A 45,572-nucleotide genomic window follows, 5' to 3' on the forward strand; every position below is an offset into this window, starting at 1 on the left:
GATACTGGCCGCCCTTGAGGGCAAACGAGGAGAGCTTCTGCTGAATCTCTCCGGCGGTATCGAGATTATTTTCAGCCAGATAATGTTTTGCCCAGCGCGGCAGATGCTGCAGCAGGTCGGCAAAAACCGCCGGGAACTGCGCCGAGTTGGTCTGCAGCTTGTGATAGACCGCATTGGTTTCGACCACCAGCGATGAGGCGATAATGGCCAGCGGCGTAAACACAATCAGACAGATGCAGAGCAGGGTGAGCAGTGCGGCCAGGCCATTGCGTTCCCCCAGCCGGCCCCGCAGATAACTTTTCAGCGGATGGAAAATGACCGCCAGAATTGCCGCCCATAAAATCGGCGAGAAATAGGGCGAAAGCACCTCAAAAAAGGCGAACGTGGCGATCGCCAGAATCAAAATGAAAAATCCGATGTTCAATCCTTTAAAACGCATGGAAAAACCTCATCTGGAACATACTCTGATAAACCCGAAGCACGAATTTTCCGTGTCTGGCTTCGCTTGCACTGACCGCTCATCACTGAATATCGATCAGGCTTTACTCTTTAAACGCTGCCGGTGGCAGCTTCATGCAGGCTAACGCGTTGAAATTCAGGGCAGAAGCGGGGAACGGCGGATGTGCGTTCACGGCGTCGCGCCCGGACAGTCACGCACGGCAACTGACCATCACGCGCGGGATCCTACCTTAGCGTAGCGGTTTCAACCATTATTGGTAGGTCAGTCACTCATGATCGCGGCGGAATCTGCCGATAACCCGTTTAATGAGGTGAAGATCGGGCGATGAAAAATGCATAACAGGATAATTCTGGCGGCGCTGCTGGCGCTGTCGCTGACAGGCTGTGCCACCAAGCACTATCCGCAGGCCACGGCGGTGACGCCGGAAGAGACGGCGATGCTCAGTTGTGGCGCGCTGGATCAGGAGCTGGTGAAAGCGCACGGCGTACAGAGCGATATTGAACAGACCGGTCGGTTTGACGCCCTGACCGTGCTGGGCTTCGTCGGCGATTTTGGTCTGGGTAATGGCATTGCAAAATACAATGCCAGCCAGAAGGTGGCGCGGCGCGTCAGCCAGTTGCAATCGCTGAAAGCCGCGAAGTGCAGCCAGCCTCTTGCGTAGCTGGCTGCGTCGGGTCAGCCGCGTGTCCGCTCGCTGACATGCTGCAGCCGGACATTTTCGGCGGCGCGCTTACCGGCGAGGAAAGCGTGGTCGGAATTGTAATATTCCCACTCACTGTAGCGGCCTGACAGATGAATATCCTGCGTCAGCAGCCACTGCCTTATCAGCGCCACGTTCGCACTGCGCGCATGGTCATAGATGACGTAGGCGTAGGGCATATCGACCTCTGAGGCGCAGAGCAGCGGATCGCTCTCGCTGATCATCCCGACCCGGATGCAATCCTGACGGCAGCGTTCAATCAGCGCATCGCCCGCCAGCGGCAGCGGATGGGCGGCGTTGTAGGTGATTTCACAGGTTAAGCCGAACCCGCCGGGGGGATTGCAGTGCGGGCTGGCATTGCCCTGCACAAAGATGCGGTGAAACAGCGTGTCGCCCGGATAGTAAATCCAGTGTTTTTCGGTCAGGTCAGCCCGGCCGATGCCCAGGTTCACGCAGCGCACCGAGACAAACTGCAGCTGCTGTGCCGCCCGCTGTACATTCTCCGGCGCCTCATCGCCCATCAGTTTAATCAGTTCCGGCAGCGGCATGGTGCTGATCAACTGCTCATAGCGGTAGTGGCGTCCATCCGCCAGCAGCGCGACATGCGCCTGCGGATAAATCCGGCTCAGGGTGGCATCCGTTTCCAGTTTGCACTTCAGGTGCGGCAGAAAGCCGGACATCAGCGCCTGGAAGCCACCGCGCAGCGGATAGCCGAAGCGGGCGTTAGGCCCCACCGGTTTTGCCAGCGGCTGCAGTGCGCCATCGATAATCTGCGCCAGGTCGGGCAGCGGCACGCGTCCGCCCAGCCACGAGGTCTCCATCTCAGTCAGCGGCACTTTCCACAGTTTCTGGTTATAGGGCAGGGCAAAGTGGCGTGCGATCCCTTTCCCCCAGGTGCGCAGGATAAAGTGCTGAAAATCCTCTTCGCCTTCCACTTCACCGGCCAGGCTGCCCTCATCCGCTATCGCGCCATCGGCACAGCAGTCCCGTCGCGCCCGCGCCCGATCCAGCGGCACCGCGGGCGCGGCCGTTTCGCCATAGCGCGCCTCAATGGCGCCCAGCACGCACTCTTTTACGACCTCAACCGGCAGACCGTGCAGTGCCGACTGGAAGGGATAGCGGGTATAGATGCCGTCATTCCAGACCCAGGCCTCACGCGCCTGCCAGTGCAGATTGTCGCCGAGCAGCATCTCGTAGAGCTGCAGGACATAGGGGTCCTGCGAAAACATAATGTGACCGGCATAGTCGAAGGTAAAACCCCGATCGTCGATGGAGCGGCACCAGCCGCCCGGCGTGGCATTTTTCTCCAGCAGCACCGCGCCTTCACCATAGTGATAACCGGCGCTCAGTCCGGTTGGCCCGGCACCGACAATCAGGCAGGGCACCGCTTCGCTCTCCAGCATCGCCGGGGTTAACGGCGTCACGTTCGCCTGGGCACTGGCTGGCGTGACCGGTTCACCGGCAGGCTGCGGATGCGTCAGAGCCTGCTGGATCAGGGCCTGTATCTGTTCTGCCGTGCGATCCCAGGAGGTCGCGTCCACTCTTACCTGCATGCGGCCCGCCAGCGCCAGTCGCTCAGCCGCACTGAAGGTCATCGCCTCTTCACAGGCGGCAATAAAGGCGGCAGGGGTCTCTGCCACCGCCACTTCTTCAGCGTAATGCCGCGCCACGTCCACGATGGCAGTACTGACAATCGGCAGCTGTGCCGCCATATACTCCAGCACTTTGGTGGGCGAGATGAAACGCGTCGAGGCGTTAATGGCAAAAGGCATCAGGCAGACATCCCAGCCCGCCAGGAACTGCGGCAGCGCCTGGTAGGGCTGCTGGCCGAGCCAGTGAATATTGTCGCGCTGCGGCAGGCTGGTGGGATCGATTTTCACCACCGGCCCGACCATGATGATCTGCCACTCCGGATGGCTGTCCGCCAGCGCGGCAATCAGCGGCAGATCGATACGTTCATCCAGTACGCCGTAATAGCCAAGCCGCTTTGCCGGGATCGTATCCTGAAGCGGATGATGGTTACTGCGATCGCGCGCCTGCTCAAAGTGGACGGCATCCACGCTGCTGGGGAAGCAGTAAACCTGATGATGTTTATCGCGCTTTGCTTCATAGAGGCTGGAGCCGCCGGTGAACACCAGATCGGCGCGGGTCATCAGCGCCGATTCGCGCTGTTGCAGCTGGCGCGGGGCGTTGTGGAAGGCGGAGAGCTCATCCATGCAGTCGTAGATCACCAGCCGGGGTTTGAAGGGGGTGAGCAGCGGCAGGGCCATGGGGGTATAGAACCAGATCAGCGGCTCCTCATCCTCCTCCAGCAGCGGGGCGAGCAGCAGCAGCAGTGGGGCAATCTGGCTGTCGTGAAAACCGGGCGCGTCGTGGTGGGTATGCGGCTGGATCACGGTGATATTTGCTGCGGGCGAACTCTGATGCAGGCCAGGTGGTCCCGCCTGCCAGACCGGCTCCTCGACGAACAGCACGCGATAGTGCTGTGCCAGACGGGTCAGAAGCTGCTGCGGGCGCTGGAAAACAAAGCCCCAGCGTAAATGACTGAAAACGATAAGAGCGGGTTTGTTCATGACAGACTCCTGACAGGGGGATGAGGAAGGGACGATGTGCTGCAAAAAGCGCTGCGCCTGGCGCAGGGCGTCGGCATAAGGCTGCTGTAACTGGCGGGCGTAAGGATCGGGCCCTGACAGGTCCAAATCCCATAACCCGCTGCGGGTCCAGAAGGTGGTCTCCTCCCAGAGGGGACGATCAATAATCGGATAAAGGCAGATGCCGAGCATCTCAACGCCCGCCAGCTGCGCCTGCGCCACCTGGGCGGCGATCTCGCCGATCCAGGCGCCGCGTCCGCTGCCGACATGGCTGGTTTCTGCCAGCAGCAGCGGCCGCTGATAACGCTGCCAGACCTGCTGCAGCATCTGATGCAGCGGCAGGCGGCGGCTGTCGCCCAGATGCCACCAGAGTCGCTGGTTCGAACCCTGCTCCCACTGGTTGTCGTGGTAATAGTTGACGCCCACCAGATCGAGATAGCGGGGTGCGCCGCCCAGTTCCGGATCACGTCTGCCGCTCAGCATGTCCCACGCCTGGTACTGGGTGTCACACAGGACGCGTGCCAGCCCGTCGCTGTCGGGATCGGCGGGATCGGGCACGATATGGATCAGCGGATCGCAGTGCAGCAGGCGGGCACGCGGATCCGCCTGCCAGATCGCATCACAGGCCGCCAGCGTAGCCCGTACCAGCTGACGCTTGGCGGCATCCGCCCGATCGGGTTCAGGGATCGCCTCACAGGGGAAAACCCCGACGGAGATGCCCCAGCTGAGGAAAGAGATCTCATTCATCGGTGAATAGACCGGCGCAGACGAATACCAGGGGGCGAGAAAGCGGGCCAGAGCGCCGCAGAAGGCGGCAAACCGGCTGACAAAGTCATCACTGAACAGCGTGACGTCAGCGGGCCAGCCATAGTGACAGAGTGTCCAGCTGAGCTGAATACCCTGCTCACGTGCGGCCACCATCCGCGCTGCGACGGTCGAGAAGTCATAGCGTCCATTGCGTTCACACAGCCGCCAGCCCACGCTTTCGCGCACCGTGCGAAGGGAAAAGGGGGTCAGGGCGGCATAATCCGCCGCTGCACGGCTCTGATGCTGATTCAGATCGTTCATCGACAGCGCAAGACCGGCAGGATTGATATGATCGGCCCCTTCATAACCCGCCTGCCAGAAACTGGAAAAAGGCGTCATGGCATCTCCCGAAAAAAAGCAACACGCTTCCCGCTGACGCGCCGTCGTGAAACGGGTCAGGGCGTTATGGGTATGCAAAGCAGACTGGCCGGTCGGGCCACTCTTAACGAACGGGCGATCCCTGCCATAAGCCACAGACGCTGAATGGCAGGCATCAGCACCTGTTGCAAAATGGACGAGTGAGATAGCAGGTTTCACAGACAGCGCTATCGGCAGGAAAAAGAGTGGCTTCTCTGAATGTTAAGTGATGAGGTGGAAGCCTTACTGGAAAGTATAGGCTGGGTAATGTTCTTGGCAAATTATTGAAGTAAAAAGAAAAAACGCAGCGGCAAAAAGCAGCCAGACAGAAACAGGAAATTTTTGCTTCCGTTTCAGTCGCCAGCAAAATAAGCGCAGCGTGAGGCGAGGCTGTCCCTTTTTCAGCTTTGTTAACCTTTTCCGCAGCCTGCAGAACGGTCAGACTCGCCCGCTTCAGGCTTACAGCTTCGCTTGCCTTTTGGCGAACAGGCGACAAGCTTGACGTATCGCTGGCCTGGATCTGCGGGCCAATCAATCGGCGGCGGCGAAGAGACGCCCCCTTTAAAACAGGATGTTTAGCAGACTATGTTCTCATTCGACTGGCACCGTTTTTTGCTCAACGATCAGCCCGCCACCTTTTTGTTTGAGGTGGTGGCACGTGTCCTGATCGCTTATCTGGTGGTATTTACCTTTCTCAAAGTCTCCGGGCGGCGCGGCGTGCGTCAGCTGTCTCTGTTTGAACTGGTGGTGATCCTGACGCTGGGTTCCGCCTCGGGTGACGTGACGTTTTATGATGATGTGCCGGTGCTGCCGGTCATTATGGTGTTTGTGGTTCTGCTGTCGCTCTACCGTCTGACCACCTGGCTGACGGCGCTCAGTCCGCGCTTTTCACGGCTGATTCAGGGGGATGTGATTACCCTGATTAAAGACGGGCTATATGTGCTGGAAAGTCTGGATCGGCTGAATATTTCCGAAGATGAGTTCTATATGGAGTTGCGGCAGAGCGGCGTGGAACATCTGGGGCAGATCCGCCTGGCGCTGGTGGAGGTCGATGGCCAGCTCAGCCTCTATTTCTATGACGACGATGCGATGCGCGCCGGGTTAAGCGTGCTGCCTCCCGCGCACCGGCAGGATTACAGCACGGTCCCGACGAGCGGGCTTTATGCCTGCACCCATTGCGGCCAGACCCGGACCATTGAGGCAGAGCAGCAGGCAGTCTGTCCGCGCTGCCAGCGCCAGCGCTGGTGTGTGGCGCTGTCCGTGCGCCGGTTGCACTGATGGCCTCAGCCTGGAAAGCTGAACCGCAGCTCAACGCGTTGCAGCTTGTTCCCGGTTGCCACATAACTTTGCCTGTTACTGACAGAAAATGAAAACGCTTCGGGCAGCATAGCGTCACCGTTATCAAAGAGGTGTGCGTATGAAAGTGAGGCTGGCCAGTGGGTTACTTTTTTTACTGTTATCGTTTGGCGCGTTTTCACAACAGGTGATTAGCGAAAGTCACCCCCATTCACGCAGCGCGCGACTGCTGGAACAGGGAAGCCAGGTGGATACGGCGGATACGCCGGATGAACATCTGCTGGAGGGACGGGAGGGGCGGAGTACTCTGCAACGCAGGCCGTTTTGAGATAACGCCCCGGCAGAGCACGCTGCCGGGGCACCAGAGAGCTGAATTTAACGCGTCAGACCCGCAGGTTACAGGGTGGCCTGCGTGGGTGACAGGCCAGGCACCAGAATCACCTTGCGGCACTCCTCTTCCCGTTTGTTGAAAATATCGTAGCCGCGGGCCGCATCCTCCAGCGGCAGATGATGGGTCACAATCTCTTCCGGTGTCAGGTGGCCCTGTTCAATCAGCTTAAGCAGGTCAGGCAGATAGGCGTGAACGTGGGTCTGCCCCATCTTAAAGGTCAGCCCTTTGTCGAAGGCGTCACCAAACAGGAAGCCGTGAATAAAACCGGCGTAAACGCCCGGCACGCTGACGATACCGCCACGCCGCACCGCCGCAATACACTGGCGCAACGCTTTACCGCTGCTGCCCTCCAGTTTGAGGTTGCTGAGCACGGTTTCCGTCAGGCTGCCTTTCGCCTCAAAGCCCACGGCATCAATCACCGCATCCACCCCGCGATTGCCAGCGCTCTGTTCGATGATCCAGCCTGCCGGGTCATCAATTTCATCGAAGTTAATCGGGATAACGCCATAGCGTTCACGGGCAAAGTTTAAGCGGTAGCTGTTATGGTCGATCATGTAGATCTGATCGGCCCCCTGCTGACGGGCGCAGGCGGCGCTGAGCAGCCCCACCGGCCCGGCACCGAAAATGGCCAGGCTGGAACCGGGTCTGACCTCGGCATTTTTCACCGCCTGCCAGGCGGTCGGCAGGATATCGGAGAGGAAAAGCACTTTCTCATCCGACAGCACCGGCGGCACTTTAAACGGGCCGGTGTTGGCTTTAGGCACCCGGACATACTCAGCCTGTCCGCCGGGCACGCCACCGTAAAGTTTGCTGAAGCCAAACAGCGCGGCCGGCGGAGTAATATTTTTGCGGTTCAGGATGGCACCCCGGCCGCTGTTGGTGTTCTCACAGGCGGCATACTGATTAAGCAGGCAGAAAAAGCAGTCGCCACAGGCGATAACGAACGGGATGACCACCCGATCGCCTTTGGCGACGGCCGTGACCGCACTGCCTGTCTCAACCACTTCGCCCATAAACTCATGGCCAAAGATATCACCGTGGCCGGTGCCGGGAATTTTGCCGCGATAGAGGTGGAGGTCTGACCCACAAATGGCCGTGGCGGTCACACGCAGAATGATGTCATCTGCGGCCTCCAGGCCGGGATCGGGGACGTTATCCACGCTGACTTTATGCGGGCCGTGGTAGGTTAATGCTTTCATCTGTTCATCTCCTGGTGACAAGGGGAGGGCGGTCAGACCGTGAGCCGTGACCACTCGCGGGGAAGTGTTGCGATATCTGAGCCTTAGCCTGCGTGAAGTGTAGACATCCTCAGAAGAGTAAGCAGAGCGGTGCAGGAGAAAGCCCCGTCTCAGCCGGGCTGGCAGGGAGGGGGTGTCCGGGTGTCAGCAACCGTGACGAGGGGCGCATCGGGCTGCCACCGTATCAGATCGGCAAAGGCGCGACGATAGGCCGTGTCGATTTGCGTCGGCACCTGTTCAATGTAGCGGAAAGCGTGTTCCCGCGTTTCACCGCTCAGCTGCTGCAGATAGTGCCGCGCCTGACCCAGCGTCGGTATCTGGCCTTCGACACCGGCCATGCGGGCGGGCAAATCCGTCCAGATGAGACCTTCGATCCCTCTGGCCTGCGCCCACGCCGCCAGCGGGCCTTTGGCGTTATCTGTCACCGTGATCATCCCGACGCCATCGACGCGGTTGTCCGGAATGGCTTCACGAAGCCGCAGCGCCTGGCAGGCCCGCTCCAGTGAAGCGGTATTCAGCCAGGCCCAGCACACCGGCACCGGACTGGCATTCAGACAGATCGCCGTGGAGAGCTCACCGCCATCACTGATGCGCACAAATTCCACCGGTACGGCGGGACCATCATGATGCCACTCACTGGCGACTGGCAGCGCGCCGGTTTTCCAGATTAACGAGCCCCAGCCCAGACAGGCAATTTTCATTCTCTTCTCCCGTGTTTGCGTCGCCACCTTCGCGACCCGTCAGAGTTAAAGCGTAGCCCGTTGTGCTTAACCGTTACAGGGATCACCTTTTTTAGTGCGGTAAAGCGGCCTTAAAGATGGCATGATCTGCCCCGCAGTCACTCTGCACAACCTGACGGTTATTTCAGCAATCTGTGCGCGTTTATCGGTGCGGCTTGAACTTCTATCGTCAGGTAGTGTAAAAAGTGGCGCACGCAAACGATTACCTGTGCATGTGCGTTGGCAGCATCACGCGCGCAGGTTCCGCTGCGACCGGGCCGGAAAGCAGGGGACGACACCTCTTTCAGCGGTCCAGGGTACTGGCGCTTTTAACACGGAATATCTGATGAAAACCACGCAAACTGGCACGCTGGGCGCGCTTGAAAGTGACGTCGATACGGGATGGCGTAAAACCGACACCATGTGGATGCTGGGTTTATACGGCACTGCGATTGGCGCGGGCGTCCTGTTCCTGCCGATTAATGCGGGCGTTGGCGGCCTCATCCCGCTGATCATTATGGCGATACTGGCGTTTCCGCTGACCTTTTATGCGCACCGCGCGCTGACCCGCTTTGTCCTCTCCGGCAAAAATCCGGCCGGTGATATCACCGAGGTTGTTGAGGAGCATTTCGGCGTCGGGGCGGGCAAGCTGATTACGCTGCTCTATTTCTTCGCCATCTACCCGATTCTGCTGATGTACAGCGTTGCGATTACCAATACGGTCGAGAGTCTGATGGTGAATCAGCTGGGGCTGGTGCCACCGCCGCGCGCGCTGCTGTCGCTGCTGCTGATTGTCGGGCTGATGACCATTGTGCGCTTTGGCGAGAAGATGATTGTCAAAGCGATGAGCGTGCTGGTCTACCCCTTTGTCGCGGTGCTGATGCTGATGGCCTGCTATCTGATCCCACACTGGCACGGCGCGGCGCTCTCCACGCTGACCGTTCAGCCCGCAGGCAGCAGCCTGTGGATGACGCTGTGGCTGGCGATCCCGGTGATGGTCTTCTCCTTTAACCACTCTCCCATTATCTCCTCCTTTGCGCTGGCGAAGCGCGAAGAGTATGGCGACGCCGCTGAGAAAAAGTGCTCGCGCATTCTGGCCTGCTCACACCTGATGATGGTGGTGACAGTGATGTTCTTTGTCTTCAGCTGCGTGCTGAGCCTGTCGCCTGAGGATCTGCATGCGGCCAAGGCGCAGAACATCACGATTCTTTCCTATCTGGCGAACCACTTTCAGGTACCGATGATTGCCTGGCTGGGCCCGCTGATCGCGGTGGTGGCGATCACCAAATCGTTCCTGGGTCACTACCTTGGCGCGCGCGAAGGGTTCAACGGCATGGTTAATAAAGCGCTGCGCAGTCGCGGTAAAGCGATCGCGCCGGCCAGACTGAATCGCCTGACGTCACTTTTTATGCTGCTGACGACCTGGCTGGTGGCAACGCTGGACCCGAATATTCTCGGCATGATTGAGACGCTGGGCGGGCCGGTTATTGCCATGATCCTGTTCCTGATGCCGATGTATGCCATTCAGAAAGTCCCGGCAATGCGTCAGTACAGCGGAAAAATCAGCAACCTGTTTGTGGTGCTGATTGGGGTGATTGCCATCTCCGCTATTTTCTATTCGCTGGTGAAGTAATCCTGCCTACGGCAGATGCCTCCTCCGGGAGGCGCCTGCCGTTCCCCCTGTCATACACGCCTCCCGCGCTTCCGAATCCGGTTCATCCTCTGTCTCCTGCCTGACTGAAGTATCTGGTTAGCAATGGTTACAGTTGTTACAGAGTGACATGGTAGAGTTAACGCGAATAATTATTATTCCTTTAAAGGACAGGATGAACATGAAGATCGGGATGGCTGCTGCCACTACACTTTTGCTGTCGACCGCCTGCGCGGCCACCACTTATCCGGTCACCGTGACCGATATGGATGGACAGAAAATTACGCTGCAGAAAGAGCCTCAGCATGTGATTCTGCAGGATGGCCGCGACGTCATGACGCTGGCACTGCTGGATCGACAGAATCCGTTTCAGCGGGTCGTGGCCTGGAACAATCTGCCGAAAAAGCAGGACACCCAGACCTGGGATCTGCTGAAGCAGCGCTGGCCTCAGGCGACCTCAATTGTGGATATGGGCTTTAACGATCAGGGCCAGGTAAACCTGGAGAGCGTGCTGGCGAAGCAGCCCGATCTGATGATTGCGCAGCTGCGCGCCAAACCCGCGCTGACACAATCAGGCGTGCTGGCCACCCTGAAAAATCTGCACATCCCGGTACTGTTCCTCGATGATGAGCTGCATCCGAAAGAGAACACCCTCAAGAGCGTGAGCGTGCTCGGCACGGTGCTGAACCGTGAAGCTGAAGCAAAAGACTACGCCGATTTTTATCAGCAGCGCTGGCAGGCGCTTCAGGAGAAGATCGCCCAGGTTCCGCACAAGCCGACGGTTTTTGTCGAGCCGATTGCCGGTAACAGCGACAACTGCTGCTTTACCCACGGACACAACGGCTGGGGCGCGCTGGTGGAGGCGGTCGGCGGCAAAAATATTGGCTCTGCACTGCTGCCCGGCAGTTCCGGCTTTGTTTCGCTGGAGAAGATCATCGCCATGAAGCCGGATGTCTACATCATGACCGGCTCAAAGCGGCCGAACAGCAATGTGCTGCCGTTTGGTTATGGCGCGAATCAGGCCGAGGTAACCGCGACCTTTAAGCGCTTACAGAGCCGCACGGGGCTGGCGCAGATCGCCCCGGTCAGAGAGCAGCGCGTCTATGGCGTTTACCATCACTTCTACAATCATCCCTACAACATTATCGGGATGGAAATTCTGGCGAAAGATCTCTATCCGCAACAGTTCCGTGACCTCGACCCCACGGCGGATTACCACCACATCGTGACGCACTTTACGGGGTTACCTGACGCGCCCGTGATCCTCAGTACGCCATAACCGGCCCCTGTCAGGGTGCGGTTTCGTACCCTGACACACGTTTTCGCTGGCAGCGATGATCGGCGTTTTGTCTGATGCGCCGGTCAGACCGCGGGCAGGGCGGTCTGCAGTGTTAAGAAAGTGATAATTACGCGTAATGGTCTGTAAATTGGCGGTTTTTAAGAATTATACAGATGTTGCCATACAGGATTATTGCCATGATGCCGATCAACGGTGCCTGACAGCCGTTATTTTCGGAGGCAGTACCATGAAAAAAACAACATTAACGCTTATCGCTTCACTTTTGACATGCAGCACGCTCTTTTCTCAGACCACGCTGGCAGACGATCGCGGCGATCCGCACCGCCCGCCGGTGCCGCATCAGAATGATGGCCCTGGCCCGGATGCGTGGGGGCCCGGCCCGCATCCGGATCGTGACCGCGACGACCGCCATCGTCATGAGGAGCGGGAACGCCATGAGATTGAACATGCGCGTCATGATGACGAGCGCTTCCGTCACGACAGAGGGCGATATGAGCCGCGCGACGCATTCGCCTGGCAGGGACATGAGTTTCGCCGTGGCCATGCGATCCCGCGAGCCTATTGTGACGACCGTTACCGCGTTGACGACTGGGATGCGCGCGGACTGCCTGAACCTCCGCAGGGGGAACACTGGGCAGACATCAACGGCAACTATGTGCTGATTGCGGCGGCAACCGGCATTATCACCTCACTGCTGCTGAACAACGCACTGAATTGAACCCACGGGATGGCGGCGGCCATCCCGCTTTCTTTCCGTTTTGCGCCGCCAGCGTCTATCCTGAGACTCCACACTGACATTCTCCCTGTGTAAGGAGTCATGATGACGACGGTTAAGATGGTTGCGGTTGATATGGATGGCACTTTTCTGGACGACAACAAGCAGTACAATCGATCCCGGTTTCTCGCCTGCTACCAGCAACTCACCGCCCGCGACATCAAATTTGTCGTGGCCAGCGGTAATCAGTACTACCAGCTCAAATCCTTTTTTCCGGAGGTCGCCAGCGATATCGCCTTTGTGGCGGAAAACGGCGCATGGATTATCGACCGTGATGAGGAGCTGTTCTGCGGCGCCTTTGACCGCCGCGATGTCGAAGCGGTCATCAACACCCTGCAAAACGGCAACTATCCCGGCCTGCGTTATCTGCTGTGTGGACGCGAAAGTGCGTACTACTTTGACGGCATGGAAGAGAGCTGGCTGAAAAAGATGCGTCACTACTGTCATCGCCTGAAGCCGATTCAGCATCTGGATGAGGTGCAGCATGATCGGTTGTTCAAGTTCGCACTCAATCTCTCTGACGACGCTATCGAGCCGCTGATGGCGGATATCGAACGGCTGCATCATGGTCGTGTGGCCGCAACCTCAAGCGGACACGGCTCCGTTGACCTGATTGTGCCGGGCAACCATAAAGCGCACGGCCTGGATCTGCTCGCCACGCGCTGGGGCATCACACACGACCAGGTGCTGGCGTTTGGTGATGGCGGCAACGATCTGGAGATGCTTAAGCAGTCTGGTTTCAGTTTTGCCATGGCCAACGCGCCACAGCGGGTGAAGCAGGCAGCACGCTATGCTGCCCCTGCTAATAACGAAGAGGGCGTGCTGCAGGTGATTGAGCAGATGCTGGCCGGTGAGGGGCCATTCGCAAATCTGCCCGCGTAATGGGCAGACGCGGTTTTCGGAAGGGCAGAGGCGGGTCATCTGGCCCGCCTCGCTTCACGCCGTGATGCGCCAGGCCTGGGCGATCATCGTCTCCATCTGTTCGCGGCTGTAATTCACCAGCGAATTTTTGCTGTTGGCGCGCGCCAGAATCCACTTCACCTCTTCGCCCGTCAGCGTGGGCCCCCCCTGCCAGAACGGCAGAATCGCCTGCTGCTGCAGCCACGTTTTGAGGAACTGCGCGGGTGAGTCGGTGGCTTCACTGAAAAGCTGCCCATGTAACGCTGACATCAGTGTCTGCTGCAGCGGATGATCGCTGTCGGCCAGCAGCTCCAGGAAGGGGAACAACAGCCGCCCGCACACTTCGCCGTGGTGAAACGGTTTTATCGCGCCCAGTTCGCCTGCAATACCGTGGATGACCCCCAGACCGGCGCTGCTCAGCGCAACTCCCCCCAGCCACGATGCCATCATCATCGACTCTCTTGCCGCATCGCCCGCACTCTCTTCACTGTTCAGCGCCGGCCAGGCCTGGATAAACTGACGCAGGCCGGTCACGGCCAGTTGTTGAGTGAAAAGATTACCTTTCGCGGAGAGGTAGGCTTCAAACAGGTGGGTGAAGGCATCGATCCCGCAGGTCGCCAGCACGTGGTCAGGTGCCCCCTTCAGCAGATCGGGATCGAGAATAGCCACTTCCGGGACAAAAACCGGGTGGCGCAGTGAGGCTTTGATCTGAATATCGCGCTGGTCGGTCACCACCGCATTCTGCGTCACTTCACTGCCGGTCCCGGCCGTCGTCGGAATGGCAATCAGCGGTAACGTGACTGGCTGAACCGTGCTGTCGCCCACCTTTTCCAGATAGCGGGCTGTCGGCAACGGATGTTGCATCATCGCGCTGAACGCTTTAGCCGCATCCAGCACGCTGCCCCCGCCGATGGCCACCACCCGATCCACATGACCCCGCCAGCGTGCCACCCAGCCATCAATCTCAGCAGGAGAGGCTTCATGGCTGACAATTTCATAGCCGATAATCTGCGCGTTCAGGTCAGCTTTAATCCGCTCATACGCCGTGCCCTGCAGAAAGGATTGCCCGCAAAACAGCAGGGTAGGCTGCGACCGGGCGGCCAGCAGCGGCACCAGTTTATCGAGGCTGCCGCGGCCAAAGAGGGTTCGTTGATTACTGTACAGCTCACTCAGATTCACACTCACCAGCGCATCCTTTTTACATTTCACTAAAATCTGAGTGTAACGAAAAGCGCGCCGCCGGCACTGGCAAACTTTCTGATAACGTCCCGGTAAAAAGTTGATCATCTTCGCAAAACAGAAATTCACCCCGGCGGGGTGATGCTTTACTGCGGATGTTACCCTTAACATGTTATCGGTAACAGCGTTTGTCCGGATGTATAAAATTCTTACAGGCGCACTGTTTTGCAGCCCTCAGGGGACCATGATAACAACCGACACTGGATTCCATTCAGTGCGCAAGGTGGAGAAAACCTATGCCATTACTCTATGTGGCGATCGGCGTCGCGTTACTGCTGCTGCTGATGATTCGCTTTAAGCTTAATGGATTTATCGCGCTGATCCTGGTGGCGCTGGCTGTCGGCGTGATGCAGGGCATGCCGGTCAATAAAGTAATTACGTCTATTAAAGCGGGTGTCGGCGGCACGCTCGGCAGCCTGGCGCTGATCATGGGCTTTGGTGCCATGCTGGGTAAACTGCTGGCCGACTGCGGCGGTGCGCAGCGTATCGCGACCACGCTGATCGAAAAATTTGGCACAAAGCACATTCAGTGGGCGCTGGTGCTGACCGGTTTTATCGTCGGATTTGCACTGTTCTATGAAGTTGGCTTTGTACTGATGCTGCCGCTGGTGTTCAGCGTGGCGGCGTCGGCGCGCGTGCCGCTGCTCTATGTCGGCGTGCCGATGGCGGCTGCACTGTCCGTTACGCATGGCTTTCTGCCACCGCATCCCGGCCCGACCGCCATCGCCACGCTGTTCAATGCTGACATGGGCAAAACGCTGCTGTTTGGCACCCTGCTGGGTATTCCTACGGTGATTCTGGCGGGCCCGGTTTACGCCCGCTTCCTGAAGGGCATCGACAAACCGATCCCGCAGGGACTCTATAACCCGAAAACGTTCACCGAAGCAGAAATGCCCAGCTTTGGGGTCAGCGTCTGGACGGCCCTGGTGCCGGTGGTGCTGATGGCTCTGCGCGCGGTGGCAGAGATGCTGTTGCCAAAAGGGCATGTGCTGCTGCCGTATGCCGAGTTCTTTGGCGACCCGGTCATGGCCACCCTGATTGCCGTACTGATTGCCATCTTCACGTTTGGCCTCAACCGCGGCCGCTCAATGGAACAGGTAATGGATACCCTGACCGACTCGATCAAAATCATCGCTATGATGTTGCTGATCATCGGTGGCGGCGGGGCCTTTAAGCAGGTTCTGGTCGACAGCGGCGTGGATAAATATATCGCCAGCATGATGCACTCGACTCAGCTGTCACCCATCTTTATGGCCTGGTCTATTGCGGCGGTGCTGCGTATCGCGCTGGGTTCGGCAACGGTGGCGGCGATTACCGCAGGTGGCATTGTGGCCCCGCTGATTGTCACCAGTGGTGCCAGCCCGGAACTGATGGTGATCGCTGTAGGGTCCGGCAGCGTCATCTTCTCTCACGTTAACGACCCTGGCTTCTGGCTGTTCAAGGAGTATTTCAACCTGACGATAGGAGAGACCATTCGCTCCTGGTCGGCGCTGGAAACCATTATCTCCGTGTGCGGCCTGGTGGGCTGTCTGCTGCTCTCCTGGGTAATCTGATCCCCTGCCGCTGGCACCGCCTGCCAGCGGCCCTCTGCTGGCTCTCTGAAAGAGGATGGCGCTCATAAAGAGGGCCGCGCTATGCGGCCCATGGGTGATAACAGTTAACGCTGCCCGCTTAATGAGGCGCTTCAAAACCGGCTTTCACCATCTGTTCCCGAAGCGCACGCGCAATTTCGCGGTTGCCGCCAGTGACGGGATAGATGACATTATTCACCACATCATCAAGGTAGTGCTCTTCAAACTCCTGCATCGTGAGCTGAGTGCCGCCCTCATCGTTGATGGCGAAAGAACCTTTGATGTGGTTACCGCTGTTTTTAGCCTTAAGGCTGTAGCGGCCCATACTGGTATTAATCGTGCTCATACGATCTCCTCACAACTCATGTCAATCTCCTCACTATTGAGATTGAGATCTGCCTTGCCGCCTGAATTTTAGCCAGGAGTCGTCTGTAAAACGAAGAAAGAGGGCGGGTAAAAGACGGGGTTGCGATCGCACTCTCAGAATGCAAATAAAAGCAAAAGTTGATGAACCTGTGACCGGTTAACGACTTAGTGAAGCGGCAGAGCCTGTTTTTCTGACTATACTGCTTACAGGAAACCTGTTTAACCAGCGAGGGAAAAGGAAATGAAAATTATTCTGTGGATTATCGCGATCATTTTTATCGTGGGCTTACTGACCCTGACAGGGGTGTTCAAACTGATTTTCTGATTTCTGTTAAAGATTCTGCGACAGCGGGCACCTAATCAGGTGCCCGAAACGTTTTCTGGCTGGCCAACAGACACTGTGTAATCGGGTCCATTGGCGTATTCGGCAGTAGATCCCGCGAGCCCAGCTGTTTTCGACAGCATGCGCAACAGGCACCATGAAAGGTGCGCTGGCCCTCTTTGTAATCAGCAAAAACGAACCGGGCGCTTCCACACTGACTACAGCGTATTTTCATCACCATCCTGCGTATGACCTCCTTTGGACTGACACTGTGCTGATCGCGTTCCCTGACCGGTTAAGCAGACTTAATCTATTGCTATGCAATATTATTCCGGACTGCGATGAGAAAAGTAGTGTCTTATGAGCATGAATGTTTGCTGCCAAATGCGAATCCGGCCTGTAAAAACCACTTCATTGATCATGATCAAAGATTGTCATCTATTGGCTAAAACGCCCGCAGATGGCCTGTCCTGGCGCGGATAAACGGCACGGCAGGCTCAATTTTGTCGTAAAGAAAGGCGAACTGGCGGTGAACTAATCGCAAATTTTTTGCAATAAGTGATTTTTTATCCTGCTATGGCTTTCAGCCGCCTGAAAATTGCACCAGCGTCAGACGCCTGGCTGACCGGGCAGAGAAAAAAAAGGGCGTTTTTACACGCCATATCGTCAGAGAGAACAGGAACGGGTCTCAATAAGATTTTTCTTTTTCAGCCAGAGCGCCTGTTAAGTTGAAATTCAAAAAAGGCATGACTTTCCAGCGTGTTAGCGCGAAGAAGAGGAAAGGCGTTCGCTAGCTGCTGAAACCGATTTCGCAAGTCGGTAAGCAGGAAAGTGTGATGGATGCACAGAAAGTCGATATTTATCACTTTTTCATCAAATCGTGCTGGACAAATCCCTCCGCAATTGCTGTACTAGATGCCGACACAGTTTAGTGTCCATTTTTCATGTAAAGGTAATATAGATGTCTAAGATCAAAGGTAACGTTAAGTGGTTTAATGAATCTAAAGGATTCGGTTTCATTACTCCTGAAGATGGCAGCAAAGATGTATTCGTACACTTCTCTGCAATCCAGAGCAACGGCTTCAAAACTCTGGCTGAAGGTCAGCGCGTTGAGTTTGAAATCACCGACGGTGCTAAAGGCCCATCTGCTGCTAACGTTATCAGCCTGTAAGTTAACAGTCAGAATTCTAAAAACCCGCCTGATGGCGGGTTTTTTTATGCCTGTCATCTGCGCGTCACCTTCTCCTGATTATCCTGCGCTGCTGGCTCGTCTGCCGCACAAACTGCGCGACGCTTCACAATAAATCCTCGTAACATATTTATAACAAGCTGAAGTGCCGCTTTTTTGCGGGCAACGCGTTATAACAGAGTGACAGATCCCGGTGGGTGAGGAGGCAGGATGAATATACGGCGGGCAGAGTTAAAAGACAGTTTTGCGCTGAGTGCGTTGCTCAGCGAATTAGGCTACGGCGGCACCGAAGGTTTTATTGAGCAGCGTCTGGCGCAGTTATGCAGCGATCCCAGTGAAGCACTCTTAGTGGCGGAACAGGATAACCAGGTGCTGGGGTTCCTTTCCCTGCATTTCATTCCACAGCTGGCGCTGGCCGGTGACTTTGCCCGCATCAGCTACTTCTGCATTGCTGAAGGCGAGCGCAGCAAAGGGATGGGGCAGCAACTGCTTCAGCATGCTGAGGCGCTGGCGGCGCGTCGTGGCTGCGATCGCATGGAGGTGCATTGCCACCAGTCGCGCCTGAAAGCGAATCTCTTCTACGGCCGTGAAGGCTTTGCCGAATCACCCCGTTATCATATTAAATCCCTGGCGAGTTAATTTTCAGCCGGCGGGTGAGCCTCCCGCAGGAGAGCGGCCGGTGGTCAGTGCTTTCTGCTCTCTCCGCGCCAGACAGGCAGCAGAAACGGTTGCCCTGCGCACGTCCTTCAGGCGCCCGCCTGAGCTGACAGGCTCTCTCCGGCAGACTTTTCCGGTGTGTTCAGGTTACGATGCTCCCTCAGCCCGACCGCAGAGCAGAGTGCCGCGGCGTTGATCAATGAGGGTAGTGAACAGGGGCAGCCTGAGCGAATCCCTCTGACAGGGTCGCCGGAAGGCTGTTGATGGCGACAGCAGGAGAAGAACAATGATGAGAGTGGCTCTGGGGCAGTTTGCCGTCGGTCGTGAATGGCAGGAAAACGCCGCTGTCTGTCTGGATCTGATGCAGCGGGCGGCGGAAGGGGGAGCCGATCTGCTGGTCCTGCCGGAAGGCGTGCTGGCGCGGGATATTACCGATCCCGATATCGTGCTGAAAGCGGCGCAGCCGCTGGATGGCCCTTTCCTGAGCCAGCTGCTGGCAGCCAGCAAAGAGCGTGCCCTGACGACGATCCTCTGTCTGCATGTTCCCGACGGCGCGCAGAAAGCGCTTAACGTGCTGGTTGCCTTCCGACAGGGTGAGATCATCGCCGTCTATGAAAAACTGCATCTCTATGATGCTTTCACGATGCAGGAGTCGCAGCGGGTCAATCCCGGCCAGGTCATTCCTCCGCTGATTGAGGTGGCCGGTATGAAGGTGGGCTTAATGACCTGCTATGACGTGCGGTTTCCGGAGATGGCGCGGCGGCTGGCGCTGGACGGTGCCGATGTCCTGGTGCTGCCTGCCGCCTGGGTGAAAGGCCCGCTGAAAGAGATGCACTGGGAACTGCTGACCCGCGCTCGTGCGCTGGAGAACACCTGCTATATGGTGGCGGCGGGCGAATGTGGTCCGCGCAATATCGGCAACAGTCTGGTGGTGGACCCGATGGGGGTCGCGGTAGCAAACGCGGCGGAAGCGCCCGCACTGCTGTTTGCCGACCTCGATCCCGAACGTCTTGCCTATGCCCGTCAGGTACTGCCGGTGCTGGAGAACCGGCGTTTTGCCCGGCCTGAACTCGACGGAGAGTGAAACATACAGAGCCTGAGCCGGATACGCTGACGGCAGGGGTGTCAGATCTTACTCTGTTACAGATTCTGCTTGTGGTGACAGGCAATCTGCGCGTAAATAACAGTCACCGTTATTCGATAAAGTTGAAAGGTTAAATATGGAAGGTATCAGTATTGCCAAGCTGCTGATTATCGGTGCGCTTATCGTACTGCTTTTTGGTACCAACAAGTTGCGCTCGCTGGGTGGCGATCTGGGCTCCGCAATCAAGGGCTTCAAGAAAGCCATGAAAGATGAAGATACCAGTGCAACCCGAAATACGGCTGAAGACGTGCCTGCAGAACGCGTCGTTCATAAAGATTAATCGGTTATTTGCAGCAAATAACTGTTACTTTTTATTTCAGGCACACATAAAAAAACCAGACTGTCAGCAGTCTGGTTTTTTGTTTTTATGCAGCAGCAAAGCGGGAATTACTTCACTTCCATCCCTTTCGCCTGCATATCGGCATGATAGGAAGAGCGGACAAACGGACCACATGCCGCATGCGTGAAGCCCATCGCCATCGCTTCTTCTTTCATCTCGTCAAATTCGGCCGGGCTGACGTAACGCTGAACCGGCAGATGGTGACGGCTCGGCTGCAGATACTGACCCAGCGTCAGCATGGTGACGCCGTGGCGACGCAGATCGCGCATCACTTCAATGATTTCGGCATTCGTTTCGCCCAGACCCACCATCAGACCTGATTTGGTCGGGACATCCGGGTGCGCTTCTTTGAAGCGCTCCAGCAGTTTCAGCGACCACTCGTAGTTAGCGCCGGGACGAACCTGACGATAGACGCGCGGTACGTTTTCCAGGTTGTGGTTGAACACATCCGGTGGCGTCGCGGTGAGGATCTCCAGCGCGCGATCCATACGGCCGCGGAAGTCCGGCACCAGCGTCTCAATTTTGATCGTCGGATTTTTTTCGCGAATCGCGCTGATGCAGTCGGCAAAATGCTGAGCGCCACCGTCACGCAAATCGTCACGGTCAACCGAGGTGATCACGACATAACGCAGTCCCATGTCGGCGATGGTCTGCGCCAGCTTCGCGGGCTCACCGGCATCAGGCGCGTTGGGACGCCCATGGGCTACATCGCAGAACGGACAGCGGCGGGTACAGATTGCGCCCAGGATCATAAAGGTGGCGGTGCCGTGGTTAAAGCATTCGGCGAGGTTAGGGCAGGAGGCCTCTTCACAGACCGAGTGCAGCCCGTTTTTACGCATCGCCGCTTTGATGCCCTGAATACGACTGGAGTCAGCTGGCAGCTTGATTTTCATCCATTCCGGCTTACGCAACATCTCCTGCCGTTCAACAGCCACGGTTTTCACCGGGATCAGCGCCATTTTGTCTGCGTCACGATATTTGACGCCGCGTTCCATCTGAATTGGTTTACTCATAAATCAGCAGGTTCCGGTCGGATTGCGATTTGAAAGCGTTCCCATTCAAACCGGGAAGGGTGCTTTCAACTTTATTTGAAAAAAGTGCAAAAATTATATCATCTCAGCGCCCGGGAAGCAGCCACCGTCAGCGCGGAAAAGTTACATATTTGTAAATTCGCATTCAGCGCTAAGGCTGAACCGGCAGATCATCCGTAGTCCACTCAACATGGTCGTAACCGGCCAGCCGCGCAAACGCGCTGACCAGCGGCGAACGAACCTGTTCTGTCGTAACGCCCGGCCGGAAATGACTTAACTGGGTCATGCTCATGCCGGCGTAGCCGCAGGGGTTAATCCGCAGAAAGGGGGAGAGATCCATCGCCACATTCAGCGCCAGACCGTGAAACGAGCAGCCTTTGCGGATGCGTAATCCCAGTGAGCAGATCTTTTCATTGCCCACGTAGACGCCAGGGGCATCGGCACGCGCGCGGGCGCTGACGCCAGATTCCGCCAGGGTGGCAATCACCGTCTCTTCCAGAATCGTAACCAGCTGGCGAACGCCAAGCTTACGGCGTTTGACATCGATCAGGACATACATCACCTGCTGTCCCGGACCGTGATAGGTCACCTGGCCACCGCGGTCGCTCTGCACCACCGGAATCTCTCCCGGCATCAGCAGATGTTCCGCTTTTCCTGCCTGGCCCTGGGTAAAGACCGGCGGATGTTCGACCAGCCAGATTTCGTCGCGACTCTGTTCATCGCGCTGGTCGGTATAGTAGTGCATGGCATCGGAGACAGATTGCCAGTCGCGCAGACCGGACTGACGGACGAGAAGGGTTTCAACTGACAAAACGAGAATCCGCTAAAGAAGAATCGCTGGATAATGTCGGCAAACCGTCAGGCACAGGCGCCTTGCCGACCCGTAAATTACAGCACCATCCGCACAATTTCGATCTTGCCCAGCTCTTCGTACAGGCGCTCGACCTGTTCGATGTGGGTCGCGTTGATGGTGATGTTAACCGAGTGATAGTTGCCTTTGCTGCTCGGCTTAACTTCAGGACTGTAGTCGCCGGGCGCATGACGTTGCACCACTTCAACCACTTGATCAACCAGCTCCGGTTGCGCCAGACCCATTACTTTGTAGGTAAACGGGGTAGGAAATTCGAGCAGCTCATTCAGTTTGGTTTTCATATTGACTCCGGTGCATAAAAAACAGGCTCCCGCCTGAGCGGGAGCATCATAATATCGTGTAATGGGGGCGGAAGGGTGATTTTTCAATCACCCGTCACGCTTAACCGAACCAGTGATGGAACATCAGCTTGATGTAATCAACGATACGGCCAAAGAAACCGCCTTCGGAAATTTCATTCAGTACCACCAGCGGACGCTGTTCGATGGTTTTGCCATCCAGCTGGAAGTTGATGCTGCCGACGACCTGGTTTTTCTTCAGCGGGGCATGCAGTTCTGTGTTGTTCAGCACATAGCTTGCCTTCAGATCTTTCATGCGGCCACGTGGAATGGTCAGGTAGGCATCTTTTTCCACACCCAGCTGCACGCGGTCATTATCGCCGAACCAGACCGGCTCAGAGGCGAACTCTTTACCTGCTTTCAGCGGCGCGACGGTTTCAAAGAAACGGAAGCCCCAGGTCAGCAGTTTCTTGCTCTCCGTTTCACGGCCTTTAAAGGTGTGCCCGCCCATGACGGCAGAAATCAGGCGCATCTGGCCTTCTGTCGCTGATGCCACCAGGTTAAAACCTGCCGAATTGGTGTGACCGGTTTTGATCCCATCCACATTCAGGTTGGTATCCCACAGCAGACCGTTACGGTTCATCTGACGGATATTGTTGAAGGTGAACTCTTTCTCTTTATAGATGGCGTACTCTTCCGGCACATCGCGGATCAGCGCCTGACCGATCAGCGCCATGTCGCGCGCGGAGCTGTACTGACCTTCAGCGTCCAGACCATGCACCGTGCCGAAGTGGGTATTCTGCAGGCCAAGCGCTTTGACGTAGTTGTTCATCAGATTAACGAACGCGTCCTGGCTGCCGGCAACATAGTCAGCCATCGCTACACAGGCGTCGTTACCGGACTGCAGCACAATCCCACGGGTCAGCTGAGAAACCGGTACGCGGTCGCCTGGCTTCAGGAACATCAGCGAGGAGCCTTTAAACACCGGGTTACCGGTGGCCCAGGCATCCTGACCAATTGTGACCATATCGTCCTGATGAATTTTACCGGCTTTCACGGCCTGACCGATGACGTAGCTGGTCATCATCTTAGTCAGACTGGCAGGATCGCGGCGTGCATCGGCATTTTTCTCCGCCAGCACTTTGCCCGAGTTGTAGTCGATAAGGACATACGCTTCGGCATCAATGTCCGGTACGCCCGGAATCATGGTCTTGAGATTGACGTCATCAGCGATAGCAGCATGGCTGAGGGAGAAAGCGATCAGTGATCCCACTGTCAGGCGTTTCAGCAAACGAGAGGATTTCAGCGTGTTCATGTGTAGGACTACAACATCCGTGAGTTTGAGGTTTAAAAAAGTCACTTATCATACCCAATGCCAGGGGCGCTGGCATGGGGTGAAATGATTGGGTTGTTAGCAGACGTAACGTGCAGCGGTCTGACAAACGGATCAGCGACGCGTATTAGTAATAAATGAAGCGGTCTGGCCTTCACTGCTCAGGCGCTGTTGCAGCGAGGCGGCTTCGGCGCGGGTAGCGTACCCGCCAAGCTGCACGCGATAAACATTGTTGCCTGCGTCTTCAACTTTCCCGGGCACACCATAACGCTGGCTCAGGCTTTTCATCATCTGCTGTGCACGCGCCGGATCGTTCAGCGCGCCGACCTGCACGACATAGCCCGCTGCGGTTCCACGGCTGGCCGCAGGCGCGGCGCTGGCGGCGGCGGGAGCAGCAACCGCTGCCGGTGCGGCAACGGCGGCAGCGGGCGGTTCACTGCCTTCCAGCACGCCGCTCGCTAAAGGCTGGGGCGCGCCAAGAAAGCCGCTGCTCTGCACCGGTGCACCCATGCTGTCACTGCTCTGCAGCGTGCTGTTACTGATAGCGTCCACATTCTGCGCTGGCGGCTGAGCAGCCGCTGCGCCACCACTCAGGTCCGGACGGGCGGGCAGGGCATAACTCTGTTTCGCTACGACGGTGCCGATGGTGCCAGGACCGGAGAGTGAGCCGTCAGGCGCGACCTTGATAAAGTCGACCCGCACCCGCGAATTGTTCGAGATATTCAGGCGGTCACCGGCGGCGCGGGAGAGATCGATAATACGACCCGGCGTATAAGGACCGCGATCGTTCACCCGCACCACAATCTGACGACCGTTGGCGATATTGGTGACGCGCACATAGCTCGGCAGCGGCAGGGTAGGGTGGGCCGCTGTCAGCGCATCGGGATCGTAGGTTTCACCGATGGCGGTGCGGTTGCCCTGCGCTTCTTCACCGTACCAGGTGGCCAGACCGACTTCACTGAAGTTGGAGGGATCTTTAACGATGCGATAATTTTTGCCGTTGACGCTGTAATCCTGGCTGGTGCCCGGATTAACCGGCTCATAACGTGGCTCAACGCCCGGAATCTCTACCACTGGTCCATTGTATGCCGGTTGCGGCGGCGCCGTATTTTGGGGTTCCGGCGTGGTACAGGCCGCCAGAACCAGTGATGCCAGTGCAACGCCAAGCCATTCCTTACGCATCTGCAGCCTCTTAGACACTTTTAGATAACATTTTTCGGTGAGTGTGGATCGACATCACGATGCCAAATCCCGCCATAAGCACGATTAGCGCGGAGCCGCCATAACTGACCAGCGGCAGCGGTACGCCAACCACCGGTAAGATACCACTAACCATGCCAATATTAACGAAAACATAAACGAATAAAATCAGCATTAAACCGCCCGCCATGACCCGGCCAAAGGTGGTCTGCGCCCGCGCGGCCACCACCAGTCCGCGCATGATCAGCAGCAGATACAGGGTCAGCAGCAGCAGCACGCCCACCAGGCCTAACTCTTCGGCCAGAACCGCAAAAATAAAGTCGGTGTGACGTTCCGGCAAAAACTCCAGCTGAGACTGGGTGCCCTGCAGCCAGCCTTTGCCGCGCAGTCCCCCCGAGCCAATGGCGATTTTCGACTGAATGATGTGATAGCCAGCCCCCAGCGGATCCGTTTCCGGGTCGAGCAGCATCATGACGCGATCGCGCTGATAGTCGTGCATCAGGAAAAACCACAGGATCGGGATAAAGGCGGCCACCAGCAGCACCGCCACGCCAATCAGTTTCCAGCTCATCCCTGACAGGAACAGCACAAACAAACCGGAGGCGGCAATCAGGATGGAGGTACCGAGGTCGGGCTGCGCGGCCACCAGCAGGGTAGGCACGAAGATCAGCACCAGCGCAATACCGGTATTTTTCAGCGTCGGCGGGCAGACGTCACGGTTAATAAAGCGCGCGACCATCAGCGGCACCGCGATCTTGGCAATCTCCGAGGGCTGAAAACGGACAAAGCCGAGATCGAGCCAGCGCTGTGCGCCTTTACTGATCTGACCGAAGGCATCTACCGCCACCAGCAGGATCACGCAGACAATATAGAGGTAAGGTGCCCAGCCTTCATAGACACGCGGTGGCACCTGCGCCAGCACAATCATGATCACCAGGCCCATCGCGATCTGACCCAGTTTACGCTCCATCATGCCCGGGTCCTGACCACTGGCACTCCAGATCACCACGGCGCTGTAGGTCAGCAGGCCGAGGATGATCAGCATAAACAGCGGATCGATGTGGATGCGCATCCAGATTGATCGTTTCTGCGGACTATCTTGCATCGACATGTTTATTCACCTTCATAACCGGGCGGCACCGGGGCGGCGTCCGGCAGGACTGTATTGTTATCACCTAACATGATGTGATCCAGAATCTGGCGCATGACGGTGCCGACAGCCGGACCGGCGCCACCGTTTTCCAGAATAATGGTCACGGCAACCCGAGGTTTGTCATAGGGAGCAAACGCGGTCATTAACTTATGGTCGCGTAATCGTTCAGCAATTCTGTGGGCGTTATAGGTTTCGTTCTCTTTCAGGCCAAAGACCTGTGCCGTACCGGACTTGGCGGCGATTTTGTAGGGCGCATCCGCAAAGCTCTTGTGCGCGGTGCCGTTAGGGCGGTTTGCCACGCCATACATGCCATCTTTGGCGATTTCCCAGTAGCCGGAATGGATATCGCCAATCGGCGCGGCAGGCGGCTGGCGATAGGGCACCAGCGTCCGGCCTTCACGGGTGGCGCGCAGGATATGCGGCACACGGATGATGCCATCGTTAATCAGAATCATCATCGCTTTGTTCATCTGCAGCGGCGTGGCCGTCCAGTAGCCCTGGCCGATGCCCACCGGAATGGTGTCACCCTGATACCACGGCTTTTTAAAGCGTCTCATCTTCCAGTCTCGGGTCGGCATATTGCCGGCGCTCTCCTGCGGCAGGTCGATGCCGGTCCGGCTGCCGTAGCCAAACTTGTTCATCCATTCAGAGAGGCGATCAATACCCATGTCATAGGCGACCTGATAGAAGAAGGTATCGGCAGACTCTTCCAGCGCTTTGGTGACGTTGAGACGACCATGGCCCCATTTCTTCCAGTCGCGGAAACGCTTTTCGGAACCGGGAAGCTGCCACCAGCCGGGATCGAAAACACTGGTGTTGCGGTTAATCACCCCGGCACTCATGGCGGAGACGGCGACATAGGGTTTGACCGTTGAGGCGGGAGGGTAGGCAGCCTGAATCGCACGGTTATAGAGCGGGCGGTTTTCATCTTCCAGCAGGCCGCGGTAATCCTTACTGGAAATCCCGTCGACAAATAAGTTGGCGTCGTAGCTGGGGGTGGAAACCATGGCGAGGATTTCGCCGGTGCGCGGATCGCTGACGACCACCGCTGCACGACTGCCCGCCAGCAGGGTTTCAATATATTGCTGCAGCTTGAGATCGATCGTCAGATAGATATCACGGCCCGCCTGAGGTGACTCCTCATGCAACTGACGAATGACCCGGCCACGGTTGTTGACCTCAACCTCCTCAAAGCCGGTTTTGCCGTGCAGGAGATCTTCATAATAGGCTTCGATGCCCAGCTTGCCGATATCGTGGGTCGCAGCGTAATTTGGCCAGATCCCCTCTTTATCGAGGCGGGCCACATCACGATCGTTGATTTTGGAGACGTAGCCGACCACATGCGTCAGCGTGGAACCGTATGGGTAGTAGCGGCGCTGATAGCCTTTCACTTCCACGCCGGGGAAGCGGTACTGATTGACCGCAAAACGGGCGACCTGCACCTCATTCAGCGCGGTTTTCACCGGAATGGAGGTAAAACGACGCGAGCGTTTACGCTCTTTCTGGAAGTTTTCCAGATCTTCATCCGTCAGCTCCAGAATCGGGCGCAGATTCTCCAGCGTCTGTTGCAGGTTATCGACTTTTTCCGGCACCAGTTCAGCCTGATAGATGGTGCGGTTCAGCGCCAGCGGCGTGCCGGTACGATCGTAGATAATGCCGCGGCTGGGCGCGACAGGCACCAGTTTTATGCGGTTCTGGTTGGAGCGGGTACTGTAATCATCAAAGCGAAGGATCTGCAGATGGTAAAGGTTCACCACCAGGATTGAAGAGAGCAGCAAAATACCGACGAAGGCGAAAAACGCCCGACGGACAAAGAGTTTCTGTTCGGCGCTGTAATCGCGAAAGGCGTTGCTTTGTAATTTCATCCGCTACTTGTCATGTCTGCTGTGGGCTGATCGGTCATTCACGATGATAAGGATGATTTGCCGTAATGCTCCAGGCTCGATACAGACTTTCCGCAACCAGCACGCGCACCAGCGGATGGGGCAACGTCAATGCTGACAGGGACCAGCTCTGCTCTGCCGCCGCTTTGCAGGCGGGGGCCAGGCCTTCAGGCCCGCCAATCAGCAGGCTGACATCGCGACCATCCAGTTTCCAGCGTTCAAGCTGCTGCGCCAGCTGCGGGGTTTCCCACGGATGACCGGGAATATCCAGCGTGACGATGCGATTTCCTTTGCCGACCGCCGCTAACATCGCTTCACCCTCTTTTTCAAGAATGCGTTTGATATCAGCATTTTTGCCGCGTTTCCCCGCGGTGACTTCGGTCAGCTCAAGTGGCATATCTTTCGGGAAGCGGCGCAGATACTCCATGAAACCGGTCTGCACCCAGTCGGGCATTTTCGTGCCGACGGCAACAAGTTGCAGTTTCACCGATTAGCCCCAGAGTTTTTCCAGCTCATACAGCTGGCGACTCTCTTCCTGCATCACGTGCACGATGACATCACCGAGATCAACCACGATCCAGTCCGCCGCGCTTTTACCTTCGATGCCTAAAGGCATCAGGCCAGCTAAACGGGACTCCTGCTCAACGTGCTCTGCGATCGAGGTCACATGACGCGTAGAGGTGCCGGTGCAGATGATCATGAAATCGGTGATGCTGGATTTGCCCTGAACGTCGATGGTCACGATGTCCTGACCTTTGAGATCATCAATCTTATCAATAACGAACTCTTGGAGTGCTTTACCTTGCAAAAGGTTCCCCTCTGAATCTGATGGTATCGGGCCGGCTGCGAGCCCGGAAAGTGCAGCCAGAAAATTAAGCGGCGCAGTATAGCATGCCCGGATCAGTCGCGATATAAGCCTTCGCGGTCGATATAGTCGATCACCGCCGGGGGCAACAGGTCGTCGCAGGGCAGGTTCTGATGGCGGCGGCGGCGGATTTCGGTTGCCGAAATATTATACAGCGGCGTGTCTGCCAGCCAGATATGGCCCGCAGGCTGCTGATGCAGCTGCCGGATATCGCCGGCGAGGTGTTCATTGAGCCACTGCTGCATCTCCGGCGCCTCAAATCGCGTGGCGTAGCCCGGCCGCTGGCACACCAGCAGATGACAGAGTGACAGCAGATCCTGCCAGCGATGCCAGCTGGCTAAGCTCAGTAAGGAGTCCTGACCAATGATAAATCCCAGCGGCTGGGCGGCACCGCGTTCGGCGCGCCAGGCCTCCAGGGTTGTCACGGTCCAGGAGGGCGTATCGCGCGCCAGCTCACGGGTATCAATATCAAACAGCGGCAAACCGGCGATGGCACAGCGCAGCATGTCGACCCGCTGGGCCGCACTGGCTTCCGGCTGCGGACGATGGGGAGGGACATTATTGGGCAGCAGCGTCACGCGCTGCAGACCGGTCTGCTGCGCCAGCGCTTCGACCGGGCGCAGATGGCCGAAATGAATCGGATCGAACGTGCCGCCAAACAGCGCCTGTAACTCAGACATGCGCAAAACTCGTCGGAAAAGCCCGGCTGCTGAGCAGCAGCGTCAGGGTCTGCAACTGAGGCCACACCGGCTGTCCATAATCCTGCTTCAGCGTCACCTCAATCTGACTCAGCAGATGGATCGCGCGCTGCAGACGGGCAGCGTCGAGTCGCTGCAGCGCCTCGGTAAACAGCGCGCGGCGATTCTGCCAGATCCGCTGCTGATCCATCAGCGTGCGCAACGGCTGCTGTGCCTGATGACGTTGCAGATGCAGCAGCGTCAGCATATCGCGCTGCAGCGTACGCAGCAGAATCACCACCTCATTCTCCTCTTTCTCCAGCTGATGGAGGATATGCAGGGCGCGGCGGCTTTTGCCTGCCAGTAACGCATCTACCCAGTGGAAAGGGGTGAAGTGCGCTGCATCGCTGACCGCCTCTTCTACCCGCGGCAGCGTCAGTTTGCCGTCAGGCCACTGCAGTGAGAGCCGCTCCAGCGCCTGAGCAAGCGCCAGCAGATTGCCTTCGTAGCAGTAACAGAGCAGCTGCACGGCGGCGTCATCCACCGACAGCTTCAGCGCTCTGGCCCGATTCACCACCCAGCGGGGCAGTTGCGCCTGCTCTGGCGTCTGGCAGGGCACCATGACCGCAGAGGCGGACAGCGCTTTAAACCAGGCGCTGTTTTCCTGCGCGCGGGTCAGCTTTGCCATCCGGCAGACCAGCAGGATATCGGCGTGCAGCAGCTGTGACAGCTTAACCAGCTGCTCGGCCATTGCGGCGTTAGGGCCATTGTCGGGGAATTGCAGCGTGAGGGTCTGACGCTGGGCAAACAGACTCAGTGACTGGCAGCTGACAAACAGGCTTTCCCAGTCGGTCTGCGCATCCAGCGTAAAACTGAAATGTTCCTGGAATCCCTGCGCGGTTGCGGCGGCGCGAATGGCGTCGGCACTCTCCTGCAACAGCAGCGGTTCGTTTCCGGTTAATAAATAACAGGCGCGCAGCCCCTCACGGAGCTGCGCGCTGAGTTGCTCAGGATAAATCCTGATCATTGCAGACTGGTGGCAGAGGAAGTGGGCGCTTCCTTTGAAACCTGGCCCGGCACCGGAATCACGGACGCCGGTAAGGTCTCTTTGTTGTTGATCTGTGCGGCATGCACGGTCAGCAGCTTACGTATCAGCTGTTCGGCCGCACGCTGACGCATCTCCTGTGTAATCAGATCCTGCTCGGCATCTTTTGCCAGCGCCGCGTTCGGGTTATCGAAGAATGAACGATAGACCGTGGTGCTGATTGGGTAGATGCCTTTGCCCGGCAACAGGACCTGCGCCGTTAGCGTCATGACCAGCTGATACTCCGCAGAGGTGCCGCTGATAAAGACCGAGGCGGTGTTACGCCCCGACACCTCAGGACCCAGACGCAGCGTCGGAATATCGGTGCGGTTCTGTTTAGTGTCTTCAACAATAGTGACATCGTTGATACGCAGCTGCTGACGCACAGTACGCGCAAGGGGTCCATAAGGATCGCCGGTTGAAACAATCAGGGTTTTCAGTTCGCTGGGCACCTGTGTGGTGCCACGCGGATGAAAACCACAGCCAGCGGTGATGACCACCGCCAGCATGACAAACAGCCTGATAATCGGATGTCGCACAGTTCCTCCTGAACTTAACCTACGACCAGGTTAAGCAGTTTGCCCGGTACATAAATGACTTTACGGATAGTCACACCGTCCAGGTATTTCGCCACCAGATGCTCCTGGGCAGCGCGTGCCTGAACCTGTTCCTGTGTTGCATCGGCGGCGACGGTGATTTTGCCACGCACTTTGCCGTTGACCTGCACCACAACCAGCAGTGAATCTTCAACCATAGCGGCTTCATCCGCAACCGGCCAGGTCGCTTCATCAATGGAGCCTTCGCCACCCAGCGTCTGCCACAGAACGTAGCTGGCGTGCGGGGTAAACGGATAGAGCAGACGAACGACCGCCAGCAGCGCTTCCTGCATCAGGGCGCGATCCTGCTCGCTTTCCTGCGGCGCGCGGGCCAGTTTATTCATCAGCTCCATAATCGCCGCGATAGCGGTGTTGAAGGTCTGACGACGGCCGATATCATCGGCTACTTTGGCGATGGTTTTGTGCAGGTCGCGACGCAGCGATTTCTGCTCATCGTTCAGGCTCTCCACATCCAGTGCCACGGTCGCACCCAGTTGGGTGTGCTCGTAGACCAGTTTCCAGACACGCTTCAGGAAGCGGTTTGCGCCTTCAACGCCAGACTCCTGCCACTCCAGCGTCATATCCGCCGGTGAGGCAAACATCATAAACAGACGCACGGTATCCGCGCCGTAACGCTCAACCATCAGCTGTGGGTCGATGCCGTTGTTTTTCGACTTCGACATTTTGCTCATGCCCGCGTAGATCACCTCGCGACCCTGCTTATCCACGGCCTTCACGATGCGGCCTTTCTCGTCACGCTCAACTTCAACGTCAACCGGTGAAACCCAGTTGCGTTCGCCGTTGTCGCCGAGGTAGTAGAAGGCGTCAGCCAGCACCATACCCTGGCACAGCAGGCGTTTGGCCGGCTCGCTGGAGTTCACCAGGCCCGCATCACGCAGCAGCTTGTGGAAGAAGCGGAAATACATCAGGTGCATAATAGCGTGCTCGATACCGCCGACATACTGATCGACCGGCAGCCAGTAGTTCGCTGCAGCCGGGTCCAGCATACCCTCTTTGTAGTCGGCACAGGTGTAACGTGCGTAGTACCAGGAGGACTCCATGAAGGTGTCAAAGGTATCGGTTTCGCGCAGCGCAGGCTGGCCGTTTACCGTGGTTTTTGCCCACTCCGGATCCGCTTTGATCGGGCTGGTAATGCCATCCATCACCACATCTTCCGGCAGGATCACCGGCAGCTGATCTTCTGGTGCAGGCATTACGGTGCCATCTTCCAGCGTGACCATCGGGATAGGCGCACCCCAGTAGCGCTGACGGGAAACGCCCCAGTCGCGCAGACGGTAGTTCACTTTACGCACGCCCACGCCTTTGGCCGCCAGGGTATCTGCGATGGCGTTAAAACCGGCCGCATGATCCAGACTGTTAAATTCGCCAGAGTTGAACAGGGCGCCTTTGTCGGTCATCGCCGCCGCGCCGACGTCAGGAATGCTGCCATCCAGGTTAAGGACAACCGGCTTAATGGGCAGGTCATATTTGGTAGCAAACTCCCAGTCGCGCTGGTCGTGCGCCGGAACCGCCATCACGGCACCCGTGCCATATTCCATCAGAACGAAGTTAGCGACCCAGACAGGCAGGTGTTCGCCGGTCAGCGGGTGGACAACCGAGAGGCCGGTCGCCATGCCTTTCTTCTCCATGGTCGCCATATCGGCTTCAGCCACTTTGGTGTTGCGGCATTCAGCGATAAAGTCGGCCAGCGCCGGATTGTTCACCGACGCCTGGGTCGCCAGCGGATGGCCTGCAGCCACGGCCACATAGGTGGCGCCGATAAAGGTATCCGGGCGGGTGGTGTAGACAGTGACTTTCTCTTCGCTGTCAGCCACGTCGAAGGTGATTTCAACGCCTTCTGAGCGACCAATCCAGTTACGCTGCATGGTTTTGACCTGCTCAGGCCACTCGTCCAGCGTATCCAGGTCGTTCAGCAGCTCTTCCGCATAATCGGTGATTTTAATGAACCACTGCGGGATCTCTTTGCGCTCAACTTTGGTGTCGCAGCGCCAGCAGCAGCCGTCAATCACCTGCTCGTTAGCCAGTACGGTCTGATCGTTCGGGCACCAGTTCACCGCCGAGGTTTTTTTGTAGACCAGGCCTTTTTCATAGAGTTTGGTGAAGAACCACTGTTCCCAGCGGTAGTACTCAGGCTGGCAGGTCGCCAGTTCACGGCTCCAGTCATAGCCAAAGCCCAGCAGTTTAAGCTGGTTCTTCATGTAGGCGATGTTGTCGTAGGTCCACGGGGCCGGCGCGGTGTTGTTCTTCACCGCCGCGCCTTCTGCAGGCAGGCCGAAAGCATCCCAGCCAATCGGCTGGAGTACGTTTTTGCCGAGCATACGCTGATAACGCGCGATTACGTCGCCGATGGTGTAGTTACGAACGTGGCCCATGTGCAGGCGCCCAGAAGGATAGGGCAACATTGAAAGGCAGTAATATTTCTCTTTACCTTCCTGCTCAGTCACTTTAAACGTTTCGTTTTCATCCCAGTGTTGCTGCACACGGGATTCAATCTCTTCCGGGCGGTATTGCTCTTGCATGGCTGCCTGTGGTCCTTTGTGAATAACATTTTTCTGGCTTTAAGATCCGCATAGCATACCCATAAGGCCGCATATCAACAACACTTCCCACTTTTGCTGGCGCGATTTCTGCTGAAAGCGTCAGAACCTTCACCCTTTTGTAATTCCCTGTACAGACGACACGGCAAAAGCAACATTGCAACTAAACTTAATTCAGCGAGGGTCTGCATAAAAGGAGAACAAAATGAATAAAGTGGCTCAGGAATATCGCGAGTCGTTAGCCGTACTGACCGACCGTCTGCGTCAGGGCGATCGTAACCCGGATGCGCTGATTGACGGACGGCGAAGCCAGCTGCTGGCACGCAACGATATGACGGAAGAGGAGATTGATCAGGTACTGCGCGCGGTCCGACGCGATCTGGAAGAGTTTGCGCGCAGCTATAGCGACGTCGAAGAACCGGTCGCGGACTCGCTCTTTATGCGCATCATCCGTGAGAGCGTCTGGAAAGAGCTGGCAGATATTACCGATAAGAGTCAGCTGGAGTGGCGCGAGGTCTTCCAGGATCTGCATCATCATGGGGTGTATCAGAGCGGGGAAGTGGTAGGGCTGGGGAATCTGGTGTGTGAAAAGTGCCAGTTTACCCGGGCAATCTACACGCCTGAAACGCTGTCACGTTGTCCGGAGTGCGGCCACGATCAGTTTCAGCGTCAGCCTTTTGAACCCTGATAGCGTCATCGCATGCGTGAGGCGGGCCACTGGTGGTGACCCGCATAATGGCCGGGGTTAGTGCAGGATTTTGGCGAGGAAATCTTTGGCGCGGTCAGACTGCGGATTATTAAAGAAGTCATCTTTATTGGTGTCTTCGATAATTTTCCCTTCATCCATAAAGATGACGCGATTGGCTACCTTGCGGGCGAAGCCCATCTCATGGGTTACCACCATCATTGTCATCCCCTCCTGGGCCAGTTCGACCATGACATCCAGCACTTCATTGATCATTTCCGGGTCCAGTGCGGAGGTCGGCTCATCAAACAGCATCGCGATGGGGTCCATGCAGAGTGCCCGCGCAATCGCCACGCGCTGCTGCTGGCCTCCGGAAAGCTGACCGGGAAACTTCTCAGCATGCGCGGCCAGACCCACTCGCTTCAGCAGTTTCAGCCCCTTCTCCCGTGCTGCCGCTTTGTCTCGCTTCAGCACTTTCACCTGCGCCAGCACCAGATTGTTGATAATGCTCAGGTGAGGGAAGAGTTCGAAGTGCTGAAATACCATGCCAACCTGACTGCGAAGCTGCGCCAGGTTGGTTTTTTTGTTGTTCACCTCGGTGCCATTCACCGCAATCACACCCTGCTGGATCGGCTCAAGTCCGTTAACCGTTTTGATCAGCGTCGATTTACCGGAGCCGGACGGCCCGCACACCACCACCACTTCACCGGTTTTGACCTCGGTTGAGCAGTCGGTCAGCACCTGAAAGTGACCATACCACTTAGAAACATTTTTCAGGCTAATCATTTAAACCGTCCTTTTTCTTTTCAGATAGCTGACCAACAGCGATGCACTCAGGCTGATCACGAAGTAGACCAGACCGGCAAACAGAACCATCTCCACCTGGGTCCCGTCGCGCTCACCAATGGTGGACGCGGTGCGGAAGAAGTCCGCCAGGCTTAAGACATAGACCAGTGAGGTATCCTGGAACAGCACGATACCCTGGGTCAGTAACAGCGGAACCATGGCGCGAAACGCCTGCGGCAGGATGATCAGTCTCATCGACTGCCACGGCGTCATGCCGAGTGCCAGCGCGGCGTTACCCTGGCCGCGTGAGATACTGATGATGCCGGCGCGAATAATTTCAGAGTAGTAAGCCGCTTCGAACAGCGAGAAAGCGACCATGGCTGAAATCAGCCGGATATCGGTTTTGGGCGATAGTCCCAGCACCTGTTGCAGAAAACTCGGCACCACCAGATAGAACCAGAGCAGCACCATCACCAGCGGCACGGAGCGGAACAGGTTGACATAAATTTTGGCGAACCAGCTGATCGGCTTAAAGCTCGACAGACGCATTACCGCCAGCAGGGTGCCCCACAGAATGCCAAAGACCACGGCGGTCAGGGTGATTTTAAACGTAATCACCAGGCCGTTGAGCAGATAGGGCAGGCTGGGAGCAATGGAACTCCAGTCAAACTCGTACATTACTTGCCTCCCGCATTGCCTGGCAGCCGGACTTTGCGCTCGACCAGACTCATCAACAACATAATCACCAGGTTAATCGCGACGTAGGCGAGCGTAATGGCGGTAAAGGACTCATAGGCGTGGGCCGAATAGTCGAGCAGTTTGCCCGCCTGCGCGGCCATATCGACCAGACCAATGGTGGAGGCGATAGCCGAGTTCTTGACCAGGTTCAGCATTTCCGACGTCATCGGCGGGACAATCACGCGATACGCATTCGGCAGGAGCACATAGCGGTAGGTCTGCGGCAGGGTTAATCCCATCGCCAGACCCGCATTCTTCTGCCCGGTCGGCAGTGACTGAATGGCAGCACGGACCTGCTCGCAGACGCGGGCCGCGGTAAAGAGGCCAAGACAGATCATGGAGGAGAGGAAAAACTGAATGTTGGGATCCAGCTCCGACTTAAACCACATGCCGAGCTTCTCGCCCACCAGTTCAGGCGCGACCAGATACCAGAAGAAGAACTGGACGATCAGCGGGATGTTACGAAACAGTTCGACATAGCAGGTGCCAATGGTGGCCAGCAGGCGATTAGGCACGGTGCGCAGAATGCCGAAAAATGAACCCACGAAGAAGGCAATAATCCAGGCACAGCAGGAGACGGCAATCGTCACCTGAAAACCGGACCACAGCCAGCCAAGGTAGGTCGTGTTACCGAACGGGGCCTGTTCGAGAAAGATGCCCCAGTTCCAATCGATACCCATAACGAGCTCCGGAAAAAAAGGGTAGCGAAGCTACCCTGAAGATTGATGAACGGCGTTTTATCTTCTGACGCAGGGGAACGACCCGTGTCAGTCTGTCTGTCCATGCCGCGGTTTCAGCAATCGAGAGGGCAGCCGGGCTGCCCTTGTTATACCCGCCGTCTTTCTGGCTGCCATGTTGCTGGCTGCGTTGATTCACGCGAATCACTTACCTGCGTAAGCGCATCGGGATTCACTCTCTGGCCACCGTAATGCAACCTGAAATCCATTGGGTATTTTGTTGTTAATTCAGTGCTTTATCGTTCGGCGTCTTGAACAGTGCTTTCATGTCTTCAGACAGTTCAAAGTTCATGTTCAGGTTCTTAGGCGGAATCGGCTGTTTAAACCAGGTGTCGAACCATTTTTCAGCCTGACCGGAGGTCTGGGCTTTAGCGATGGTTTCATCCACCAGGGCTTTGAACTGTGGATCATCTTTACGCAGCATGCAGCCATAGGCCTCTTTGGACTGCGGCGTGCCTATGATTTCCCAGTTGTCCGGTTTTTTCGCTTTTGCGCGTTCGCCAGCCAGCAGCGCGTCATCCATCATAAAGGCCACGGCACGACCGGTTTCCAGGGTGCGGAAAGAGTCGCCGTGATCTTTTGCGCTGATGATGCGCATATCCATTTTCTGCTCGTCATTAAGTTTATGCAGCAGCACTTCGGAGGTGGTGCCGGAGGTCACAACGACGGTTTTGCCTTTCAGGTCAGCGAAATCTTTGATTGGGCCACCTTTCTTCACCAGCAATCGGGTGCCGATGACAAAAATGGTGTCAGAGAAGGCTGCCTGTTTCTGGCGCTCAAGGTTATTGGTGGTCGAGCCACACTCATAATCGTAGGTGCCGTTCTGCAACAGCGGAATACGGTTCTGAGAGGTGATAGGGATCATCTTGACCTGCAGATCCGGCTTGTTCAGTTTTGCTTTGATGGCGTCCACGATGGCGTTGGAATAGGCCTGTGAATAGCCCACCACTTTTTGCTGGTTGTCATAATAAGAAAAGGGAACTGATGATTCGCGATGCCCGACCACAATAACGCCATTGTCATTGATCTTTTTCAGGGTGCCGCTGAGATCTTCCGCCTGGGCCGCTCCCGCCGCTGCGCTGATCAGCAGAAGAGATAATGCCACTTTGCGTAGTTGCATGTTCCAACTCCTTCGTATGAAAAAGGCACAGGCTATAACCTGCGCTGATTATGATGTTGTGTCTGTTTTTTGCTGCGTCCGGGCTCTTTCTGCGCTGAAAACGGGCGCAGAAGAGTCACTAACATAGCGGATTGTTAACGCAATGAAACAAAAAAGTTTCTGTTTTGCGAGGTGATACGCACCAAAAAAAGGCAAATATCCCGTGCTGCGCGGTAACGGTGCAGCAGTGCGGATAGTTTTGGTGCAACCGGCTCGCTGTCAGCGCCTGCAATCAGCCTGTCTGTGAAAAACACTGAAATATTTAGCAATCATCGTGCCAGAAAGCGGTTCAGAGCGAGAAAGGCAGCAGAGTATGCGGTCAGGAGAGTGAGTTATATCGGGGATAAAAAAATAAAAAACGAAGCCTCAGAAGGCTGACACACCCGAAGCCAGATGAATCTGGCAGTAAAGCGTCAGATGAAAGCGCAGGGAACAGGGGCTGAAGCGGAAAGTGACCCGCGCCATGGACGACGCGGGTCGGGTGTGTCAGAGAGGGCGGTTTTTGCCTGACCGTGTTTCCTGCTTTGGCTGGGTATCACAGCAGGCCTTGCGGCATCCAGGCGGTTATCGACGGCGACGCAGCAGGGCAATCACCGCAGCCAGCAGCGTCAGAGACCACACCGGCCAGACGCCCGCTTTCGCGTAGGGCGTTTCCCCTTTGGTCGGGGTAACTTTGCTGGTCAGGACATCGCGGGTGAACTGCGGCAGAATTGACGCCACATCGCCTTTCGCATCCACCACGGCAGTGACGCCATTGTTAGTGCTGCGTAACAGCGGACGACCCAGTTCCAGCGCCCGCATCCGCGCCATCTGGAAATGCTGCCATGGGCCGATCGAGTGACCAAACCAGGCATCATTAGAAACGGTCAGCAGGAAGTTCGTATCGGGATGGAAGTTGGCCCGCACCTGTTCACCCAGCACGATCTCATAACAGATCGCCGTGGTAAGGTGATATCCCGCCACGCTGAGCTGCGGCTGGAGATAGTTGCCCCGGCTGAACGCGGACATCGGTAAATCGAAGAACGGAGCCAGCGGACGCAGCAGATCGGCCAGCGGAACAAATTCACCAAACGGCACCAGATGATTTTTCTGGTAGCGGTTGCCACTGAAGTAGTTGTACGGCGCTTTGCCGCCCAGCACGATGACCGTGTTGTAGTCGTGATAGCGGTTCTGCTCCAGCCGGGAGTCAACAATACCGGTGACCAGCGAACTGCCGCGCTGACGCAGCTCATCATCCAGCGAACGCAGGAAGGGCTGCTGGTTGCTTTCCAGATCGGTTATCGCTGACTCCGGCCAGATAATGATCGGCGCTTTGCCCATCAGCGGCTGACTGAGACCGGTGTAAATGCGCAGCGTGTTGAGCAGCTGCTGCGGGTCCCACTTCATGGATTGCGGAATGTTGCCCTGAACCAGCGCCACCTCGACGGTGCGTTCGGGCATCGGCTCAACCCACTGGAGGTAGCGCAACGGCCACGGCAGCGCCAGCAGCAGCAGCGCGGCGATCAGACTTCTGATATTGCGCTGCTGCAGGGCATAAGCCAGCAGCCCGGCGATAACCATCAGCAGGAAGGTCAGGGTTTCAACGCCCGCCAGCGGTGCCAGACCCTTCAGCGGTCCGTCGATCTGGCTGTAACCAAACTGCAGCCACGGAAAGCCGGTCAGCACCCAGCCGCGCAGGAACTCGGTGATCTGCCACAGCGCCGGGGCGGCCAGCGCCAGTCGCCACAGCGAAGTACGAGGCCACAGGCGGTTCAGCACACCGGCAAACAGGGCCGGATAGAGCGCCAGATAGGCAGCGAGCAGCGCCACAATAAACACGTTTACCGGGCCGGGCATACCGCCAAAGGTGGCGATGCTGACGTAAACCCAGTTGACGCCGCTGCCAAACAGGCCCAGCCCCCAGACAAAGCCGATCGCGCTGGCCTGCGGAGTGGAACGGTTAAGGGTCAGCAGCTGTAAACCGCACAGTGACAGCAGTGCGGCGGGCCAGAAATCGTAGGGGGAGAAGGCGAGGGTGCCAGACGCACCCGTTATTAAAGCCAGCAGCAGGCGAACCCGCTGACGCGGGTAAAGTGAGGCGAAAGCCATAGACTTATTCGTCTTCCAGTTGAGGTTGTGGTGCGTTTTCCGGAATAGTCACATGAACCTGGATGATGCGTCGGCTGTCCGCCATCGCCACCTTGAACTGGTAACCTTCAATCTCGATGCTTTCACCGCGTGCAGGCAGATGGCCGAAGCCCTGCATCACCAGGCCCCCGATGGTGTCGACTTCATCATCACTGAACTGCGTGCCAAACACCTCGTTGAAATCTTCAATGGCGGTCAGCGCGCGCACCGTGAAGGTGTGGCGGTTGAGCTGACGGATATCACGATCTTCTTCGTCGTCATACTCATCTTCAATCTCACCGACGATCAGTTCCAGGATATCTTCAATGGTCACCAGGCCGGAGACGCCGCCAAACTCATCAATCACGATCGCCATGTGGTAACGCTGGGAGCGAAACTCTTTCAGCATCCGATCCACACGCTTACTTTCCGGCACCACCACCGCAGGACGCAGCACTTTTTCAATGCTGAAAGGTTCAGATTCGCTGCTCATAAACGGCAGTAAATCTTTCGCCATCAGGATACCTTCCACATGATCTTTATCTTCGCTGATCACCGGGAAGCGGGAGTGCGCGGAGTCGATGATGACATCCAGACACTCTTCAAGGCTCTGATTCCGTTTCAGGGTGATCATCTGCGAGCGCGGGATCATGATGTCACGCACGCGCTGCTCCGCAATATCCAGTACCCCTTCGAGCATGTCGCGGGTGTCCTGGTCAATCAGCTCTTTGTTATTCGAGTCGCGGATCAGCTCCAGTAGCTCATCACGGTTTTTGGGTTCGCCGTGAAAAAGCTGGTTGATTAACAGGGAGAAAAATCCCTTTTTACTACTGGGTGCATCGCTGTTTTGAGAATGGTCGTCGCTCATGGCGGTTTTTAAAGATCTCTCTGGTGAGGAATGGGGGCTGTCAGCCACATGCACTGACAGCCGGATAGCCTGAATGCGGGATTCAGGCGTCTTCTTTCTCCGAAATGTACGGATCAGGATACCCAAGAGCAAGCATTATCTCGGTCTCCAGCCCTTCCATTTCATCTGCTTCGTCGTCATCAATATGGTCATATCCCAGCAGATGCAGCGTGCCGTGCACCACCATGTGGGCCCAGTGCGCCTCCACGCTTTTACCCTGTTCAGCCGCTTCCTGCTCAACCACCTGACGGCAGATAATGAGATCGCCCAGCAGCGGCAGCTCAATACCCGGCGGGGCTTCAAACGGGAAGGAGAGCACATTAGTCGGCTTGTCTTTACCGCGATAGGTCAGATTAAGCTCATGACTTTCGGCTTCATCAACCAGACGGACGGTGACTTCGCTGTCGGGCTGAAAAGGGGCAACCGCCGCCGAGAGCCAGCGATGAAACTGGCTTTCATCCGGCAACCCTGCGCTGTTTTCACAGGCGACCTGCAGGTCGAGAATCACTTCGCTCATTTGCTCTCCTGGGTTGCGCTCTGCGCCGCCAGCGCTTCACGTTTGCGCTCTTCAGCCTGCTGGTCACGCCGGGTCTGATCGGCCGCTTCCCAGGCTTCATAGGCGGTGACAATGCGGGCCACGACAGGATGGCGAACCACATCCTCGCTGTGGAAGAAGTTGAAGCTAATCTCCTCCACATCAGAGAGCACCTCAATGGCATGACGCAGGCCGGACTTAACGTGGCGCGGCAGGTCAATCTGGGTCACGTCGCCGGTAATGACCGCTTTGGAGTTAAAGCCGATACGCGTCAGGAACATCTTCATCTGTTCGATGGTGGTGTTCTGGCTCTCATCAAGAATGATAAACGCATCGTTCAGGGTACGACCACGCATGTAGGCCAGCGGGGCCACTTCAATGACGTTGCGCTCCATCAGCTTTTCAACCCGCTCGAAACCGAGCATTTCAAACAGCGCATCGTAGAGCGGACGCAGATAGGGGTCGACTTTCTGGCTCAGATCGCCGGGCAGGAAGCCCAGTTTTTCACCCGCTTCTACCGCCGGACGGGTCAGCATGATGCGACGGATCTCCTGACGCTCCAGCGCGTCCACCGCGGCGGCCACGGCCAGATAGGTTTTACCGGTACCGGCCGGGCCGATACCAAAGGTGATATCGTGGTCGAGGACATTTGCGATGTACTGCGCCTGGTTCGGCGTGCGCGGTTTGATAACGCCACGTTTGGTCTTGATGTTGACCGCTTTACCATACTCCGGCACGCTGTCGGCGGTTTGCTCCAGCACCCGGCTCTCTTTGATGGCGAGATGAATCTGGTCCGGCTCGATATCCGGAATGTCGCCGCGCACGGGCGCCGTATCCACATAGAGCGTTTTCAGGATATCGGCGGCGGCATTGACGCACAGAGGGCGTCCAACCAGCTTAAAGACGTTGTCGCGACGATTGATCTCAATACCCAGTCGGCGCTCAAGCTGTTTCACATTGTCATCGAACGGCCCGCAAAGGCTCATCAGACGACGGTTATCAGCCGGTTCAAGGGCGATTTCACGAGTTTCGATATTCAAACGAATCCTTTGGGTCACTCAGGGCCAGTTATGGGGTGTGTCTGACGCACCGTTGAGCTTAACCGGATGCACCATAACGAAATTATTTATGCCGTAACGCCTGGGCGCAAGCTTAAGGAGAGATATTTGGGCAACAGCGTCAGAAAGCAAGTGTCGCAATGTGAAACTGGCGGCAGCGCGAAGCGCGCTGCCGCACAATAAAGCCGGTATCACGGCTGGAAGAGACCCACGCCGATGTCGTTCTCTTTGCGGGTGCGGGCAATCACAGACGCCGGGCTCTGTGCCATGCGCAGGCCCATCTCATCTTCGGTGCGCACCAGCCTGCCGCGCAGGGAGTTGGTGTAGACATCGACAATTTCAACATCCACAAACCGGCCAATCATCTCAGGTGAGCCTTCAAAGTTGACCACGCGGTTATTTTCGGTGCGGCCAGAGACTTCCATGACGTTCTTGCGGGAGATGCCTTCAACCAGAATACGCTGCACGGTGCCCAGCATGCGGCGACTGATCGCCTGCGCCTGCTGGTTGATGCGATCCTGCAGGATCCACAGACGCTGCTTCTTCTCCTCCTCGCTGACATCATCCGGCAGGTCAGCGGCGGGCGTGCCGGGACGGGCTGAGTAGACAAAGCTGAAGCTGACATCGAAATTCACGTCGGCGATGAGCTTCATGGTCTGCTCGAAATCCTGCTGGGTTTCACCCGGGAAACCGATAATGAAGTCAGAGCTGATCTCAATATCGGGACGCGCCGCGCGCAGCTTGCGGATAATCGCTTTATATTCCAGTGCCGTGTGAGCACGTTTCATCAGCGTGAGAATGCGGTCTGCGCCGCTCTGCACCGGCAGATGGAGGAAGCTCACCAGCTCCGGCGTATCACGGTAGACATCAATGATGTCATCCGTGAACTCAATCGGATGGCTGGTGGTGAAGCGGATGCGGTCAATACCGTCGATGGCGGCGACCAGGCGCAGCAGCTCAGCGAAGGTACAGGTGTCGCCATCAAAGGAAGCACCGCGCCAGGCGTTGACGTTCTGACCCAGCAGGTTCACTTCGCGCACGCCCTGCGCCGCCAGCTGAGCAATCTCCAGCAGAATGTCGTCACACGGACGGCTCACTTCCTCACCACGGGTGTAAGGCACCACGCAGAACGTGCAATATTTGTTGCAGCCTTCCATGATGGAGACAAAGGCTGTCGGACCTTCTGCGCGGGGTTCCGGCAGGCGGTCAAATTTTTCGATTTCCGGGAAGCTGATGTCTACCACCGGGCTTTTACTGCCGCGCACGGTGTTGATCATCTCCGGCAGGCGGTGCAGGGTCTGCGGGCCAAATACGATGTCCACGCAGGGCGCTCGCTGACGAATATGATCTCCTTCCTGTGACGCCACACAGCCGCCCACGCCAATGATCACATCCGGGTTACGCTCTTTCAGCTTTCTCCAGCGCCCCAGCTGGTGGAAAACCTTCTCCTGCGCTTTTTCGCGGATAGAGCAGGTGTTAAGCAGCAGAACATCCGCTTCTTCAGCGACCTCGGTCAGCGTATAGCCGTGCGTACTGTTCAGCAGATCAGACATCTTCGATGAATCATACTCATTCATCTGACATCCCCAGGTTTTGATATGCAGTTTTTTTGTCATCGCGCTAGCCATTGATTCAGTGCAGTGAAGTGCGGGGCGCGTATTGTAATGCTTTGATGCGGTTGTGACCAGCCTGCGGGCTTTTCTGTCAGCTATCCGGTTTTCCGGTACACTTTGCTGTATTCAGACCCGTGTTGCGCAGGCGGACGGGATTAAGAGAAGGATAGAAGCAATGCAGGATAATCAGTTTGATGTGGTGATTGTCGGGGGAGGCATGGTGGGTGCTGCGCTGGCCTGCGGACTGACGCAGCAGCGTTTTCGCGTGGCGGTCATTGAACGCGCCGAGCCCGCCTCCTTTGATGCCGACAGCGAGCCCGATCTGCGTATTTCAGCGATCGGTTCCTCCTCGGTGGCGTTACTGAAGCAGCTCAGCGTCTGGCCGCGGGTGGAAGCGATGCGAAGCGCCCCTTATCGCAGGCTGGAAACCTGGGAGTGGCAGACGGCGCAGGTGAGTTTCGATGCCGCCTCGCTGGGATTGCCGGAGCTGGGCTTCATGGTCGAGAACAGCGTTCTTCAGCGCGCGTTGTGGGAAGAGATGCAGTCGCGGGATGTGACCTGCTACTGCCCGGCCACGCTGGAAAATCTGCAGCCGGAAAACGGCGGCTGGCGCGTCGACCTGAGCGATGGCGTGACGCTGCATACCCGGCTGGTAATCGGCGCCGATGGGGCCAATTCGCAGGTGCGGCAGATGGCCGGCATCGGGATTCATGGCTGGAGCTATGCGCAGTCCTGTTTACTGATCAGCGTGACCTGTGAACATCCGGCAGGCGATGCCACCTGGCAGCACTTCACGCCTCAGGGGCCACGCGCCTTTTTGCCGCTGTATGACAACCGGGCCTCGCTGGTCTGGTATGACGCACCGGCAAGAGTCCGTCAGCTTCAGGCGATGCCGATGGCTCAGCTGGAAAAAGAGATTGCCAGTCACTTCCCGGCGCGGCTGGGACGTTTTAAAGCCCACGCGGCGGGCAGTTTCCCGCTGGTGCGCCGTCACGCTTCGCAGTATGTGCTGCCGGGGCTGGCGCTGGTTGGCGATGCGGCGCACACCATCAATCCGCTGGCCGGGCAGGGCGTCAATCTGGGCTATCGCGATATTGATGCGTTGATTGATGTGCTGGTCAGCGCGCGCGACGCAGCGGAAGAGTGGGCCTCTGAGCGGGTGCTGCAGCGTTATCACCGCAAGCGCCGCCGCGACAACATGCTGATGCAGGGGGGGATGGATCTCTTCTACTTCGCCTTCAGCAATCAGCTGGCTCCGCTGCGGTTTGCACGAAATCTCGGCCTGATTGCCGCCGAACATTCCGGGGTACTGAAGCGGCAGGTGCTGCGCTACGCGCTGGGATTGTAACAGAGAGGCGGTCTGGCTCGCCGCAGGGTGGGTCAGCCGTCACAAAGGCAGACGACAAAAACAACAAAGCCCGCAAAAGCGGGCCTGTTGTGCAATTTGGCTGGGGTGCAGGGATTCGAACCCCGGAATGCTGGTATCAGAAACCAGTGCCTTACCGCTTGGCGACACCCCAATAATGGTGTTTTTCAAATTGTCTTTGTATGGCTGGGGTGCAGGGATTCGAACCCCGGAATGCTGGTATCAGAAACCAGTGCCTTACCGCTTGGCGACACCCCAATTATATGGTGGCTACGACGGGAATCGAACCTGTGACCCCAGCATTATGAGTGCTGTGCTCTAACCAGCTGAGCTACGTAGC

General features: G+C 57.1%; 42 protein-coding genes and 2 tRNA genes (1 of these 44 only partly in view). 14 read left to right on the plus strand and 30 right to left on the minus strand.

Annotated elements, in window-relative coordinates; genetic code table 11:
• Positions 1-439: the 5' end (the start) of an AI-2E family transporter gene (locus HFD92_RS12140; protein WP_009091545.1), read on the minus strand. It extends 788 nt beyond the left edge of the window; only the first 439 of its 1,227 coding nucleotides appear in the window; it begins with the start codon at positions 437-439; its stop codon lies off the left edge, out of view.
• Positions 440-791: 352 nt separating this feature from the next.
• Between HFD92_RS12140 and HFD92_RS12145 the strand changes: the two genes are divergently transcribed.
• Entirely contained in the window at positions 792-1,121 is a 330-nt protein-coding gene (locus HFD92_RS12145; protein ID WP_009091543.1) for a hypothetical protein, read from the plus strand.
• A 14-nt stretch (positions 1,122-1,135) separates the two neighbouring features.
• Here the strand turns inward: HFD92_RS12145 and HFD92_RS12150 are convergent, their stop codons facing one another.
• Entirely contained in the window at positions 1,136-4,897 is a 3,762-nt protein-coding gene (locus HFD92_RS12150; RefSeq protein ID WP_167429010.1) for an NAD(P)-binding protein, read from the minus strand.
• 603 nt (positions 4,898-5,500) lie between these two features.
• Between HFD92_RS12150 and HFD92_RS12155 the strand changes: the two genes are divergently transcribed.
• Both HFD92_RS12155 and HFD92_RS12160 read left to right on the plus strand, forming a co-directional pair.
• Positions 5,501-6,193, plus strand: a complete 693-nt coding sequence (locus HFD92_RS12155) for a DUF421 domain-containing protein (RefSeq protein WP_167429011.1) — start codon at positions 5,501-5,503, stop codon at positions 6,191-6,193.
• Between the two features lie 139 nt (positions 6,194-6,332).
• Positions 6,333-6,539 carry a hypothetical protein gene (locus HFD92_RS12160; protein WP_009091537.1) on the plus strand — a complete coding sequence of 69 codons (207 nt, stop codon included), beginning with the start codon at positions 6,333-6,335 and terminating at the stop codon, positions 6,537-6,539.
• Between the two features lie 68 nt (positions 6,540-6,607).
• On the opposite strand, the gene HFD92_RS12165 is transcribed toward HFD92_RS12160, so the two are convergent.
• Both HFD92_RS12165 and HFD92_RS12170 read right to left on the minus strand, forming a co-directional pair.
• Entirely contained in the window at positions 6,608-7,801 is a 1,194-nt protein-coding gene (locus HFD92_RS12165; RefSeq protein ID WP_167429012.1) for a zinc-dependent alcohol dehydrogenase, read from the minus strand.
• Between the two features lie 149 nt (positions 7,802-7,950).
• Positions 7,951-8,541 (minus strand): hypothetical protein, encoded by a 591-nt coding sequence (locus HFD92_RS12170; protein ID WP_167429013.1) that lies wholly within the window; start codon positions 8,539-8,541, stop codon positions 7,951-7,953.
• A gap of 364 nt (positions 8,542-8,905) precedes the next feature.
• On the opposite strand from HFD92_RS12170, the gene HFD92_RS12175 reads away from it, so the two are divergent.
• The 4 genes from HFD92_RS12175 (at position 8,906) to HFD92_RS12190 (ending at position 13,167) form a co-directional block, all read left to right on the plus strand.
• Positions 8,906-10,192: an HAAAP family serine/threonine permease gene (locus tag HFD92_RS12175; protein ID WP_046101403.1), complete on the plus strand. Its 1,287-nt coding sequence runs from the start codon at positions 8,906-8,908 to the stop codon at positions 10,190-10,192.
• A 199-nt stretch (positions 10,193-10,391) separates the two neighbouring features.
• Entirely contained in the window at positions 10,392-11,489 is a 1,098-nt protein-coding gene (locus tag HFD92_RS12180) for an ABC transporter substrate-binding protein (protein WP_009091533.1), read from the plus strand.
• 247 nt (positions 11,490-11,736) lie between these two features.
• Positions 11,737-12,228, plus strand: a complete 492-nt coding sequence (locus tag HFD92_RS12185) for an RcnB family protein (protein ID WP_046101405.1) — start codon at positions 11,737-11,739, stop codon at positions 12,226-12,228.
• 102 nt (positions 12,229-12,330) lie between these two features.
• Positions 12,331-13,167 (plus strand): Cof-type HAD-IIB family hydrolase, encoded by an 837-nt coding sequence (locus tag HFD92_RS12190; protein ID WP_046101406.1) that lies wholly within the window; start codon positions 12,331-12,333, stop codon positions 13,165-13,167.
• 54 nt (positions 13,168-13,221) lie between these two features.
• Here the strand turns inward: HFD92_RS12190 and HFD92_RS12195 are convergent, their stop codons facing one another.
• Positions 13,222-14,370: an iron-containing alcohol dehydrogenase gene (locus HFD92_RS12195; protein ID WP_167429014.1), complete on the minus strand. Its 1,149-nt coding sequence runs from the start codon at positions 14,368-14,370 to the stop codon at positions 13,222-13,224.
• A 290-nt stretch (positions 14,371-14,660) separates the two neighbouring features.
• On the opposite strand from HFD92_RS12195, the gene gntT reads away from it, so the two are divergent.
• Positions 14,661-15,977 (plus strand): gluconate transporter, encoded by a 1,317-nt coding sequence (gntT, locus tag HFD92_RS12200; RefSeq protein WP_009091528.1) that lies wholly within the window; start codon positions 14,661-14,663, stop codon positions 15,975-15,977.
• A 118-nt stretch (positions 15,978-16,095) separates the two neighbouring features.
• On the opposite strand, the gene HFD92_RS12205 is transcribed toward gntT, so the two are convergent.
• Positions 16,096-16,341, minus strand: a complete 246-nt coding sequence (locus tag HFD92_RS12205) for a hypothetical protein (RefSeq protein WP_009091526.1) — start codon at positions 16,339-16,341, stop codon at positions 16,096-16,098.
• 1,303 nt (positions 16,342-17,644) lie between these two features.
• Between HFD92_RS12205 and cspE the strand changes: the two genes are divergently transcribed.
• From cspE to tatE, 4 genes are all read left to right on the plus strand, one after another.
• Positions 17,645-17,854, plus strand: a complete 210-nt coding sequence (gene cspE, locus HFD92_RS12210) for a transcription antiterminator/RNA stability regulator CspE (RefSeq protein WP_006118399.1) — start codon at positions 17,645-17,647, stop codon at positions 17,852-17,854.
• A gap of 228 nt (positions 17,855-18,082) precedes the next feature.
• Positions 18,083-18,511 carry a GNAT family N-acetyltransferase gene (locus HFD92_RS12215; RefSeq protein ID WP_167429015.1) on the plus strand — a complete coding sequence of 143 codons (429 nt, stop codon included), beginning with the start codon at positions 18,083-18,085 and terminating at the stop codon, positions 18,509-18,511.
• 307 nt (positions 18,512-18,818) lie between these two features.
• The gene (locus HFD92_RS12220) at positions 18,819-19,613 is read left to right on the plus strand and encodes a deaminated glutathione amidase (RefSeq protein ID WP_009091520.1); all 795 of its coding nucleotides are present in this window, start codon (positions 18,819-18,821) and stop codon (positions 19,611-19,613) included.
• A 136-nt stretch (positions 19,614-19,749) separates the two neighbouring features.
• Positions 19,750-19,953, plus strand: a complete 204-nt coding sequence (gene tatE, locus HFD92_RS12225) for a twin-arginine translocase subunit TatE (RefSeq protein WP_009091518.1) — start codon at positions 19,750-19,752, stop codon at positions 19,951-19,953.
• A 107-nt stretch (positions 19,954-20,060) separates the two neighbouring features.
• Here tatE and lipA read toward each other — a convergent pair whose 3' ends face one another.
• From lipA to leuS, 13 genes are all read right to left on the minus strand, one after another.
• The gene (gene lipA, locus HFD92_RS12230) at positions 20,061-21,026 is read right to left on the minus strand and encodes a lipoyl synthase (protein WP_009091517.1); all 966 of its coding nucleotides are present in this window, start codon (positions 21,024-21,026) and stop codon (positions 20,061-20,063) included.
• 169 nt (positions 21,027-21,195) lie between these two features.
• Complete coding sequence (lipB, locus tag HFD92_RS12235; protein ID WP_167429016.1) at positions 21,196-21,855, minus strand: lipoyl(octanoyl) transferase LipB; 660 nt, start codon at positions 21,853-21,855, stop codon at positions 21,196-21,198.
• A gap of 77 nt (positions 21,856-21,932) precedes the next feature.
• The gene (gene ybeD / locus HFD92_RS12240; RefSeq protein WP_009091513.1) at positions 21,933-22,196 is read right to left on the minus strand and encodes a DUF493 family protein YbeD; all 264 of its coding nucleotides are present in this window, start codon (positions 22,194-22,196) and stop codon (positions 21,933-21,935) included.
• Between the two features lie 100 nt (positions 22,197-22,296).
• Positions 22,297-23,508, minus strand: coding sequence for a D-alanyl-D-alanine carboxypeptidase DacA (gene dacA, locus HFD92_RS12245; protein WP_009091510.1), 1,212 nt, complete (start codon positions 23,506-23,508; stop codon positions 22,297-22,299).
• A 132-nt stretch (positions 23,509-23,640) separates the two neighbouring features.
• A complete protein-coding gene (gene rlpA / locus HFD92_RS12250) occupies positions 23,641-24,708 on the minus strand; it encodes an endolytic peptidoglycan transglycosylase RlpA (protein WP_167429017.1) in 1,068 nt (355 codons plus the stop codon).
• Positions 24,709-24,718: 10 nt separating this feature from the next.
• Complete coding sequence (gene mrdB, locus HFD92_RS12255) at positions 24,719-25,831, minus strand: peptidoglycan glycosyltransferase MrdB (protein ID WP_033736585.1); 1,113 nt, start codon at positions 25,829-25,831, stop codon at positions 24,719-24,721.
• 8 nt (positions 25,832-25,839) lie between these two features.
• Positions 25,840-27,744, minus strand: a complete 1,905-nt coding sequence (gene mrdA, locus HFD92_RS12260) for a peptidoglycan DD-transpeptidase MrdA (protein ID WP_009091503.1) — start codon at positions 27,742-27,744, stop codon at positions 25,840-25,842.
• Positions 27,745-27,778: 34 nt separating this feature from the next.
• Entirely contained in the window at positions 27,779-28,249 is a 471-nt protein-coding gene (gene rlmH, locus HFD92_RS12265) for a 23S rRNA (pseudouridine(1915)-N(3))-methyltransferase RlmH (protein ID WP_009091501.1), read from the minus strand.
• A gap of 3 nt (positions 28,250-28,252) precedes the next feature.
• The gene (rsfS, locus tag HFD92_RS12270) at positions 28,253-28,570 is read right to left on the minus strand and encodes a ribosome silencing factor (protein ID WP_009091499.1); all 318 of its coding nucleotides are present in this window, start codon (positions 28,568-28,570) and stop codon (positions 28,253-28,255) included.
• A gap of 92 nt (positions 28,571-28,662) precedes the next feature.
• Positions 28,663-29,307, minus strand: coding sequence for a nicotinate-nucleotide adenylyltransferase (gene nadD / locus HFD92_RS12275; RefSeq protein WP_009091497.1), 645 nt, complete (start codon positions 29,305-29,307; stop codon positions 28,663-28,665).
• Positions 29,300-30,331 (minus strand): DNA polymerase III subunit delta, encoded by a 1,032-nt coding sequence (gene holA, locus HFD92_RS12280; RefSeq protein WP_167429018.1) that lies wholly within the window; start codon positions 30,329-30,331, stop codon positions 29,300-29,302. Before holA ends, nadD begins: the two co-directional genes overlap by 8 nt.
• Entirely contained in the window at positions 30,328-30,927 is a 600-nt protein-coding gene (gene lptE, locus HFD92_RS12285) for an LPS assembly lipoprotein LptE (protein WP_009091493.1), read from the minus strand. Before lptE ends, holA begins: the two co-directional genes overlap by 4 nt.
• A gap of 14 nt (positions 30,928-30,941) precedes the next feature.
• Positions 30,942-33,524, minus strand: a complete 2,583-nt coding sequence (gene leuS, locus HFD92_RS12290) for a leucine--tRNA ligase (RefSeq protein ID WP_167429019.1) — start codon at positions 33,522-33,524, stop codon at positions 30,942-30,944.
• A 223-nt stretch (positions 33,525-33,747) separates the two neighbouring features.
• Between leuS and HFD92_RS12295 the strand changes: the two genes are divergently transcribed.
• Positions 33,748-34,230, plus strand: a complete 483-nt coding sequence (locus tag HFD92_RS12295) for a zinc ribbon-containing protein (protein WP_046101412.1) — start codon at positions 33,748-33,750, stop codon at positions 34,228-34,230.
• Between the two features lie 57 nt (positions 34,231-34,287).
• Here HFD92_RS12295 and HFD92_RS12300 read toward each other — a convergent pair whose 3' ends face one another.
• From HFD92_RS12300 to miaB, 9 genes are all read right to left on the minus strand, one after another.
• Positions 34,288-35,013, minus strand: a complete 726-nt coding sequence (locus HFD92_RS12300; RefSeq protein WP_009091487.1) for an amino acid ABC transporter ATP-binding protein — start codon at positions 35,011-35,013, stop codon at positions 34,288-34,290.
• Complete coding sequence (gene gltK / locus HFD92_RS12305; protein WP_009091486.1) at positions 35,014-35,691, minus strand: glutamate/aspartate ABC transporter permease GltK; 678 nt, start codon at positions 35,689-35,691, stop codon at positions 35,014-35,016.
• A complete protein-coding gene (locus tag HFD92_RS12310; RefSeq protein WP_009091484.1) occupies positions 35,691-36,431 on the minus strand; it encodes an amino acid ABC transporter permease in 741 nt (246 codons plus the stop codon). Before HFD92_RS12310 ends, gltK begins: the two co-directional genes overlap by 1 nt.
• 280 nt (positions 36,432-36,711) lie before the next feature.
• The gene (locus HFD92_RS12315) at positions 36,712-37,608 is read right to left on the minus strand and encodes an amino acid ABC transporter substrate-binding protein (RefSeq protein ID WP_058956318.1); all 897 of its coding nucleotides are present in this window, start codon (positions 37,606-37,608) and stop codon (positions 36,712-36,714) included.
• Between the two features lie 603 nt (positions 37,609-38,211).
• Entirely contained in the window at positions 38,212-39,735 is a 1,524-nt protein-coding gene (lnt, locus tag HFD92_RS12320) for an apolipoprotein N-acyltransferase (protein WP_167429020.1), read from the minus strand.
• A 4-nt stretch (positions 39,736-39,739) separates the two neighbouring features.
• Positions 39,740-40,621, minus strand: coding sequence for a CNNM family magnesium/cobalt transport protein CorC (gene corC, locus HFD92_RS12325; RefSeq protein WP_009091478.1), 882 nt, complete (start codon positions 40,619-40,621; stop codon positions 39,740-39,742).
• Between the two features lie 82 nt (positions 40,622-40,703).
• Positions 40,704-41,177: an rRNA maturation RNase YbeY gene (gene ybeY, locus HFD92_RS12330; RefSeq protein ID WP_058956316.1), complete on the minus strand. Its 474-nt coding sequence runs from the start codon at positions 41,175-41,177 to the stop codon at positions 40,704-40,706.
• A complete protein-coding gene (locus HFD92_RS12335; protein WP_009091474.1) occupies positions 41,174-42,235 on the minus strand; it encodes a PhoH family protein in 1,062 nt (353 codons plus the stop codon). The genes ybeY and HFD92_RS12335 overlap by 4 nt, the downstream gene beginning before the upstream one ends.
• 209 nt (positions 42,236-42,444) lie before the next feature.
• The gene (miaB, locus tag HFD92_RS12340) at positions 42,445-43,869 is read right to left on the minus strand and encodes a tRNA (N6-isopentenyl adenosine(37)-C2)-methylthiotransferase MiaB (RefSeq protein ID WP_009091472.1); all 1,425 of its coding nucleotides are present in this window, start codon (positions 43,867-43,869) and stop codon (positions 42,445-42,447) included.
• A gap of 172 nt (positions 43,870-44,041) precedes the next feature.
• Here miaB and ubiF point away from each other — a divergent pair, with 172 nt between their 5' ends.
• Entirely contained in the window at positions 44,042-45,214 is a 1,173-nt protein-coding gene (gene ubiF / locus HFD92_RS12345) for a 3-demethoxyubiquinol 3-hydroxylase (RefSeq protein ID WP_167429021.1), read from the plus strand.
• Between the two features lie 97 nt (positions 45,215-45,311).
• Here ubiF and HFD92_RS12350 read toward each other — a convergent pair.
• Both HFD92_RS12350 and HFD92_RS12355 read right to left on the minus strand, forming a co-directional pair.
• Positions 45,312-45,386: transfer RNA gene (locus HFD92_RS12350), tRNA-Gln, on the minus strand.
• Between the two features lie 29 nt (positions 45,387-45,415).
• Positions 45,416-45,490: transfer RNA gene (locus tag HFD92_RS12355), tRNA-Gln, on the minus strand.
• Positions 45,491-45,572: the final 82 nt, after the last annotated feature.

The sequence above is a fragment of the Pantoea sp. EKM101V genome, assembly GCF_011800325.1.
GTDB lineage: Bacteria > Pseudomonadota > Gammaproteobacteria > Enterobacterales > Enterobacteriaceae > Pantoea > Pantoea anthophila.

Bases quoted from the DNA above. Each gene is read 5' to 3' on its own strand.
- HFD92_RS12145 (WP_009091543.1), top strand. From the start codon at position 792: ATGCATAACAGGATAATTCTGGCGGCGCTGCTGGCGCTGTCGCTGACA.
- HFD92_RS12150 (WP_167429010.1), bottom strand. From the start codon at position 4,897: ATGACGCCTTTTTCCAGTTTCTGGCAGGCGGGTTATGAAGGGGCCGAT.
- HFD92_RS12155 (WP_167429011.1), top strand. From the start codon at position 5,501: ATGTTCTCATTCGACTGGCACCGTTTTTTGCTCAACGATCAGCCCGCC.
- HFD92_RS12160 (WP_009091537.1), top strand. From the start codon at position 6,333: ATGAAAGTGAGGCTGGCCAGTGGGTTACTTTTTTTACTGTTATCGTTT.
- HFD92_RS12165 (WP_167429012.1), bottom strand. From the start codon at position 7,801: ATGAAAGCATTAACCTACCACGGCCCGCATAAAGTCAGCGTGGATAAC.
- HFD92_RS12170 (WP_167429013.1), bottom strand. From the start codon at position 8,541: ATGAAAATTGCCTGTCTGGGCTGGGGCTCGTTAATCTGGAAAACCGGC.
- HFD92_RS12175 (WP_046101403.1), top strand. From the start codon at position 8,906: ATGAAAACCACGCAAACTGGCACGCTGGGCGCGCTTGAAAGTGACGTC.
- HFD92_RS12180 (WP_009091533.1), top strand. From the start codon at position 10,392: ATGAAGATCGGGATGGCTGCTGCCACTACACTTTTGCTGTCGACCGCC.
- HFD92_RS12185 (WP_046101405.1), top strand. From the start codon at position 11,737: ATGAAAAAAACAACATTAACGCTTATCGCTTCACTTTTGACATGCAGC.
- HFD92_RS12190 (WP_046101406.1), top strand. From the start codon at position 12,331: ATGACGACGGTTAAGATGGTTGCGGTTGATATGGATGGCACTTTTCTG.
- gntT (WP_009091528.1), top strand. From the start codon at position 14,661: ATGCCATTACTCTATGTGGCGATCGGCGTCGCGTTACTGCTGCTGCTG.
- HFD92_RS12205 (WP_009091526.1), bottom strand. From the start codon at position 16,341: ATGAGCACGATTAATACCAGTATGGGCCGCTACAGCCTTAAGGCTAAA.
- cspE (WP_006118399.1), top strand. From the start codon at position 17,645: ATGTCTAAGATCAAAGGTAACGTTAAGTGGTTTAATGAATCTAAAGGA.
- HFD92_RS12215 (WP_167429015.1), top strand. From the start codon at position 18,083: ATGAATATACGGCGGGCAGAGTTAAAAGACAGTTTTGCGCTGAGTGCG.
- HFD92_RS12220 (WP_009091520.1), top strand. From the start codon at position 18,819: ATGAGAGTGGCTCTGGGGCAGTTTGCCGTCGGTCGTGAATGGCAGGAA.
- tatE (WP_009091518.1), top strand. From the start codon at position 19,750: ATGGAAGGTATCAGTATTGCCAAGCTGCTGATTATCGGTGCGCTTATC.
- lipA (WP_009091517.1), bottom strand. From the start codon at position 21,026: ATGAGTAAACCAATTCAGATGGAACGCGGCGTCAAATATCGTGACGCA.
- ybeD (WP_009091513.1), bottom strand. From the start codon at position 22,196: ATGAAAACCAAACTGAATGAGCTGCTCGAATTTCCTACCCCGTTTACC.
- dacA (WP_009091510.1), bottom strand. From the start codon at position 23,508: ATGAACACGCTGAAATCCTCTCGTTTGCTGAAACGCCTGACAGTGGGA.
- rlpA (WP_167429017.1), bottom strand. From the start codon at position 24,708: ATGCGTAAGGAATGGCTTGGCGTTGCACTGGCATCACTGGTTCTGGCG.
- mrdB (WP_033736585.1), bottom strand. From the start codon at position 25,831: ATGCAAGATAGTCCGCAGAAACGATCAATCTGGATGCGCATCCACATC.
- mrdA (WP_009091503.1), bottom strand. From the start codon at position 27,744: ATGAAATTACAAAGCAACGCCTTTCGCGATTACAGCGCCGAACAGAAA.
- nadD (WP_009091497.1), bottom strand. From the start codon at position 29,307: ATGTCTGAGTTACAGGCGCTGTTTGGCGGCACGTTCGATCCGATTCAT.
- holA (WP_167429018.1), bottom strand. From the start codon at position 30,331: ATGATCAGGATTTATCCTGAGCAACTCAGCGCGCAGCTCCGTGAGGGG.
- leuS (WP_167429019.1), bottom strand. From the start codon at position 33,524: ATGCAAGAGCAATACCGCCCGGAAGAGATTGAATCCCGTGTGCAGCAA.
- HFD92_RS12295 (WP_046101412.1), top strand. From the start codon at position 33,748: ATGAATAAAGTGGCTCAGGAATATCGCGAGTCGTTAGCCGTACTGACC.
- HFD92_RS12300 (WP_009091487.1), bottom strand. From the start codon at position 35,013: ATGATTAGCCTGAAAAATGTTTCTAAGTGGTATGGTCACTTTCAGGTG.
- gltK (WP_009091486.1), bottom strand. From the start codon at position 35,691: ATGTACGAGTTTGACTGGAGTTCCATTGCTCCCAGCCTGCCCTATCTG.
- HFD92_RS12310 (WP_009091484.1), bottom strand. From the start codon at position 36,431: ATGGGTATCGATTGGAACTGGGGCATCTTTCTCGAACAGGCCCCGTTC.
- HFD92_RS12315 (WP_058956318.1), bottom strand. From the start codon at position 37,608: ATGCAACTACGCAAAGTGGCATTATCTCTTCTGCTGATCAGCGCAGCG.
- lnt (WP_167429020.1), bottom strand. From the start codon at position 39,735: ATGGCTTTCGCCTCACTTTACCCGCGTCAGCGGGTTCGCCTGCTGCTG.
- corC (WP_009091478.1), bottom strand. From the start codon at position 40,621: ATGAGCGACGACCATTCTCAAAACAGCGATGCACCCAGTAGTAAAAAG.
- ybeY (WP_058956316.1), bottom strand. From the start codon at position 41,177: ATGAGCGAAGTGATTCTCGACCTGCAGGTCGCCTGTGAAAACAGCGCA.
- miaB (WP_009091472.1), bottom strand. From the start codon at position 43,869: ATGACAAAAAAACTGCATATCAAAACCTGGGGATGTCAGATGAATGAG.
- ubiF (WP_167429021.1), top strand. From the start codon at position 44,042: ATGCAGGATAATCAGTTTGATGTGGTGATTGTCGGGGGAGGCATGGTG.